Annotated in this window: 55 protein-coding genes, 2 tRNA genes and 1 pseudogene (1 of these 58 cut by a window edge); 30 read left to right on the plus strand and 28 right to left on the minus strand. The window is 58.9% G+C overall.

Translation table 11 applies throughout. The features are described 5' to 3' along the window. Positions 1–254: pseudogene (locus B3R00_RS02195) on the plus strand (hypothetical protein); the annotation flags it as partial. A gap of 79 nt (positions 255–333) precedes the next feature. Then, positions 334–837, plus strand: coding sequence for a hypothetical protein (locus B3R00_RS02200; protein WP_286997180.1), 504 nt, complete (start codon positions 334–336; stop codon positions 835–837). Between the two features lie 113 nt (positions 838–950). On the opposite strand, the gene B3R00_RS02205 is transcribed toward B3R00_RS02200, so the two are convergent. Then, positions 951–1,027 (minus strand) — tRNA-Ile (locus B3R00_RS02205). Positions 1,028–1,079: 52 nt separating this feature from the next. Continuing rightward, positions 1,080–2,087, minus strand: coding sequence for a heat-inducible transcriptional repressor HrcA (hrcA, locus tag B3R00_RS02210; protein ID WP_219163791.1), 1,008 nt, complete (start codon positions 2,085–2,087; stop codon positions 1,080–1,082). Positions 2,088–2,116: 29 nt separating this feature from the next. Between hrcA and B3R00_RS02215 the strand changes: the two genes are divergently transcribed. From B3R00_RS02215 to B3R00_RS16335, 5 genes are all read left to right on the plus strand, one after another. Further along, a complete protein-coding gene (locus B3R00_RS02215) occupies positions 2,117–3,019 on the plus strand; it encodes an NAD kinase (protein ID WP_286997181.1) in 903 nt (300 codons plus the stop codon). 2 nt (positions 3,020–3,021) lie between these two features. Further along, complete coding sequence (gene recN, locus B3R00_RS02220) at positions 3,022–4,677, plus strand: DNA repair protein RecN (protein ID WP_286997182.1); 1,656 nt, start codon at positions 3,022–3,024, stop codon at positions 4,675–4,677. 17 nt (positions 4,678–4,694) lie between these two features. Further along, positions 4,695–5,594, plus strand: a complete 900-nt coding sequence (gene rapZ / locus B3R00_RS02225; RefSeq protein ID WP_286997183.1) for an RNase adapter RapZ — start codon at positions 4,695–4,697, stop codon at positions 5,592–5,594. A 123-nt stretch (positions 5,595–5,717) separates the two neighbouring features. Beyond that, positions 5,718–6,074, plus strand: coding sequence for a transposase-like zinc-binding domain-containing protein (locus B3R00_RS02230; protein WP_286997184.1), 357 nt, complete (start codon positions 5,718–5,720; stop codon positions 6,072–6,074). Continuing rightward, on the plus strand, positions 6,023–6,457 hold the full coding sequence (locus B3R00_RS16335) for an IS1 family transposase (protein WP_376747639.1): 435 nt from the start codon (positions 6,023–6,025) through the stop codon (positions 6,455–6,457). Before B3R00_RS02230 ends, B3R00_RS16335 begins: the two co-directional genes overlap by 52 nt. 55 nt (positions 6,458–6,512) lie before the next feature. Here B3R00_RS16335 and mutY read toward each other — a convergent pair whose 3' ends face one another. The 3 genes from mutY to mutM all read right to left on the minus strand — a co-directional run bounded on the left by mutY (position 6,513) and on the right by mutM (position 10,497). Next, complete coding sequence (gene mutY, locus B3R00_RS02235) at positions 6,513–7,586, minus strand: A/G-specific adenine glycosylase (RefSeq protein ID WP_286997185.1); 1,074 nt, start codon at positions 7,584–7,586, stop codon at positions 6,513–6,515. A gap of 41 nt (positions 7,587–7,627) precedes the next feature. Beyond that, the gene (locus tag B3R00_RS02240) at positions 7,628–9,589 is read right to left on the minus strand and encodes a dynamin family protein (protein WP_286997186.1); all 1,962 of its coding nucleotides are present in this window, start codon (positions 9,587–9,589) and stop codon (positions 7,628–7,630) included. A gap of 89 nt (positions 9,590–9,678) precedes the next feature. Then, entirely contained in the window at positions 9,679–10,497 is an 819-nt protein-coding gene (gene mutM, locus B3R00_RS02245; protein ID WP_286997187.1) for a bifunctional DNA-formamidopyrimidine glycosylase/DNA-(apurinic or apyrimidinic site) lyase, read from the minus strand. 141 nt (positions 10,498–10,638) lie between these two features. On the opposite strand from mutM, the gene B3R00_RS02250 reads away from it, so the two are divergent. The 7 genes from B3R00_RS02250 to pth all read left to right on the plus strand — a co-directional run bounded on the left by B3R00_RS02250 (position 10,639) and on the right by pth (position 16,370). Continuing rightward, entirely contained in the window at positions 10,639–12,315 is a 1,677-nt protein-coding gene (locus B3R00_RS02250) for a tetratricopeptide repeat protein (protein ID WP_286997189.1), read from the plus strand. Positions 12,316–12,318: 3 nt separating this feature from the next. Next, positions 12,319–12,846, plus strand: coding sequence for a lipoprotein insertase outer membrane protein LolB (locus tag B3R00_RS02255; protein WP_286997191.1), 528 nt, complete (start codon positions 12,319–12,321; stop codon positions 12,844–12,846). 37 nt (positions 12,847–12,883) lie between these two features. Beyond that, the gene (gene ispE, locus B3R00_RS02260; protein ID WP_286997378.1) at positions 12,884–13,741 is read left to right on the plus strand and encodes a 4-(cytidine 5'-diphospho)-2-C-methyl-D-erythritol kinase; all 858 of its coding nucleotides are present in this window, start codon (positions 12,884–12,886) and stop codon (positions 13,739–13,741) included. A gap of 42 nt (positions 13,742–13,783) precedes the next feature. Then, positions 13,784–13,860, plus strand: a tRNA-Gln gene (locus B3R00_RS02265). A 42-nt stretch (positions 13,861–13,902) separates the two neighbouring features. Beyond that, the gene (locus tag B3R00_RS02270; RefSeq protein WP_286997192.1) at positions 13,903–14,862 is read left to right on the plus strand and encodes a ribose-phosphate pyrophosphokinase; all 960 of its coding nucleotides are present in this window, start codon (positions 13,903–13,905) and stop codon (positions 14,860–14,862) included. A 128-nt stretch (positions 14,863–14,990) separates the two neighbouring features. Further along, entirely contained in the window at positions 14,991–15,608 is a 618-nt protein-coding gene (locus B3R00_RS02275; protein WP_286997194.1) for a 50S ribosomal protein L25/general stress protein Ctc, read from the plus strand. A gap of 120 nt (positions 15,609–15,728) precedes the next feature. Continuing rightward, the gene (gene pth / locus B3R00_RS02280) at positions 15,729–16,370 is read left to right on the plus strand and encodes an aminoacyl-tRNA hydrolase (protein WP_286997195.1); all 642 of its coding nucleotides are present in this window, start codon (positions 15,729–15,731) and stop codon (positions 16,368–16,370) included. A gap of 65 nt (positions 16,371–16,435) precedes the next feature. Here pth and B3R00_RS02285 read toward each other — a convergent pair whose 3' ends face one another. After that, positions 16,436–16,696 carry a YfhL family 4Fe-4S dicluster ferredoxin gene (locus B3R00_RS02285; protein WP_286997197.1) on the minus strand — a complete coding sequence of 87 codons (261 nt, stop codon included), beginning with the start codon at positions 16,694–16,696 and terminating at the stop codon, positions 16,436–16,438. Positions 16,697–16,885: 189 nt separating this feature from the next. Between B3R00_RS02285 and B3R00_RS02290 the strand changes: the two genes are divergently transcribed. The 5 genes from B3R00_RS02290 to B3R00_RS02310 all read left to right on the plus strand — a co-directional run bounded on the left by B3R00_RS02290 (position 16,886) and on the right by B3R00_RS02310 (position 22,204). Next, the gene (locus B3R00_RS02290; RefSeq protein ID WP_286997198.1) at positions 16,886–17,848 is read left to right on the plus strand and encodes an ABC transporter permease; all 963 of its coding nucleotides are present in this window, start codon (positions 16,886–16,888) and stop codon (positions 17,846–17,848) included. Continuing rightward, positions 17,845–18,690: an ABC transporter permease gene (locus tag B3R00_RS02295; RefSeq protein ID WP_286997199.1), complete on the plus strand. Its 846-nt coding sequence runs from the start codon at positions 17,845–17,847 to the stop codon at positions 18,688–18,690. Before B3R00_RS02290 ends, B3R00_RS02295 begins: the two co-directional genes overlap by 4 nt. Positions 18,691–18,706: 16 nt before the next feature. After that, on the plus strand, positions 18,707–19,750 hold the full coding sequence (locus B3R00_RS02300; RefSeq protein WP_286997201.1) for an ABC transporter ATP-binding protein: 1,044 nt from the start codon (positions 18,707–18,709) through the stop codon (positions 19,748–19,750). Beyond that, the gene (locus B3R00_RS02305) at positions 19,747–20,610 is read left to right on the plus strand and encodes an ATP-binding cassette domain-containing protein (RefSeq protein WP_286997202.1); all 864 of its coding nucleotides are present in this window, start codon (positions 19,747–19,749) and stop codon (positions 20,608–20,610) included. Before B3R00_RS02300 ends, B3R00_RS02305 begins: the two co-directional genes overlap by 4 nt. A 91-nt stretch (positions 20,611–20,701) precedes the next feature. Next, positions 20,702–22,204, plus strand: a complete 1,503-nt coding sequence (locus tag B3R00_RS02310) for an ABC transporter substrate-binding protein (protein ID WP_286997203.1) — start codon at positions 20,702–20,704, stop codon at positions 22,202–22,204. A 110-nt stretch (positions 22,205–22,314) separates the two neighbouring features. Here B3R00_RS02310 and B3R00_RS02315 read toward each other — a convergent pair whose 3' ends face one another. The 17 genes from B3R00_RS02315 to B3R00_RS02395 form a co-directional block, all read right to left on the minus strand. Further along, entirely contained in the window at positions 22,315–22,962 is a 648-nt protein-coding gene (locus B3R00_RS02315) for a LysE family translocator (protein ID WP_286997204.1), read from the minus strand. Between the two features lie 166 nt (positions 22,963–23,128). Then, positions 23,129–23,350, minus strand: coding sequence for a hypothetical protein (locus B3R00_RS02320; protein WP_174862466.1), 222 nt, complete (start codon positions 23,348–23,350; stop codon positions 23,129–23,131). 10 nt (positions 23,351–23,360) lie between these two features. Beyond that, a complete protein-coding gene (locus tag B3R00_RS02325; RefSeq protein ID WP_286997205.1) occupies positions 23,361–24,242 on the minus strand; it encodes an EamA family transporter in 882 nt (293 codons plus the stop codon). 65 nt (positions 24,243–24,307) lie between these two features. Next, positions 24,308–25,048, minus strand: coding sequence for a GTP cyclohydrolase I (gene folE / locus B3R00_RS02330; protein WP_246253977.1), 741 nt, complete (start codon positions 25,046–25,048; stop codon positions 24,308–24,310). Positions 25,049–25,107: 59 nt separating this feature from the next. Further along, positions 25,108–25,911, minus strand: coding sequence for an endonuclease/exonuclease/phosphatase family protein (locus tag B3R00_RS02335; RefSeq protein ID WP_286997210.1), 804 nt, complete (start codon positions 25,909–25,911; stop codon positions 25,108–25,110). Next, positions 25,908–26,393, minus strand: coding sequence for a dihydroneopterin triphosphate diphosphatase (gene nudB, locus B3R00_RS02340; protein WP_286997212.1), 486 nt, complete (start codon positions 26,391–26,393; stop codon positions 25,908–25,910). The genes B3R00_RS02335 and nudB overlap by 4 nt, the downstream gene beginning before the upstream one ends. Positions 26,394–26,527: 134 nt before the next feature. After that, positions 26,528–28,330 (minus strand): aspartate--tRNA ligase, encoded by a 1,803-nt coding sequence (gene aspS / locus B3R00_RS02345; RefSeq protein ID WP_286997213.1) that lies wholly within the window; start codon positions 28,328–28,330, stop codon positions 26,528–26,530. 44 nt (positions 28,331–28,374) lie between these two features. Beyond that, positions 28,375–28,998, minus strand: a complete 624-nt coding sequence (locus tag B3R00_RS02350) for a DUF502 domain-containing protein (protein ID WP_174862462.1) — start codon at positions 28,996–28,998, stop codon at positions 28,375–28,377. 8 nt (positions 28,999–29,006) lie between these two features. Further along, positions 29,007–29,285: an FmdB family zinc ribbon protein gene (locus B3R00_RS02355; RefSeq protein WP_286997214.1), complete on the minus strand. Its 279-nt coding sequence runs from the start codon at positions 29,283–29,285 to the stop codon at positions 29,007–29,009. A 181-nt stretch (positions 29,286–29,466) separates the two neighbouring features. Next, positions 29,467–30,924 carry a sodium:solute symporter family protein gene (locus tag B3R00_RS02360; protein WP_219163769.1) on the minus strand — a complete coding sequence of 486 codons (1,458 nt, stop codon included), beginning with the start codon at positions 30,922–30,924 and terminating at the stop codon, positions 29,467–29,469. Positions 30,925–31,181: 257 nt separating this feature from the next. Further along, positions 31,182–32,747 carry a ubiquinone biosynthesis regulatory protein kinase UbiB gene (gene ubiB / locus B3R00_RS02365; RefSeq protein WP_286997215.1) on the minus strand — a complete coding sequence of 522 codons (1,566 nt, stop codon included), beginning with the start codon at positions 32,745–32,747 and terminating at the stop codon, positions 31,182–31,184. After that, positions 32,744–33,286 carry an SCP2 sterol-binding domain-containing protein gene (locus B3R00_RS02370; RefSeq protein WP_174863000.1) on the minus strand — a complete coding sequence of 181 codons (543 nt, stop codon included), beginning with the start codon at positions 33,284–33,286 and terminating at the stop codon, positions 32,744–32,746. The genes ubiB and B3R00_RS02370 overlap by 4 nt, the downstream gene beginning before the upstream one ends. Positions 33,287–33,319: 33 nt before the next feature. Then, the gene (locus B3R00_RS02375) at positions 33,320–34,315 is read right to left on the minus strand and encodes a Tim44 domain-containing protein (RefSeq protein WP_286997217.1); all 996 of its coding nucleotides are present in this window, start codon (positions 34,313–34,315) and stop codon (positions 33,320–33,322) included. Positions 34,316–34,396: 81 nt separating this feature from the next. After that, entirely contained in the window at positions 34,397–35,128 is a 732-nt protein-coding gene (ubiE, locus tag B3R00_RS02380) for a bifunctional demethylmenaquinone methyltransferase/2-methoxy-6-polyprenyl-1,4-benzoquinol methylase UbiE (protein WP_286997219.1), read from the minus strand. A gap of 278 nt (positions 35,129–35,406) precedes the next feature. Further along, positions 35,407–35,886 (minus strand): DUF971 domain-containing protein, encoded by a 480-nt coding sequence (locus tag B3R00_RS02385; RefSeq protein WP_286997220.1) that lies wholly within the window; start codon positions 35,884–35,886, stop codon positions 35,407–35,409. A gap of 105 nt (positions 35,887–35,991) precedes the next feature. Continuing rightward, a complete protein-coding gene (locus B3R00_RS02390; RefSeq protein WP_174862996.1) occupies positions 35,992–36,438 on the minus strand; it encodes an HIT family protein in 447 nt (148 codons plus the stop codon). Next, positions 36,438–40,349 carry an FAD/FMN-binding oxidoreductase gene (locus B3R00_RS02395; protein ID WP_286997222.1) on the minus strand — a complete coding sequence of 1,304 codons (3,912 nt, stop codon included), beginning with the start codon at positions 40,347–40,349 and terminating at the stop codon, positions 36,438–36,440. The genes B3R00_RS02390 and B3R00_RS02395 overlap by 1 nt, the downstream gene beginning before the upstream one ends. Positions 40,350–40,755: 406 nt before the next feature. Here B3R00_RS02395 and ugpB point away from each other — a divergent pair, with 406 nt between their 5' ends. The 5 genes from ugpB (at position 40,756) to ugpQ (ending at position 46,055) form a co-directional block, all read left to right on the plus strand. Continuing rightward, complete coding sequence (gene ugpB / locus B3R00_RS02400; protein WP_284214085.1) at positions 40,756–42,072, plus strand: sn-glycerol-3-phosphate ABC transporter substrate-binding protein UgpB; 1,317 nt, start codon at positions 40,756–40,758, stop codon at positions 42,070–42,072. 219 nt (positions 42,073–42,291) lie between these two features. After that, positions 42,292–43,173, plus strand: a complete 882-nt coding sequence (gene ugpA, locus B3R00_RS02405) for a sn-glycerol-3-phosphate ABC transporter permease UgpA (RefSeq protein WP_219163763.1) — start codon at positions 42,292–42,294, stop codon at positions 43,171–43,173. A 2-nt stretch (positions 43,174–43,175) separates the two neighbouring features. Further along, positions 43,176–44,024, plus strand: a complete 849-nt coding sequence (gene ugpE / locus B3R00_RS02410; RefSeq protein WP_284214086.1) for a sn-glycerol-3-phosphate ABC transporter permease UgpE — start codon at positions 43,176–43,178, stop codon at positions 44,022–44,024. A gap of 65 nt (positions 44,025–44,089) precedes the next feature. Further along, positions 44,090–45,097, plus strand: a complete 1,008-nt coding sequence (locus B3R00_RS02415; RefSeq protein WP_286997223.1) for a sn-glycerol-3-phosphate import ATP-binding protein UgpC — start codon at positions 44,090–44,092, stop codon at positions 45,095–45,097. Between the two features lie 181 nt (positions 45,098–45,278). Next, positions 45,279–46,055 (plus strand): glycerophosphodiester phosphodiesterase, encoded by a 777-nt coding sequence (gene ugpQ, locus B3R00_RS02420; protein WP_286997225.1) that lies wholly within the window; start codon positions 45,279–45,281, stop codon positions 46,053–46,055. A gap of 176 nt (positions 46,056–46,231) precedes the next feature. On the opposite strand, the gene B3R00_RS02425 is transcribed toward ugpQ, so the two are convergent. The 3 genes from B3R00_RS02425 to B3R00_RS02435 all read right to left on the minus strand — a co-directional run bounded on the left by B3R00_RS02425 (position 46,232) and on the right by B3R00_RS02435 (position 49,322). Beyond that, on the minus strand, positions 46,232–47,203 hold the full coding sequence (locus B3R00_RS02425) for a Bug family tripartite tricarboxylate transporter substrate binding protein (RefSeq protein WP_286997226.1): 972 nt from the start codon (positions 47,201–47,203) through the stop codon (positions 46,232–46,234). A 233-nt stretch (positions 47,204–47,436) separates the two neighbouring features. Beyond that, positions 47,437–48,339: an N-formylglutamate amidohydrolase gene (locus B3R00_RS02430; RefSeq protein WP_286997227.1), complete on the minus strand. Its 903-nt coding sequence runs from the start codon at positions 48,337–48,339 to the stop codon at positions 47,437–47,439. Then, the gene (locus B3R00_RS02435) at positions 48,339–49,322 is read right to left on the minus strand and encodes a tripartite tricarboxylate transporter substrate binding protein BugE (protein WP_284214089.1); all 984 of its coding nucleotides are present in this window, start codon (positions 49,320–49,322) and stop codon (positions 48,339–48,341) included. The genes B3R00_RS02430 and B3R00_RS02435 overlap by 1 nt, the downstream gene beginning before the upstream one ends. A gap of 119 nt (positions 49,323–49,441) precedes the next feature. Between B3R00_RS02435 and B3R00_RS02440 the strand changes: the two genes are divergently transcribed. Next, the gene (locus B3R00_RS02440) at positions 49,442–50,368 is read left to right on the plus strand and encodes a LysR substrate-binding domain-containing protein (protein WP_286997228.1); all 927 of its coding nucleotides are present in this window, start codon (positions 49,442–49,444) and stop codon (positions 50,366–50,368) included. On the opposite strand, the gene B3R00_RS02445 is transcribed toward B3R00_RS02440, so the two are convergent. Beyond that, positions 50,348–50,626 carry a hypothetical protein gene (locus B3R00_RS02445; RefSeq protein ID WP_286997229.1) on the minus strand — a complete coding sequence of 93 codons (279 nt, stop codon included), beginning with the start codon at positions 50,624–50,626 and terminating at the stop codon, positions 50,348–50,350. The two genes, B3R00_RS02440 and B3R00_RS02445, sit on opposite strands and share 21 nt — an antisense overlap. Positions 50,627–50,697: 71 nt before the next feature. Here B3R00_RS02445 and hemA point away from each other — a divergent pair, with 71 nt between their 5' ends. From hemA to B3R00_RS02470, 5 genes are all read left to right on the plus strand, one after another. Then, on the plus strand, positions 50,698–51,984 hold the full coding sequence (gene hemA / locus B3R00_RS02450; RefSeq protein WP_174862987.1) for a glutamyl-tRNA reductase: 1,287 nt from the start codon (positions 50,698–50,700) through the stop codon (positions 51,982–51,984). A 111-nt stretch (positions 51,985–52,095) separates the two neighbouring features. After that, positions 52,096–53,178, plus strand: coding sequence for a peptide chain release factor 1 (gene prfA, locus B3R00_RS02455; RefSeq protein WP_219163754.1), 1,083 nt, complete (start codon positions 52,096–52,098; stop codon positions 53,176–53,178). A gap of 83 nt (positions 53,179–53,261) precedes the next feature. Next, a complete protein-coding gene (gene prmC / locus B3R00_RS02460; protein WP_286997231.1) occupies positions 53,262–54,122 on the plus strand; it encodes a peptide chain release factor N(5)-glutamine methyltransferase in 861 nt (286 codons plus the stop codon). 53 nt (positions 54,123–54,175) lie between these two features. Beyond that, positions 54,176–54,499 carry a Grx4 family monothiol glutaredoxin gene (gene grxD, locus B3R00_RS02465; RefSeq protein WP_174862984.1) on the plus strand — a complete coding sequence of 108 codons (324 nt, stop codon included), beginning with the start codon at positions 54,176–54,178 and terminating at the stop codon, positions 54,497–54,499. 207 nt (positions 54,500–54,706) lie between these two features. Next, positions 54,707–56,203, plus strand: a complete 1,497-nt coding sequence (locus tag B3R00_RS02470) for a hemolysin family protein (protein WP_286997233.1) — start codon at positions 54,707–54,709, stop codon at positions 56,201–56,203. Positions 56,204–56,349: 146 nt separating this feature from the next. Here the strand turns inward: B3R00_RS02470 and B3R00_RS02475 are convergent, their stop codons facing one another. After that, on the minus strand, positions 56,350–56,857 hold the 3' portion of the coding sequence (locus B3R00_RS02475; RefSeq protein ID WP_286997234.1) for a lytic transglycosylase domain-containing protein. The gene runs 143 nt beyond the window's last position; 508 of the gene's 651 nt are visible here — the last part of the coding sequence; the start codon falls outside the window, past its right edge — the gene reads right to left on this strand; its stop codon occupies positions 56,350–56,352.

Below are 56,857 nucleotides of genomic sequence, written 5' to 3' on the forward strand. Positions count from 1 at the left end.
TTCTGCGTGGAAATCAACAGCTAGAAGAGATGACAGGGGTTCCTGCGGCTAGTTGGAAAAATTTTTGGAGCAGAAAACAACGCCCCACTGTTCAGATGATTGAGACGGCTGCAAAACAATGGCCGCAATTCGCTTTGTGGTTAGCAACAGGCTGCACCGACGAAGCAAACGGACACAGCGCGCCGGACACCGCTTGGGGGCTAAATCCTGGCACTCGGGCTGACCCTATCCTTGAGAAAGAAACGGAGACTTAGCCGAAGTAGCAGGCTGTCCAAGTGGAGTGGTGAGCTGTCCAGATGAAATCAGAACACTGTCCACCAAACATTGAAACCAGTGACCATCAAGGCTGGAATCTGCAAAAGACCTATAGCTGCTGAAATTACCCTGCATAGAATCCCCAAAGAGGAGATATCTATGGAAATATTAATGGTCGTTGTCGGTGCTATCAGCGCAATTGCACCGCTTGTATTTGCTTTCCTGACCTGGAAAAGCTCTCAACGTCGTAAGGCAAAAATAATTTTGCAGGGCTGGTTTGACTCACTAAAACGATGGTGTGAGTACGGCATCTATTTAATCAGTGGGCTATTTGCGACAACTTATCTGTACGTCTATGTTCAATCAGAAGAGCCTCCCACCAGAATTCAGAACGTCTTGATGGTTGAGTGCATATTCTTGCTATTTGAGTTTGGAATCATTGCCGCATATGTGTACTGCACAAAAAAGTACGGCAACAAGCGAGAACAACAAGACGCGCGGATCGAAAAATTAGAAAAACAAATTCAATTGCTTAGCGAAAGCTCAAACAGAAGCAAAAAACTAGAGCTGGAGCCAGCTTGAAGGCAACAAGACACCCTGCAAAGAGCAGATGCACCTGAGTCAATGCGTGGACACTCCGTTGACAGTACAAATGAAAAAACGGGTTACAATTTCTCGTAACCCGTTGAATTCATTGGTAGGGCGTGACAGACTTGAACTGTCGACCAAAGGATTATGAGTCCTCTGCTCTAACCAACTGAGCTAACGCCCCAACCGGGTTTTGCTCATTCGTTGGAACGCACAAAACTCTCGCATTGTAACGGCTAGCGTTGGTGGCTCAGCGCATTACTGACTAACTTGGAGGTAATGTCCACAATCTGAATCATCTTGTCGTAATGCATGCGCGTAGGGCCGATCACCCCCAAAGTCCCCACCACCTGCCCATCCACCTCATAAGGCGCGCTGACCACTGACAGCTCCTCAAACGGCACCACTTGGCTCTCCCCGCCGATATAGATGCGCACCCCTTCGGCTTTGCTGGAGAAATCGAGCAAGCGCAAAATTTGGGTCTTTTGCTCAAACAGATCAAAAGCGCGGCGCAGATTGCTCATATCACTGGAAAAATCACTCACCGCCAGCAAATTACGCTCACCAGAAATGATGACCTGCTCTTGCGGCGCTGGTGTCATGACTTCTGCACTGACGTTCACAGCGGCTTGCATCAGGCTGGCGACTTCGCCGCGCAATTGCTCCACCTCTTGCTGCATACGCTCGCGCACCTGCTCCATATCAAGCCCTGCATAATGCGCATTGATGAAGTTCGACGCTTCCAGCAACTGCGTCGACGAGAACTCCACATCGGTAAATATCACGCGATTTTGTACATCGCCTTGCGGGGAGACGATGATGACCAGCACCCGCCGCTCTGACAGCTTGACGAATTCCAGGTGCTTAAACACCGAGCTGCGTCGAGGCGCCATCACCACGCCAACAAACTGCGACATGTTCGAGAGCAGTTGCGCGGCATTCGCGATGACTTTTTGCGGCTGCTCAGCCGGCAGTTCTGGAGCAATCAAGCCACTGTTTTGTACAGTGAGCATGGTGTCGACAAACAAGCGGTAGCCACGCGCTGTGGGAATGCGGCCTGCCGAGGTGTGGGGACTGACGATCAGCCCCATCTCCTCCAAGTCAGACATAACATTGCGAATGGTTGCAGGCGACAATTCCAAGCCAGAAGCGCGCGATAACGTGCGCGACCCTACGGGTTGGCCGTCCGAGATATAGCGCTCGACCAGCGCTTTCAACAACAACTTGGCACGTTCATCGAGCATGTTTTGATTTTAATGATGTAATTTCCGATATGACGTCCAAGTTTCGCCATGTCGCACTGGTGGGTAAATACCAGTCCGCCACCACTTCCGGCACTGCTACAGAGCAGTCTCGCCACATTCTCCAAGGTATTGCAGATTTTCTGCGCGAGCAAGGCTGTGAAGTCGTGCTGGACGCTGAAACAGCACTCCACACCGGGCTACACAGCAGTTTTGCCTCACTGGATGTCGACGACCTGGGTCAGCATTGTGACCTGGGTATTGTGGTGGGCGGCGATGGCACCATGCTGGGGATTGCGCGCCAACTGGCCAAGCACAACACGCCGCTGATTGGGATCAACCAAGGCCGTCTCGGCTTTGTGACCGATATTCCCCTGAAAGATTACCCGCAAGCCCTGCTGCCCATGCTGCACGGCGAGTACGAACAAGAGTCTCGCCCTTTAATGCATGCCCGTGTGGTGCGCAACGAAGAAACCGTGTTTGAAGCGCTGGCAATGAACGATGTTGTGGTCAACCGCGGCGGCACCTCGGGCATGGTGGAGTTGCGTGTCGAGGTAGATGGTCGTTTTCTGTCAAACCAGCGGGCCGACGGTTTGATCGTGGCCACGCCGACAGGCTCTACCGCCTACACCTTGTCGGTGGGCGGCCCCTTGATGCACCCCTCCATTCCAGCGTGGCTGATGGCGCCGATTGCCCCGCACACGCTGTCTAACCGCCCTATCGTGCTGTCTGACCAGACCGAAGTGATGATGGAAGTGGTGAGTGGGCGCGACATCAGTGCCAACTTCGACATGCAATCGCTCGCCTCGCTGCTGCACGGCGATCGCATCTACGTGCGCCGCTCCGAACACAGCGTGCGCTTTTTGCATCCTGTCGGCTGGAACTACTTCGCGACGCTGCGCAAAAAGCTGGGCTGGAACGAGGGAGGCTACTGAGCATGGCCCTCAAACGCATTGCCCTGCGCGACTTTGTCATCGTGCAGCAGCTGGAGCTGGATTTGCACACCGGTTTTACCGTGCTGACCGGGGAGACCGGCGCGGGCAAATCCATCTTGATTGATGCGCTGCAACTGGTGCTGGGCAGCCGTGCTGACTCTGGCGTGGTACGTGAAGGCGCAACGCAAGCCGACATCAGTGCCGAGTTTGACTGCCCCGACCACCTGCAGCACTGGCTGCAAGAAGGCGGCTTTGCGCTGGAAGAAAGCCTGCTGCTGCGCCGCGTGATTGACAGCCAAGGGCGCAGCCGTGCTTGGATCAATGGTGCCCCCGCCACCGCCACGCAGCTGCGCGGCTTGGGCGAAGAGTTGCTGGACATCCACGGCCAGCACGCCTGGCAAAGCCTGACACGCGCCGATGCCGTGCGCGAACTGCTGGACGCGTATGCCAACGTCAGCACGCAAGCATTGCGCCAGCACTGGATGGTCTGGCGCGCTGCAGCCAAGGATTTGGAACACGCCATCGCGGCGCAAGACACGCTGCAGCGCGAACGCGAGCGTCTGCAGTGGCAGATTGGGGAACTGGACAAACTCAGCCCTGGCATGGAGGAGTGGGACGAACTCAACACCCAGCACACCCGCCTGTCACACGCGCAAGCGCTGCTGGAAGCGGCGCAGGGTGCGCTACACCTGCTGGAAGATGATGAAGCTGGCGCCAGCACGCCGCTGAGCCGCGCCCAAGACATGCTTCAAGATCAAGAGCACCTAGAGCCCGAATTTCAAGCGATTGCAGACGTTTTGGCCTCCAGTCTTGCGCAGATCAACGACGCCCAACATTCGCTGCAAATCTATTTGCGCCGCACCGAGTTAGACCCGGACAAACTCGCCGAGCTGGACGAGCGCCTATCGCTGTGGATGCAACTGGCGCGCCGCTACAAGCGCACGCCGCAAGAGCTGCCCAGCCTGCTGCAATCGTGGCGTGAAGAGTTGCGCCAGTTAGACGCCGTGGTAGACATTGGCCGCCTGCGCAAAGCCGAGCAACAAGCCAGCGACGCCTACCACGCCGCTGCGCGAGAGCTGTCACTGGAACGTGCCAAGGCTGCCCCCAAACTCTCGCGGGCCATCACGCAGGCCATGCAAGGCCTGGGCATGCAAGGTGGCCGCTTTGAAGTGCAGCTGGACAAGCTGGCAGAACCCAGCCCCCACGGTATGGACAGCGTGCAGTTCCTGGTGGCGGGCCACCCGGGCGCCACGCCCAAGCCAATTGGCAAAGTAGCCTCTGGCGGTGAACTCTCGCGCCTGTCGCTGGCAATTGCCGTGACCACGAGTGAACTGGGCCATGCAGGCACTTTGATTTTTGATGAGGTAGATTCAGGCGTGGGGGGCGCTGTGGCCGAAACCGTGGGCAAGCTCATGCGCGCCTTGGGCAAAGACCGCCAGGTACTGGCGGTCACCCACTTGCCGCAGGTGGCCGCCTGTGCCGACCACCATTACGTGGTCGCCAAAAAACGGGACAAAGCGGGCACCAGCAGCACCGTCACCCCCACCGACACCGCCCAGCGCGAGCGAGAAATTGCCCGCATGCTGGGGGGCGAAAAAATCTCTGACACCACCATGGCGCATGCACGCGAGATGCTGCACGCCGCCAACACGCCTTGATGGAGCCACGCCAAGCCATGACAGATTTAGAAATTGTGCTGATTACGGGAATGTCAGGCTCGGGCAAATCCGTGGCTTTGCACGCCCTGGAAGACGCCGGTTACTACTGCGTGGACAACCTGCCGCCCGAGCTGCTGGAAGACTTTGTGCGCCTGCAGCACGCCCACCACGGCAAGCGCGTGGCGATTGCGATTGACGCGCGCAGCGCCACCAGCTTGCCCAATTTGCCGCGCGAGCTGGAGAAGCTGCAGCGCCTCAAAGCCTCGGGGCTGCACCTGCATGTGGTGTTTCTGGATGCTTCCACCGCTACCTTGGTGCGCCGCTTTTCCGAAACGCGCCGCCGTCACCCCTTGTCGCAGTCCGAAGGCCCGGACGGGCGCCAAGACCTGGTGCAAATCATCGAGCGCGAGCGCGAGTTGCTGGGCGACATTCGTGAGTACGCCCATGTCATCGACACCAGCAACATCCGCGGTGCACAGTTGCAAAGCTATATCAAAGCCCTGCTCAAAGCGCCCACCAACCAGATGACGCTGGTGTTCCAGTCCTTTGGTTTCAAACACGGCATTCCTGTCGATGCGGACTATGTGTTTGATGTGCGCATGCTGCCCAACCCGTATTACGACGCCGAACTGCGCCCCCTGAGCGGCAAAGACGAGCCCGTACAGCACTTTTTGCGCCAGCAACCTGATGTGGGTGCCATGCAAACGCATATTGCGCAGTTTCTCGACCACTGGCTGCCCGTGCTCAATGCCAACCACCGCAGCTATGTCACTGTCGCCGTGGGCTGCACGGGTGGGCAGCACCGCTCGGTGTATCTGGTGGAGCAACTGGCGCTGCGCTACCAGGCCCAGTGGTCCACGTTGCGCCGCCACCGCGAGATGGACAGCCGCGCACTGGCACAGACACCATCCCACTAAAAATTTTAAAAAAGAGAGCTTATAGCGCTTGATTTCTATAGGTTTCAGATATTTTTACGGGATTGCGCATGAGGTATGGAGATGGTGCGAAGCGCTATATTCCATGCCTTTTCCCGTTCCGCCATGCAATGCCCTCGCTGCAATCACCATCACACACAAAAGATTGGCCTGAGCCGCCACAAACGACAAAGATGGATGTGCATGGGATGTCGCCGAACCTTTGGTGACAAGGACTTGCGCCTCATCGATCCAAAGATCAAAGCACTGGCCTTGGCGATGTATGCCGAAGGTATTGCCGCAAGAAAAATCGAACGTCTATTGCACGTGAGCCACAACGCAGTGTTAGGTTGGGTGCGCAAAGAAGTTGCTGGCAAAGCACTTCAAGCGCCAACAGCCAAAGATCTATCGGTCATTGAGGCCGATGAGATGTGGAGTTATGTGGGCTCAAAAAACAGCCCATCTGGCTGTGGTGGGCAATAGACAGGACAAGTCACCAGATCGTCGGTTTCGCACTTGGGGAGCGAGGAACGAAAACAGCCAAAGTGCTTCAGCCTCAACTACCTATGGATGCGCATATTCATTACTGCACGGATGCACATCGGCCTTATAAGGCCATCATCAAGGCTGAGCAGCACACGGTAGGCAAGGCTCATACCCATCACATTGAGAGTTTGAACAATAAGTTGCGTTGGTACTTGGCTCGGCTTGGGAGAAAGACGCATGCATATAGCAAGAGCGCTACCGCGCTCTTGCATTCGCTGCTATTTGTCTGGCAGCGCAAGTTTGGGGCATCGTTGAAGCCCCAAACCGGGTACTTGCTGAGCAAACGATTGTGGGATCAAGATATTCAAATACCTATTTAGCAATCCCATTTTTACACCTGAAACCCAATATATATAAGCGCCGCCAGCTCTCTTTTTATAGCGCCTCCAGCAATTTACGCACCGGGGCAGGCAACCCCAGCTGCGGCCAGTCTGCGCCAGACTGCCAGCTCCAGCCCTGCACAGCTTGGCCCAGCGCAGGCTGCGCCCCTGCCACATCCACCACCACCGGGTGTAAAAACAAGTCGCGGTGCGTCAGCACATGCAGCTGTGCGGGCCAATCCTGGCGCGCCGTGGCAGCCAGGCCCAGCGCAGCCCAGCCTTCCTCCAGCGCCTGTGCACTGGCATATACCGGTGGGCTAAAAAGCCCGGCCCAAATACCGGTGTCTCCCCCAGTGGATGGGCGCCGCTGCAAGCACACATGGCCTGCTGCGTCGCGCAGCACAAGCAGCCACCACGCTTGTGTGCTGCGTTTGGTTTTGCGCGTTTTTACCGGATAGCTGGCTGCATTCCCTTGCTGCGCCGCTTGGCATTTGGGCTGCAAAGGGCACACCAAGCACGAAGGGTTGCGCGGCAAGCACACCGTGGCACCCAAGTCCATCAGACCCTGGGTGTAGCGCGGCATGGTGTTGTGCAGATCCTGTGCGGGCAGCAAATCCTCTGCCAGCGCCCACAAGGCTTTTTCATGGCGGCTGCTGGAGAGGTCTTCGCCATACGCCAGCACCCGTGTGAGCACACGTTTGACGTTGGCATCCAAAATGGCTGCGCGCTCCCCAAAGCAAAACGATGCAATCGCTGCAGCCGTAGAGCGGCCAATGCCCGGCAACGTAGCCAGCACTGCAGCCGTGCGCGGAAAAGCGCCCCCATGCTCGGCCACCACCGCCTTGGCACATCGGTGCAGATTGCGCGCGCGGCTGTAATAACCCAGTCCGCTCCACAGCGCCATCACATCATCTTCAGGCGCGGCAGCCAAACTGGCCACATCCGGGAACTGCTGCAAAAACCGCTCGTAATAACCCAAGACGGTAGTGACCTGGGTTTGCTGCAGCATGATTTCAGACAGCCATACGCGGTAGGGATCACGGGTTTGCTGCCAAGGCAGATGGTTACGGCCATGGCTGGCCTGCCACTGCACCACATCCGCAGCGATCAAAGGGTTGGAATGACTCAAAGGAGAAAGAGAAGGCTAAAGCAAAAAAATCAACGCAGCTTTCACGCGGTCTGCTCCGTCGCACCGAGCTCCTGCGCTGCAGGCTCAGCGGGTTGCAGCAGTTGCTGCATCCATTGCCCCAGGCGCTGTTCCAGCAAATGGAGCTGCTGATCGGACGACTCAATTTCAGCAATGCGCTCCATCAGCCCACTGGCCGCTTCGTTGATGCGGTCTACCGCTTCAATACGCCGTGCAAAGCTGCGTTTGCGTTCTTTCAATTGTGCGTCAAGCTGTGAGGTCGCGCTTTTGCTCCATAAATCCAGGTCATTGGCTGCGGATTCAAACACCGCACGCAGCCGCATGCCCAAAGCCTTGACCATGCGTTGCCCAAACAACGGATTGGCAAGTTTGAGCGCATGGCCAAAGCCCAGGTACTGCAAATAGCTTTCTTCAATGTTGGCCAGTTCACGGTCAAAGTCATGCAGTTGCAAGTCCGCCGGTAGCTGCAGCGAAAACCCAAACTCCGCATTCAGGTCTTTGAACGTAGCGCCAAGCATGGCCTGAATTTCCGCCGCAGCCACTTTGGCTTGCTCGCCCAGGCCACGCAAACGCTCAAAGGTGGAGGCATAAACTTTGCGCACGCCCATTTTCAAGCCCGAATGCTCCAGTGCACTGCTGAGCTGCTCCAGCTCTTTGCGCAGCGATGTCGCACCCAAAAGCTGAAACGCTTGGTTCATCAGCTTTAAATGCACCGAGCGTACCGCCAAAATTTTTGCCGTGCTGGCCTCAAACGTGCGCTGCTCTTGCTGAATACGTTGGCGCATGTTCTCAATCACCGTGGCGTTCTTACCCCGCAGGCTGCGCAGCTCCAGCATTTGCTCATCCAAATCGCGCTGGCGGATGTGGATCGAACGCAGCACCTGCGCTTGTAACTGCGCCACACCCTCAACTACCACATTGCGCAAAATAGTTTGGCGATGCGCCAAAATGCCTTGCGCCAGCAGATCCTCAAACAGCGGCAGGCCACTGCTTTTAAGGAGCGCAGCATTGCTTTCTATCTTTGCCATCAGCCCCTTTTGGGCAGACAAAGGCACGATCCGGGCAGGATCAATCTCCAGGATCTGTGCGCTTTGCGCACGCTGGCGATTGAGCTGCACTTGCACCTCGGTGCCTGAATCCAGACTGCTCCACAAGGTGTCGATTTTGTTGAGCACCACCAGATGCGCATCACCTTCACGATGACAAGGCAGCAAATGCTCTTTCCAGATCGATAAATCTGACTTCGTCACGCCGGCATCGGCTGCCAGCAAGAACACCACGGCATGGGCTTGCGCAATCAGGTTGACGGTCAGTTCTGGCTCCGTGCCCACCGCATTCAACCCCGGGGTATCCACAATCACAAGCCCTTGCTTGAGCAAGGGGTGCGCCATATTGATCAGCGCATGGCGCCATTTGGGAATTTCCACCATTCCCTGCGCATCGCACACCGGGTTTTCCGCCCCGGGCGCATCGCTCCAAAAGCCCAAAGTTTGCGCCTCTTGCACTGACACCTTGCGCACCTGTGCCACATGTGCCATGGCATAGGCCAGTTGATCGGCATCATGCACATCCAAGGGCAGTTGCACCCACGTGGAAGGGCGGCTGCGCCACTCTGCCAAGCTGTAAGGCTGCGCACGCGTTTCTACCGGCAACAAACGCAAACATGCAGGCAACGCAGCGTCGTAACCCAGTTCGGTCGGACACATGGTGGTGCGCCCAGGCGATGCCGGCATGATGCGCCGCCCATAGTGCGCAAAAAACACCGCGTTAATAAGTTCTGATTTGCCCCGCGAGAACTCCGCCACAAAGGCAACGCACACCTTATCGCCGCGCAGCAGGGCCTCTAGCCGCTGCAAATGATCTTGCACTGCCGCGTCCAGCAAATCTTGTGCAGCCAGCCAGTCACTAAAAGCCGCCATCTGGCCCGCAAAACCTTTGCGCCAATGGCCAAACCGGTCAAATTGCTCGCTAAATGAAGGGCCCACAATCTCTCCCTCGTTGCAGTGTTATGGCAGTAAGCCCTCCAATATAGCGCCAGCGTTTTGTAGGGGTCATGGCGCCATTGCCGATTTCCTCAAGCTTTTTGACAATACGCACAGTAGTACGTGCTGCGCTGCCCTTGCCGCAACAGCCTGATGGGCTTGCCACAATGGGTACAAGGCAACCCCGCACGGTCATATACCTGGGTTTGTGTCTGGAAGTGCCCCGGCATGCCGTCGGCACTGGAAAAGTCGCGCAACGTGGTTCCACCCCGCTCCACGGCAATCGCCAAAATCTCACGAATGGCTTGGAACAAGCGCTTGGCTTTTTGCACACTGATAGTGTTGGCAGCAACCGTGGGCGCAATGCGGCTGGCAAACAAGACTTCGGAAGCATAAATATTGCCCACCCCTACAACCAACTTGCCTCCCAACAGCAATGGCTTGATGGGTGATCGGCTGGACTGCAGCCCCGCGTAGAAACGCTGCCAGATGAAATGTGCCTCGTCCAGAGGCTCCATCCCCAAACCATCCAGCAATTTGCGCGCAACAGGATCACTCTCGCCTTGTGTCGCAATCACAGCGCCAAAGCGCCGAGGATCATGCAAGCGCAAGCTACCTTGGCTCGTATGCATGTCAAAGTGGTCATGCTTTCCCAGCGCAGGCAAATCACTTGCAAAGCGCAGGCTGCCGGACATTCCAAGGTGAATCATCAACATGCCGCGATCAAGATCCAGCAGCAAATATTTACCCCTGCGGCGCACTTGCTGCACCGTCGCACCCACCAAATGGGCAGGCTCACAACCCAGCGCCCAGCGCAAAGGCTTGCCTAAAGTGACAGAGACAACTTGCGCCCCCTGAATTTGCTGGGCAAAGCTTCGGCGGGTAACTTCAACCTCTGGAAGTTCTGGCATCTGATCATTTCGCTCACAACAATGAAATGCTTGGATTATTATGAGCCGATGGTCTCCACACTCCGCAATTGGCGCTTGGCCCTTATTTCCGTACTTGTTTTCGGAACATTGCCCGCATGGTCGCAAGAAGCGCCCCCATCCTTGGATCCAAACGCCGAGGCTTTGCAACCTTCGCCTGCCGATGAGGCCGCTGCACTGGATGCGGAGTTGTTTTACGACCTCTTGGTGGGAGAGATGGCCGCCTCCCAAGGCGATGCTACCAATGCCATCGCTTTGCTTATGGATGCTGCGCGCCAAAGTCAGTCCCAGCAGCTCTACCAACGCGCTGCCGAAATTGCCTTGCAATCGCGCTCCGGCCAACAAGCCTTCATTGTGGCCAACGAGTGGCAAACCAATTTCCCGCAATCGAGAGATGCCAATCGCTATTTGCTGCAAATTTTGTTGCGACTCAATCGCATTTCTGAATCGCAAGAGCCTTTATCGCGCGAAGTGGCATGGACGAACAACGCAGCCAAGCCTGCAACTTATCTCGCGGTTGCGCAGCTTTATAGCCGTGCAACGGACAAAGCCTTGGCGGCAGCCGTCGTAGAGCAAGCCCTTCAACCGGACCTGCAAAACCCAGACCTTGCGCCTGCGGCATGGGCCACGATCGGTCACATGCGCATCAATGCCAACCAAAAAGACTTTGCGCTGCAGGCGCTGGTACATGCCTACGCACAAGGCCCACGCAACGGTGCAACGGCTTTGTTGGCTTTAGAGCTGATGGAAACGGGCATGCCTTCAGCAGAGGCCATGGCGCAAGACTACATGCGCGACAAGCCTGCTCCTACCATTCAAATGGCGTATACGCGGGTATTGATGGGCCAAAACCGCTGGGACGATGCCCAAAATCAACTCACCCCCTTGCTCAAAGCCAACCCAGACATGGTGGATGCCTGGATGGCACAAGCGAACATTTATGCCCAAAACGGCAAATGGCGCAAAGCACAGCAAGCCATGCAGCGGGTAGAAAACATTGCCCAAGACATTTCCAACGAAGCACAGCGCAGCTATGTCTTGTCCCAAGCGTATTTACTGGGCGGGCGCATTGCGCTTCAAGCCAAAGACTATGCGCTGGCACTTCAGTGGCTAGAGAAAATCCCTGACAACGAAGCCTTGCTGAACGTCCAAAGCCTCAAAGCACAATCGCTGGCCAAACAAGGCAAGCTGGCACAAGGACGCGCGCTGATCCGTGCGACACCTGCAAGAAACGACGCAGAAGCGATGCAAAAGCGCCAAGCAGAAGTCGCCTTGCTGCGCGAGAACAATGCTCCTCAAGAGGCCTATTTACTGCAACTCACACTGCACGAGCAGTTGCCCAACGACCCCGATATTGCGTATGAAACGGCTATCTTGGCCGAGCGTGCAGGCAAAGTCGATGCGATGGAAAACATCCTGCGTGACCTGATTGCCAAACACCCCACGCACCACCATGGACTGAATGCTCTGGGCTATTCATATGCCGATCGTGGCATCCGTTTACCCGAAGCCAAATCATTGATCGAATCCGCACTGCAACTGGCGCCCGATGACCCATTCATCACCGACAGCCTCGCCTGGGTCGAATTTCGCATGGGCAACAACAGCAAGGCTTTGGAACTGCTGGAAAAAGCCTACGCCCAGCGCGAAGATGTAGAAATTGCTGCGCATTTGGGCGAAGTGCTGTGGAGCATAGGCAACAAAGAACGCGCTCGCGCCGTATGGCGCCAAGCGCTGGAGCGCGATGCAGACAATGAAACGCTGCGCGCCACGTTGAACCGTTTGCAAGTCAGGCCTTAAGCCATGGTGAAAGCCCGCAAGCATTTCCCTGTACAAGGGCTGATGGTTTTGGCACTGGCAAGTGCTGCGGCTCTTTCGGGCTGCAGCGCCTCCCCTGCCCTGAAGACCTCACAGGCACAAATTGCCCACAGCTGGAGTGGCCGCCTGGGTTTGCAAGTCCTTGATCCTTTGGCACAAGAGCAGTCATTCAGCGCCTCTTTCCACCTGCAAGGCACGCCGGTGCAAGGTCGCCTGGACATTTTCAACCCACTGGGATCTCAAATTGCCCAGCTACAGTGGCAGCCTGGACTGGCAACACTGCAGCAAGGTGATCGCATCACCCCTTCCGACTCGCTGCACGCACTCTTGCGACAAAGTCTGGGGACGGCATTGCCACTAGAGGCACTATTTGGCTGGCTGCAGGGCCTGGCAGTGACAGCCGATGGCTGGCAGGTTGACCTCAGTCGCCATGCCGAAGGGCGAATTACTGCGCAGCGCATCACCCCGCTTCCCCAAGCCACTTTGCGTGTGGTTTTACAGCGCCCCGAATAACTCACAGCACCTCCGTGCATACGCTTTAGCTTTCTCCATGCGCAGTCTTTACGACGTCCCGGCTCCCGCCAAACTCAACCTGTTTTTACACATCACCGGCCAACGTGCAGATGGTTACCATCTGCTGCAGTCTGTTTTCATGCTGATCGACTGGCAAGACCTGCTGCACTTCGAACACCTTCAAAGCACTGAAATCTCTCGCTTAGACCTCAACCCTCAGGCCCAACTTCCTGCAGATGATTTGTGTACGCGCGCAGCCAAAGCGCTGCAAACCGCAACGGGTTGCACACAAGGTGTGCGCATTTCCATCGAAAAAAGCATTCCGTCCCAAGCAGGCATGGGCGGTGGCTCATCCGATGCGGCATCTACACTGATGGCACTGAACCGCATGTGGAATCTCAACCTCAGCCGTGCTGATCTGGAACATATAGGTGTGCAACTCGGCGCAGATATCCCTTTTTTCATCCGTGGCCGCAATGCATGGGTAGAAGGCATCGGCGAACAAATTACGCCTTTATCTGGCACAGCCACCCTGCCACCAAGCAGCTTCTGGGTCATCAAGCCCGAAGCCGGTCTCACCACCCAGAGCATCTTTGGCTCGCCCAGCCTGCAACGCAATACAAAGCCTGCTATAATCGAAGACTTTGCTGCAGATCACTATGGCTTTGGCCACAACGACTTGCAGCCAGTTGCTGAAGCACTTTGCCCCGATGTAATGGAAGCCAAACGTTGGCTTAACTCACAAGGGATGCGTGCTATAATGACAGGCTCAGGAAGTGCAGTGTTTGCACAAAAATGCAAAGATTTTGATTTACAAGCTGCATCCAGCAACTGGCAAATCAAGCTTTGCAACAATCTGGAAAAACATCCTTTGCTGCATTGGGTGCCAGAATAAAAAGCTACCGGTTCATTGTTATCGATGACAATTGACCAGTGTAGGGGAGTCGCCAAGTTGGTTAAGGCACCGGATTTTGATTCCGGCATGCGAGGGTTCGAGTCCTTCCTCCCCTGCCAAATATCTTCATGCGTTCAAGCAAACCCAATACTGGGAAGCTCATGCAATCCAACAATTCTGAATTCGTGGTTTTTACGGGCAATGCCAATCGCAGCATGGCCGAAGAAATCGCCAAACATCTTGGCGCGTCTTTGGGCGCTGCAGATGTTGGCCGTTTCTCTGACGGTGAAGTGACCGTAGAAATCAAGCAAAACGTTCGCACCCGCGATGTGTTTGTGGTGCAGCCTACTTGCGCCCCGACCAATGACAACCTGATGGAGTTGTTGGTGATGGTGGATGCTTTGAAGCGCGCGTCCGCCCAAAGCATCTGCGCAGTGATCCCCTACTTTGGTTATGCCCGTCAAGACCGACGTGTGCGCTCTACCCGCGTTGCAATTACTGCCAAGCTGGTAGCCAACATGCTGCAAGCCGCTGGCGTGAATCGCGTGCTGACCATGGATTTGCACGCCGACCAAATTCAGGGGTTCTTTGACATTCCCGTGGACAACATCTACGCATCCCCCGTGTTGCTGGGTGACCTGAACCAGAAGAAGTACGAAGACCTGATCGTCGTTTCTCCTGACGTGGGTGGTGTGGTGCGTGCTCGTGCACTGGCCAAGCAACTGGGTTGTGATCTGGCCATCATCGACAAGCGCCGCCCCAAGGCCAACGTCTCCGAAGTGATGCACGTGATTGGTGACATCGATGGTCGCAACTGCGTGATCATGGATGACATGATCGACACTGCCGGTACACTGGTGAAAGCCGCTGAAGTGCTCAAGCAGCGCGGTGCGAAGAATGTGTATGCCTACTGCACACACCCCATCTTCTCGGGTCCAGCCATCCAGCGTATTTCTGAAGGCAGCGCTTTGGACGAAGTTGTGGTGACCAATACCATTCCTCTGAGTCCTGCTGCCCAAGCTTGCAGCAAGATTCGCCAACTGTCTGTGGCACCTTTGTTTGCTGAAACCATGAACCGTATTCAAAACGGTGACTCGGTCAGCAGCCTGTTCCAAGACTAAATTTTCCTTCGGGAATCTGCATCAGCCTCCTTCGGGAGGCTTGCGTTTTCCGGAGTTTCATCCAAGGCTTGTGCCTTGGTTATCAACCGAGTGGGACTGGTCGCGGTCCACTCATATTGGAGTTAGTTATGCAAATCGTCGCAACATCGCGCAATCTGCAAGGTACGGGTGCGAGCCGCCGCCTGCGTATTTCCGGCAACACACCTGGTATCGTTTTCGGTGCTGGCCAAGAAGCCCAGAAAATTGAAATCAACCACAACAACCTGTTCCACGCGCTGAAGAAGGAAGAATTCCACACTTCGATCCTGGACCTGGAAGTTGACGGCAAGTCCACCAAGGTTGTTCTGCGCGATGTGCAGTTCCACCCTTTCCGTCCTCTGGTTCTGCACGTTGACTTCCAACGCGTGGACGAGAACACCAAGGTGGAATCCAAGGTTGCTCTGCGCTACGAAAACATCGAGCAGTCTCCTGCCGTTGCTTCCGAAAACGGCACTGTGACACCTCTGATCACAGAAGTTTCCGTGCTGGCAACTCCTGCGAAGACTCCTGAGTTCATCGCTGTGGACCTGTCCAAGCTGACTTCCAAGATCATCCCCGGTCTGCAAACTGTGAAGGCTCCTGCTGGCGTGAAGATCATCGCTCGCGGCGCTAACAAGAACCCTGCTCTGGTGGCTGTGAAGTTGCCCGAAGCTGCGGTTGCTGCACCTGTGGCTGCTGCGCCTACAGACAAGAAGAAGAAGAAGTAATTTTCTCTTTCTGTCACTCACAGCTTGTAAAGGCTGTGAGCAAAACAAATGGCCCACTCTGTGGGCCATTTGTTTTGCTGGGTGATACGACGTCTCTAGTCCTGATTGGATAATCCTCACATGATCAAACTGTTTGTGGGCTTGGGCAATCCCGGCCCGGAATACGAAGACACACGCCACAACGCCGGCTTTTGGTGGATTGATGGCTTGGCCCGTGAGCTCAAAGTACAGTTGCAGCCCGAGCGCAGCTACTGGGGTTTGGTCGCACGCGCCAATGTGCAAGGCAATACGGTGTGGTTGCTGCAACCCCAAACATTCATGAACCTGTCGGGCAAATCCGTCGGTGCCTTGGCACGTTTTTTCAAGATCAAGCCCGAAGAAGTGCTGGTGGTTCATGATGAGCTGGATTTTGAACCCGGCCAAATCAAGCTCAAAAAGGGCGGCAGCCATGGCGGCCACAACGGCTTGCGTGATATTCACGCCCAGTTGGGCAGCCCAGAGTACTGGCGTTTGCGCGTCGGTATTGGCCACCCCGGGCAAAAAGGAGAGGTCTCGGGCTGGGTACTCAAAAAACCGCCCCAAGATCAGTGGAACGCCATCCAAGAGCAGATTGATCGCAGCCTGAAGGCATGGCCATTGCTGGTGGCGGGCGACATGGACAAGGCAACGGTACAAATCAATACCAACAAGCCACCTCGCCCCAAACCAGCGCGCAAGCCAGCGCCACCGACAGAAGCCTCCGGCCCTGCAACCGAAGAATAAAAAAATAGCTGCTAGCGCTTACTGCATAAGCGCTAGCAGCCAATTTCATTGATATTTGAAAAGTTTTAGCTTTGGGCAGCTTGCGCCTGCAAGCGCTCAAACTTTTGCAGCAAAGTCTCTCGGCTTTCCACAAACTCGGGGTTTACAGGAATGCATGAGACCGGGCACACCTGCATGCACTGAGGCTCCTCAAAATGACCGATGCATTCGGTACACTTGCGGGGGTCGATCTCATAGATCAGCTCCCCCATGTAAATGGCATCATTGGGGCACTCTGGCTCGCATACATCACAATTGATGCATTCATCCGTGATCATTAGCGCCATTACACGCCTCCTTGGCACAAGGCCGCGCCAACGGTGGCCGCACGGTCATAGGTGTTCAACACAGGGGACATAGGCGCAATTATCGTGCCCCGCATCGTCTACTGGATATCTGGCGCACACTTCCATGCTTTGCACTGTGGGATTTGCCGCTATGCTCTGTGCCCGCTTCCCCTTGACCGCTTTGTTTCCATGAGTGTTTTTCTCCTCCAACGACTGCTGACGCTGATTGCCACCCTGCTGGGAGCATCTGCCGTAGTGTTCGCGGTGCTGGAAATTTTGCCGGGCAATGCCGCGCAGGTGCTGATGGGGCCAGATGCCGACCCCGAGGCCGTGGCTGCCATGGCCGAGCAACTGGGGCTAAACCAGCCTGCGCTGCAGCGCTACATGGAATGGATGGCCGGGTTTTTCACGGGTCATCTCGGCAACAGCTATGCCTACGGCTCACCCGTGTGGGAATTGGTGCAAGAGCGCTTGGCACTGACACTGCCGCTGGCAGTGCTGGCCATGGTCATCACCACGGTGCTGGCCTTGCTGGCTGGGGTGTACGCCGCGTCACGACACAACAAGCTGGGCGACATCGGCATCATGGGCCTGGCCCAGCTGGGCATTGCCATCCCCAACTTCTGGTTTGCCATCCTGCTGATCCTGCTGTTTTCGGTGAAGCTGCAATGGTTTTCGGCTGGCGGCTTCCCCGGCTGGAGCGCTGAGATGGGCGGCGGTTTCTGGCCCGCGCTCCAAGCCCTGCTGCTGCCAGCCATTGCTTTGGCGGTGGTGCAGGCTGCCATTTTGGCGCGCATCACCCGCTCTGCCGTGCTGGAGGTGCTGCGCGAAGACTTTGTGCGCACTGCCCGTGCCAAGGGTTTGAGCCAGCGCGCGGTGCTGTGGGGCCATGTGCTGCGCAATGCCTTGATTCCCGTTATCACCGTCATGGGCCTGCAGTTTGCCAATTTGCTGGCGGGCACCATCGTGGTGGAAAACGTGTTTTACCTGCCCGGCTTAGGCCGTTTGATTTTTCAGTCGATTGCCAACCGCGACCTGATTGTGGTGCGCAATTGCGTGATGCTGCTGGCTGCCATGGTGATCTTTGTGAACTTTGTGGTGGATGTGCTGTATGCCGCCATTGACCCCCGCGTGAAAGCCAGCGATCTATGAACCAGCCCCGCACCATATTGCAGCGCGGGCTGCACCACCCCAGTTTTGTGATTGGCGGCATCCTCACCCTGGCCTTGCTAGTGGGTGCGCTGCTGTCTTTTATCTGGACGCCCTGGAGCCCATATGCCATGAATATGGAGGCCAAGCTGCTGCCACCCAGCCCCCAGTTCTGGATGGGCACCGATGCTTTTGGCCGCGATGTGCTCTCACAAATCATGGTGGGGGCACGCAGCTCGATTGCCGTGGGCGTGATTGCTGTGGGTATCGGGGTGGTGTTTGGCGTTAGCTTGGGCTTGTTGGCCTCTGCCCTGCGCGGCTGGGTGGAGGAAGTCATCATGCGCATGTCTGACTTCACCTTAGCCTTTCCGGCCATTTTGTCAGCCATCATGATGACCGCCGTGTTTGGCCCCAGCATGGTCAACGCCATCATCGCAATTGGCATCTTCAACATTCCTACCTTTGCACGCATTACCCGTGCCTCGGCCAATGCCGTGTGGGCGCGCGAGTACATCATGGCTGCACGCGCTTGCGGCAAAAACCGCTTCAGCATCACGCTGCAGCACGTGCTGCCGAATATTTTGGGCGTACTCACCGTACAAGCCACCATCCAGTTTGCACTGGCCATTCTGGCGGAAGCTGCCCTCTCTTATCTGGGACTGGGCACCCAGCCGCCGCAACCATCGTGGGGACGCATGCTCAGCGATGCCCAGACCCTGATGTTCCAAGCACCGCTGCTGGCCGTGTTTCCCGGCGTAGCCATTGCGTTGTCTGTGTTGGGGCTGAATCTGCTAGGCGACGGCCTGCGCGATGTGATGGACCCGCGCCTGTCGCGCCAACGCTAAATGCCGTAAGACCGCCATGCCACTGCTTGAAGTCACCGGACTGAACCTTTTTCTGCGCAGCAGCCAAGGCGCTGTGCAAGCGCTGCGCCACCTGTCGTTCAAGCTGGAGCGTGGACACGCGCTGGGCATTATTGGCGAGTCCGGCAGTGGCAAATCGCTGACCGCGCAAACGCTGATGGGGCTGCAGCCCGACAACGCCAGTGTCACCGGCAGCATACGCTGGGAGGGACGTGAGCTGCTCGGACAAACCGAGCGCGACTGGCAAGCCATGCGTGGTAACCGTATCGCCATGGTGTTCCAAGAGCCGATGACCGCACTCAACCCAGTACACCCGATTGGGCGCCAGGTGGCAGAGCCGCTGCGACTGCACCAACGGCTGGGACACCAGCAGGCACTGCAGGCAGCCACTGCCTTGCTTGAGCGCGTAGGCATTCCTGACGCCCCACGCCGCATGCACGACTACCCGCACCAATTCTCGGGCGGGCAACGCCAGCGCATCACGATTGCGATGGCGCTAGCCTGTGAGCCTGACTTACTGATTGCGGACGAACCCACCACCGCACTGGACGTGACGGTGCAGCAGCAGATTCTGGATCTCATCAATGAAGTGGTGGCAGAGCGCAATATGGCGCTGATCCTCATCTCTCATGACCTGGGCGTGATCTCCCAAAACGTGGACGACATGCTGGTCATGTATGGCGGCCAGATTGTAGAAAGCGGGCCCACCGGCGCCCTCTTTCGCCACATGGGCCACCCCTATACCCGAGGGTTGATGGCCGCACGCCCACGGCTGGATGCGCCCCGCCAGCCCAGTGGCAAGCCGCTGGACTTGTTCACCATTCCCGGTAGCGTCCCCAGCTTGCGCGATTTGCCGCATGGCTGCACCTTCGCCGGGCGCTGCGCGTTCACCCAAGCGCAGTGCAACGACAACAAGCCCCAGCGCGTAGGCATTCCCAGCTTTCAACCCCAAGAAGCTGAACACAGCAGCCTGGGCGTACACCAGGTGCGCTGCCTGCGCCCCGAGGCCATGCGCCCAGGCAATACAGAGGCCTGGAAATGACGCCTGACCACATTCGTGCACCGCTGCTGCAAACCCAGGCACTGGGCAAAACCTATCGCTTGCCCCGGCGCCAACTGTGGCAAGCAGCGCCGCAGGTACATGCCCTGCACAGCGTGGATCTCACCGTGTACAGCGGCCGCAACGTCGGCATTGTGGGCGAATCAGGCTCGGGCAAATCCACCCTGGCGCGTCTGGCCATGGGGCTGGACATCCCCAGCACCGGCCGTGTGCTGTGGGATGGGCAAGACATCCACACCCTCTCTGGCAAAGCCATGCGCACGGCGCGGCGCAACTACCAGATGGTGTTCCAAGACCCTTATGGCTCTTTGGATCCGCGCATGACCGTGGCACGCATCGTGGCAGAGCCCCTGGATGCGTTGAGCCGCTCCACGTGCGCCGAGCAACGCGAGCAAGCCGCCGAGGTGTTGCACCAAGTGGGCCTACAAACCAGTGATCTGGGCAAATATCCGCACGAGTTTTCGGGCGGCCAACGCCAGCGTATTGCGATTGCCCGTGCCTTGATCACCCACCCCCAGCTCATCGTGGCCGATGAACCGGTCAGTGCGCTGGACGTCTCGGTGCAAGCCCAGGTGCTCAACCTGCTGCTGGACTTGCAACAACGCTTTGGCATGACGTATTTGCTCATCAGCCACGACCTGGCCGTGGTCAATCATTTGTGTGAGGAAGTCATCGTCATGCAGCAGGGCAGTGTGGTGGAGCGTGGCAGCCCCAAACAGCTGTTTAACCATGCCCAGCACCCCTATACGCAAAAGCTGCTGAATGCCGTGCCCCAGATTGCCCCAGGCCGTGCGCGGGCACTGCGACAGCTGCGCGAGAAAGCCAGCTCTAACTTGGTGTAAAAAGCGGTCTGCGGCCTGACGGTGCGAGACAGCACTGCAGGCCTGTTTGCTATTTGACCGATTCATTGAGACATTCCGGAGATCGCCCATCATGATCCAACGCCGCAGCTTGCTGGCATCTGGCGCCTTTGCAGGCTTGACCACGCTGGTGCCCTTGCCAACGTTTGCGCAGCCAGCCAAAAAAGACACGGTGACACTGGCCTTGACGCTGGAGCCTCCGATGCTGGACCCCACCGCCAGCGCCGCTTCCTCGATTTCGGAGATCACGCAATACAACATCTTTGAGACGCTCACCAAGATCAACCCGGATGGCAGCGTCTCCCCCCTGCTGGCCGAGAGCTGGGAAGTCTCCAGCGACCTCAAAACCTACACCCTGCGCCTGCGCAAGGGCGTGCAATTCCAAAACGGTGAGCCCTTCAATGCGCACACCGTGAAGTTTTCGTTCGAGCGTGCGGGCGGTGACAAAAGCACCAACAAAGACAAGCGCACATTTGCCAATTTGTCGGTGCGGGTGATTGACGACTACACCGTCGAGCTGATCACCGAAGACATCGACCCGGACTTCTTGTTCGTGCTGGGCCAAGGCACCTCCATCATCGTCGAGCCCAAGAGCGCTGCCACCAACACCAGCAAACCGGTCGGCACCGGCCCGTACAAGCTGGCGCAATGGCAAAAAGGCGCGTCCGTCACCCTCGTGGCATGGCCGCAGTACCGCGATGCGGGCAAGATCCGCATCAAGCGCGCAACGTTCCGCTTCATTCCCGACGCGGCCGCCCAAGTGGCCGCCTTGCTGGCCGACGATGTGGATGCCTTCCCGCGCGCCACACCGCGCAGCGTGCCGCAGTTTGAGAAGAACCCGCGCTTTCAAGTCATCATCAGCGGCTCACGCGCCAAAACCATTTTGGCCATCAACAACGGCAAGAAACCGTTGAACGATGTGCGTGTGCGCAAGGCCATCGCGGCTGCCATTGACCGCAAGGCCATCATCGAAGGCGCTGCCGAGGGCTATGGCGTGCCCATTGGCAGCCACTATGTGCCCGGCGCGTTTGGCTATGTGGACACCACCGGCATCAACCCGCACAACATCGACAAAGCCAAGGCCTTGCTCAAAGAAGCGGGCGTGCCACTGCCGCTGAAGCTGACGATGACCCTGCCCCCGGCCCCGTATGCGCGCCAGGGCGGCGAAATCATTGCAGCCCAACTGGCCAAGGTGGGCATTGAAGTCAAGCTGCAGAACGTGGAATGGGCACAGTGGCTGTCGGGCACCTACGGCAACAAGCAGTACGACCTGACCATGATCAGCCACGTCGAGCCTTTTGATCTGGGCAACTTTGCCAAGCCCGATTACTACTGGGCTTATGACTCGCAAGAGTTCCGCGATCTGTTTGAGAAGATCAAGCACACGCCCAAACCCACCGACCGCGCACGCTTGCTGGGTGAGGCCCAGCGCCTGCTGGCCAATGACGCCGTGCACGGCTTTTTGTACCAGCCCCAGTGGGTGACGATTGCCAACAAAAACCTGCGCGGCCTGTGGAAAGACATGCCGATTTTTGTGAACGATTTGTCGGCCATGCACTGGTCAGACAAAAACTAGGCACCTCAAAGACCATAGCACCTTGCGCTTACCAAACAAGGATTTCAGATACTTAACTATCTGAAGTCCTTTATTTATGTGCACCAAAAGATATTCTTTTTTAAAAATCATCACTTCTGCACCGTAACCAGTCGCACGGCCAGCCCCAGAAACACCAGCCCCGCCAGCCGGTTCAGCCACCACTGCCCGCGTGCAGAGCGCAGCAGCAAGCCGCCAAAAGCCCCTGAAAAACAGGCAATCGCGCCAAACACCAAGAAGGTTGCCAGCACAAACACCCAACCAAAGCAGATGATTTGCAGCGCCACACTGCCGCGCGCCGGGTCGGCAAACTGCGGCAAAAAGGCCAGAAAGAAAATCAGCACCTTGGGGTTGGTCAAATTCATCACCACCCCGCGGCCCACCATGCGCAGCGCCTCGCGCCACGGCAGCGGTGGCAGCTGGCCTGCAACCTGCGGCGCCGCGCTGGTGCTCGCTGGCGCCCGCAATGCGCCCCACGCCAGCCATGCCAAATAGGCCGCGCCGCACCACTTCAGCACCGTGAACGCCGCACTGGAAGCCGCAAACACCGCCGCCAGCCCCAGCGCCACCGCGGTGGTGTGCACCACAATGCCCAGGCACAGCCCCAGCACCACGCACATACCCACACGCCAGCCTCGCTGTACGGCCTGCACCAGAACAAACAAGTTATCGGGCCCGGGGCTGAGTGCCAACAGCACCGCCACCCCAAAAAAAGCCAGCAAAGCATCTACAGCAGGCATCGGATCATCTCTTTGCAACACACAACAAGCTCCGATTGTGCGTGCACGCTCGCCGCATCACCAGTGCCTGCTGGCGACGCCACAGTGCGCCAAAAACAAAGCCCCGCATGCAGCATATGCAGCGGGGCTGGAGGAATGCCGCACGGCGACGGCGGCAGCCCGCTTTTCAGCGCGGCTGTAGCACCCCGCGCCCCGGCAGACACTGCGCATTGTGAAACGGCCCCTCGGCCTTGCGCCACCCTTGCGCAGGCATGAACTGTGCGCACACGCGCTGCCCATCGAGCTTGCTGGCCCACCAAAACCACGGCGCGGGCGCCGCGCCCGCCGACAAGGCACCCACAAGCAACGCAACGGCAAGGCCACCATTTCGCACATTCAAGCTTTGCATGGCGCCCACTTTAGCCGATGGCCAAGGCCGTCACGCCCAGCGCAATCAGGATGGCCCCGCCAATGCGCACCATGCGGTCACCCTCTTTGAGCAAATGCCCACCAATCAACGCCGCAAACAGCATGGACACCTCGCGTGCCGGCGCCACATGCGAAATCGGCGCGCTTTGCATGGCAAACAGCACCAGTACATAGGCAATCGGGCTGACCACGGCCACCAGCAGCGCCCAGCGCCACTGCACCGTCCACAGCGAACGGGCCTCTGGCAGATTGCGCAACACCACAGGCGCCAGCAGCACCACGCGCAAACAGCTGCCCAGGTAGTCGATCAGGATGGGCGACAGCAGCAGCACCTTCACGCCGTAGCCGTCCACCACGGTGTAGCCCGCAATAAAGATCCCCGTCACCACGCCATACAGCAGCCCGTGGTACAGGCGCTGCTGCGCAGCCGCGTCACGGCGCTGGAGAAACAGCCCGGGGCCGCCCGCAATCAAAAACACCCCCAGCACCACGCCCACAATCCCCAGCACACCCAGTTGGGAGATGGCTTCGCCCAGCACCACAATCGCAAACAAAGAGCTCATCAACGGGCCACTGCCACGCGCCAGCGGGTACACCACCGTCAGATCGGCATGGCGGTAGCCACGCAGCAAAATCACGTAATAAAACAGGTGCAACACCCCGCTGGCTGCCACCAAGGCCCACGGCTGCCAGCCCCAGTGCGGCACCACGTCATGACCCACCCACCACGCCAGCGGTGCCCACACGACGATGAGCAAGGCCGAGGAAAAGAAGGCAAAGCGCGCATCGCCCCCGGCTTTTTTGGCGGCAATGTTCCACCCGGCGTGGATCAGGCCTGCCAACACAATCAGTGCAAATGCTTGGAGCGACATGCCAGCAACTCAGCCACAAAAAAGGCTGCGCAACGCGCAGCCTGGGGATGCAAGGGAGGACAACTTCAATCGGCCTTGCGCCCGGGGATCAAGGCCAGGAACTCACGGCGCAGCGTGGGATCTTTGAGGAAGGCGCCCCGCATGACAGAGTTGAGCATCTTGCTATCTTTTTCACGAACGCCGCGCCAAGACATGCAAAAATGTGAGCACTCCATGACAACTGCAAGGCCATCAGGTCGGGTTTTTTCCATAATCAGGTCGGCCAACTGGATGATGGCCTCTTCCTGAATCTGGGGGCGCCCCAACACCCAATCGACCAAGCGCGCGTATTTAGACAGGCCGATCACATTGGTGTTTTTGTTGGGCATCACCCCAATCCACACCTTGCCCATGACCGGGCACAGGTGGTGGCTGCAGGCTGAACGCACCGTGATGGGGCCCACAATCATCAGCTCATTGAGGTTCTTGCCGTTGGGGAACTCGGTGATGGCAGGCTGCTTGTGGTAGCGCCCCGCAAACACTTCCTTCAGGTACATCTTGGCAACGCGGCGTGCAGTGGCCTGGCTGTTGTGGTCGTTCACGGTGTCAATCACCATGCTGTCGAGCACGCCCTGCATCTTGCTTTCCACCTCGTCGAGCAAGAGCTCTAGCTCACCGGGCTCGATGAATTCCGCAATATTGTCATTCGCGTGAAAACTGCGCCCAGCCGCCTGCACCCGCTCGCGGATTTTGACGGAGACGGGGGTGCCTTGCGGGTCTTGCACCGCAGGCTGTTGGGCAGAAGCTGCAACCAAATCTTGAAACATGGGCGGCATGGTAACAGTGAATCAGCGGGCCGACAGACGCTATGGGATTGTGCTGCCGCTCAGAGTTTGAACTCTGCAATCAACGGCAGGTGGTCCGACATGCGCCACCAAATACGGCCTTGCGGCACCTGCAAGCTCATCGGCTCCAGGCCACGCACGTACACATGGTCCAGCTGCGCCAACGGCAGGCGTGAGGGGTAGGTGAAGGTGCTGCTGTCGCCATCGTATTCATACATGCCAAAACCCGCCAGCATGCGTTTGATGTGATTGCCCCAATCGTTAAAGTCGCCCGCCACCACCACCGGTGCACCGGGCGGCACTTCGCGCTCAATGAACTGGTGCAACTGTTGAATTTGGCGCACCCGGCTGCCCGCAATCAGCCCCAAATGCACGACCACGGTATGCACCGAACGGCCTTGAAACATCACCTCCGCATGCAGCAAACCGCGCTGCTCAAAGCGGTGATCCGACACATCCAGGTGATTCACATCGCGCACCGGCCAGCGCGACAGCAGGGCGTTGCCATGCTCGCCATCTTTGGTGAAGGCGTTGGTGCGGTAAATGGCTTCGTAGCCCTCCGGGGCCAGGTACTCGGCCTGCCCCACCTGGGGCCAGTTCTCGAAATAGTTGGCCTCGCGGCGGTTCATCTTGCGCACTTCTTGCAGACACACAATGTCTGCATCCAGTTGCTCTACCGCCAGCCCCAGGTTGTGAATCTCTAGCCGCCGCGTTGGCCCCAGGCCCTGTACCCCCTTGTGGATGTTGTAGGTGGCGACGCGCAAAATCCCCGTATCCGCAGGCACGATCAGCCCGGACTCGGTGGTTGCTGTGGCAGCAAGTGGAAACAGTGGCTCAGACGTCATGCTGAAAGAAAAGCAGGCAAGTGAAGAATGGCTTCGGCATTCGAAGGCGCATAACAGCGATCTGCTGCTTCGCGCCAAGCATGCCAAGCAAATGCGGTGTGCTCTTGCGGATTCAAGGTGACTTCAACGTAGGACGGCACCCGAAGCCCAAACACCCGCTCGGTGTTCATGCACACCCCTGGTGCGTAGCGGTGCAGCCATTGGGGATAGATCGGGTAGCGGTTCTCCAGTTCCCAATCCTGCAGCTGGCAGCCCGGTGCCTGCACATCAATACCCGTCTCCTCCCACACCTCGCGGGCAGCCGCTTGGTGCCACGCTTCGTCCTGCACCTCCTTGCTGCCCGTCACCGACTGCCAAAACATGCCACCCAGTCCGTCACCCTGGGTGCGTTGCAGCAACAACACCTGCCACGTGGCGGTGTAAATCACGACCAGCACCGACTGGGGGATTTTGTAAGGCAGGCCGTGGCACGGAGCATTCATACCGTTCATCTTCACACCAAAGCATGACGGCAACACGAAAAAAGCCTTTGCGTTGCCGCAAAGGCTTTTGGTCTTTTTAGCTTCTAACGCTTATCTATCAAACGTTAGAAGCTATGAATGCAAGAGCAATCGATTTACGATGCCTTGACCGCATCGGGGTTGCGCAGGCGGATGTGCAACTCGCGCAACTGCTTCTCGTCGACCGGCGAAGGCGCCTGGGTCAGCAGGTCTTGCGCACGCTGGGTCTTGGGGAAGGCGATCACGTCGCGGATCGACTCGGAGCCTGTCATCAGCGTGATCAGACGGTCCAGACCGAAGGCCAGACCACCGTGGGGAGGCGCGCCGTACTGCAGCGCGTCCAGCAGGTAGCCAAACTTGGCGCGCTGCTGCTCGGGGGTGATATTCAGCGCTTCGAATACCTTGGCCTGCACGTCAGCACGGTGGATACGCACCGAGCCGCCGCCCAGTTCCCAGCCGTTCAAGACCATGTCGTAGGCCTTGGCAATGCACTTGCCGGGGTCGGTCGCCATGAGTTCTTCGTGGCCATCCTTGGGCGAGGTGAAGGGGTGGTGCACGGCCACCCAGCGGTCTTCTTCTTCGTCGTGTTCGAACATCGGGAAGTCCACCACCCAGAGTGGCGCCCACTTGTCTTCGAACAGGCCGCTCTTCTTGCCGAATTCGCTGTGGCCGATCTTCAGGCGCAGCGCGCCGATGGCGTCGTTGACGATCTTGCCCTTGTCGGCACCAAAGAAAATCAGGTCACCATCTTGCGCGCCGGTGCGCTTCAAGATTTCTGCAATCGCGGCATCGTGCAGGTTCTTCACGATGGGCGACTGCAGACCGTCACGGCCCTTGGCCACTTCGTTGACCTTGATCCACGCCAGGCCCTTGGCACCGTAGATCTTCACGAACTCGGTGTAACCATCGATTTCGCCACGCGAAATCTGGGCACCACCGGGCACGCGCAGGGCCACCACGCGGCCACCCTTGGTGGTGGCGGGGGTAGAGAACACCTTGAAGTCCACGTCAGCCATCACGTCGGTCAGCTCGGTGAACTCCAGCTTGACGCGCAGGTCGGGCTTGTCCGAACCAAAGCGGAAGGCCGCATCCTGGTACGTCATGATGGGGAACTCGCCCAGGTCCACGCCCAACTGCTGCTTGAACACCTCGGTGATCATCTGCTGGAAGATGGCGCGGATTTCTTCTTCGTTCAGGAACGAAGTTTCGCAGTCGATCTGCGTGAATTCAGGCTGACGGTCAGCGCGCAGGTCTTCGTCGCGGAAGCACTTGGTGATCTGGTAGTAGCGGTCAAAGCCCGAGACCATCAGCATCTGCTTGTACAACTGGGGCGACTGGGGCAGCGCGAAGAACTGACCATCGTGCACGCGCGAGGGCACCAGGTAGTCCCGGGCGCCTTCGGGCGTGGACTTGCCCAGCATGGGGGTTTCGATGTCGATGAAGCCCAGCTTGTCCAGGAAGTTACGCACCTGGATGGAGGTCTTGTAGCGCAGCATCAGGTTGCGCTGCATCACGGGGCGGCGCAGGTCCATCACGCGGTTGGTCAGGCGCACATTTTCGGACAGGTTCTCGTCGTCCACCTGGAAGGGAGGCGTCACCGCGGCGTTCAGCACGTTCAACTCGTGGCACAGCACTTCAATTTGGCCGCTCTTGAGCTTGTCGTTGGTGGTGCCGGCGGGGCGTGCACGCACGATGCCCTTGACCTGCACACAGAACTCGTTGCGAATGTCCTCGGCCACCTTGAACATCTCGGGGCGGTCCGGGTCGCACACCACCTGCACATAGCCTTCGCGGTCGCGCAGGTCAATAAAGATCACGCCACCGTGGTCACGGCGACGATTCACCCAACCGCACAGGGTAACGGTTTCGCCCATCAGGGCTTCGGTCACAAGACCGCAATATTCAGAGCGCATGGCCATGGTCTATCTTCCTGCGCCTCAGGGGACGCGCTTGTTTGGGTTGTTTATCGTTCTTCGTCCGGCAGGGGCAATGGCGGCGGCACCACCACACCCATCGAGACGATGTACTTGAGCGCAGCGTCCACGCTCATTTCAAGTTCCACACAGTCACTCTTGCGCATCAGCACAAAGTAACCGCCTGTCGGATTGGGCGTAGTGGGCACAAACACGCTCACAAACTCGTCACGCAGGTAGCTGGCCACCTCGCCCGCAGGGTTGCCGGTGATGAAGGCCACCGTCCACACGCCTTCACGCGGCCACTGCACCAACACGGCAGTGCGAAACGCATTGCCGTTGTCGGAAAACACGGTGTCCGACACCTGCTTCACGCTGGAATAAATCGAGCGTACCACCGGTATGCGGGTGATGACGGCATCGCCCCAAGACACCAACTTGCGGCCTACAAAATTGCTGGCAATGGCACCAATGGACAGCAGCACCACCAAGGTCAGGATGACGCCGAACCCCGGAATGTGCATGCCCAGCAAGTGATCGGGCTGCCAATCTGCGGGCAACAGATACAGGGTTTGATCCAGTGTGCTGATGATCCAGTGCAGCACCCAGACCGTAATCACGCCCGGGACGATAACCAGCAAGCCGGTGAACAGCCATTTACGCAGAGCAGACATGGGGTGCTTCAAGCCTCCGCCGCTGCGGGGCAGCCTGCCGCGGCGCAGGCGCTGCCGCCCGCATCACACGCGGGCGCCGCCGCAGTTGCTGGGGTGCCGCTGGAGCCCCCCTTGAAGTCTGTGGCATACCAGCCCGTGCCCTTGAGTTGAAAGCCCGGTGCGGTCAATTGCTTGGCAAACGCAGCGGCGCCGCAGGCTGGGCAGTCGGTCAACGCTGCATCAGACATCTTTTGCAGCACATCTTTGGCGTGGCCACAGGCGGCACACTTGTACGCATAAATCGGCATAGCTTCAGGTCATCAGGCCAAAGGCCAAAAACAGAGAATTCGCAAAAACCCTCAATTATAGGCGGCCGTGCTTTGTGTCGCCCAAAGTGGGATTGGGCAATGCCCTGCCGCCAACAATGCATGCCCCACAGCGCACCAAGGGCGCCTGAGCGCCCTTGGATCCGCTTGCAACCAGCGGTTTTTATTCCGTCTTGCTGCCTTGGTAATGCACCACCTCGTCTTGCTGGTTGGCGATGTACTGCGGGGCCAGTGAGCCAAACACCATACCGGTGAATGCGCCAATCAAACCGGCCAATTGTTGCGGAAAGAGCTCGGCCCAGCCGGGCATGAAGATAAAGGTCAGCCACACGCCCAAGCCCAGCGCCACGGCCAGCAAAGCACCTTGTGTGGTGGCACGCTTCCAGTACAAACCGCACACCAGCGGCACAAAGGCCCCCACCAGCGGCACCTGGTAGGCACCCGCGACCATTTCATAGATGGAGCTGTCTTGCATGCTGATGGCATACACCAGCACGCAGACGGTGAACACCACCACGGTCACACGCATGGCCTTGAGGGTTTGCGCATCGCTCATGCCGGGCTTGAGGTTGCGCAGCACGTTCTCCACAAACGAGGTCGAGGGCGCCAGCATGGTGGCCGATGCGGTCGACATGATGGCCGAGAGCAACGCGCCAAAGAAGGCAATTTGCAGCGCCACGGGCATGTGCTGCATCACCAGCGTAGGCAAAATCTTCTGGGGGTCTTCCTCCATCAGTGCTGCGGTCGCCTCGGGCATGACCAGCACCGCCGCCGTCACCACAAACATGGGGATGAAGGCGAACACGATGTACAAGCTGCCGCCAATGATGGGCCCCAAACGCGCGACGCTTTCGTTTTTGGACGACATGACGCGCTGAAACACGTCTTGCTGCGGGATGGAGCCCAGCATCATGGTGATGGCTGCCGCAAAGAAAAACAGCCATGTTTTGGCGTCGGCTTCCACGGGCAAAAATTGCATCTTGCCTTCAGCCACCGCGTAGTCGATCACTTTGTCGGCACCGCCAGCCAGATCGCCGGCAAAGATGGCAATCGCCACCAAGCCTGCGCAAATCACAATCATCTGCACCAAATCGGTCACCGCCACCGACCACATGCCGCCAAACAAGGTGTACACCAGCACAATCAGCGTGCCCAGCACCATGCCCTGCACCATGCTCAGTGCGCCGTCTGTCAGCAGGTTGAACACCAGCCCCAGCGCCGTAACCTGTGCCGCCACCCAGCCCAGATAGCTGAAGATGATGATGACCGAGCACAACAACTCAACGCTCTCGCCGTAACGCAGGCGGTAGTAGTCACCAATGGTGATGAGGTTCTTTTTGTAGAGCTTGTAGGCAAAAAACAGGCCCACCAAGATCAGGCACATGCCCGCGCCAAACGGGTCTTCCACCACCCCGCCAAGGCCGTCTTGCACGAACACGGCCGACACCCCCAGCACCAACTCCGAACCAAACCAGGTCGCGAACGTGGTAGCCACCACGATGTACAACGGCAAATTGCGCCCTGCCACCGCATAGTCCGCCGTGTTGCTCACACGGCGCGCTGCATAAAGGCCAATGCCAATCGACACCAACAGGTACGCGGCGATAAAGGTAATCAGCATGGTGGCTGTTCCCCCGGAAAAGGTAAGAGGTTGTAGAAAATTTTTGAGGCGCGATTATGGGCATGTCTCGCGACCCTTTCGAGAAAAAAACGCAGCTTGTCTGCTTGCGGCCACAAATAAAAAAGAGCGCCTTGCGCTTGAGTCATAAAGCTTTGAGATAGATATCACCCTCAAAGCCTTTAAACACAAGCGCTAGGCGCTCTCTTTATTTGCAGATAAGCACTTGCTTACGCAGCAAGCACCATGCAGAGCCAGCGTTAAAAAACCCGAACTCTCGTAAGGACTTGCATGGACAGCATGCCCAGTACAAACCCCAGGCCTCCGTAAACCAAGCCCTGCAGCAGACGGTTGGTGCGCCGCTGCTCTTTCAGCAATTCCTGTACCAATTGCTGGTCAGGGCCATTTTTTTGCTGCAAATAGCCGTAGACCAGGCGCGGCAGCTCGGGGATGAGCTTGGCGTAGCGGGGCGCCTCGGCCTGCAACTCGCGCCAAAAGCGCTGCGGCCCCATTTGTTCCAGCATCCACTTTTCCAGGAATGGCTTGGCCGTGCTCCACAAATCCAGGTTAGGGTCGAGTTGGCGACCCAGCCCTTCAATGTTCAGCAGTGTTTTTTGCAGCAGCACCAGTTGCGGCTGAATCTCAACCTGGAAACGGCGCGAGGTCTGGAACAGGCGCATCAGCACCATGCCCAGCGAAATCTCGGCCAGCGGACGGTCAAAGTACGGCTCGCACACGGCACGGATGGCCGCCTCCAGCTCTTCCACACGCGTGGTCGCAGGCACCCAGCCACTTTCGATGTGCAAGGCGGCTACGCGCTTGTAGTCGCGGCGAAAGAACGCCAGGAAGTTCTGCGCCAGGTACTCTTTGTCAAACTCCGTGAGCGTACCCACAATGCCAAAGTCCAGCGAGATGTAGCGCCCGAAAGTCTTTGGCTCCAGGCTCACCATGATGTTGCCCGGGTGCATGTCGGCGTGGAAAAAGCCATCGCGGAACACCTGGGTGAAAAACAGCGTCACGCCGTCACGCGCCAGCTGCGGGATATCTACCCCCGCCTCACGCAACTGCTCCACCTGGCTGATGGGCACGCCTTGCATGCGCTCCATCACCATCACCTCGGTGTGGCAGTAATCCCAGAAGATTTCTGGAATCAGCACCAAATCCAGCCCTTCCATGTTGCGGCGCAACTGCGCCGCGTTGGAGGCTTCGCGGATCAGATCCAGCTCATCGTGCAGGTAGTTGTCAAACTCCGCGACCACCTCCAATGGCTTCAAGCGCTTGGCTTCGTGCGAGAGCTTTTCGACCCAGCCAGCCATCATGTACATGAGGGCCACATCCTTGTCGATCACCGTCTTCATGCCCGGGCGCAGCACCTTGACGGCCACTTCCCGCTCCGAGCCATCGCGATCACGCACCGTGGCAAAGTGCACCTGGGCAATCGACGCACTGGCCACCGGCGTGCGCTCAAACTGCACAAAGATCTGGTCAATCGGCTTGCGGAAGCTGCGCTCAATCGTGGCAACAGCGATGTGCGAATCAAACGGCGGCACACGGTCTTGCAGCTTGGCCAGCTCTTGCGCCACATCGGGGGGCATCAAGTCGCTGCGCGTAGACAGCACCTGGCCAAACTTCACAAAGATGGGGCCCAACTGCTCCAGCGCCTCACGCAGGCGAACGCCGCGCGGCGCCTCCAGCTTGCGGCCAATTGTCAGCACCCGGCGCAAACGGTTCAGCCACGGGTGTTGAAAGCTGGAAAGCACCAACTCATCAAGCCCGTAGCGCAGCACCACCCAGATGATGGTGAAGCCTCGAAAAAAGCGACTCATTGCTGCGCGCTGCCCGCTGGCATGCGGCCACCCACAAACTGGCGGATCGCGCCCGCCACAGTACGTCCCAGCGTGGCCAGCGTGTGGGCTGGCACATCCCCCATGATGCGGGCCATGTCTTCTTCGACATCCCACTCCACGTTGTCCACCAGCCAGTTGATCTCCGCCGCCAGTTGCACATCACCTTCAATGCGCAAATTGGGCTTGCCGCCGGTCAAGGCGGCTTGCGCCAAAGCCAAAGGATTGGTGTCGGTGATTTCCAGCTGCAGGTCGGGGGTCGCACCCTCCGGCGCCAGATTCAGCAGGCCTGCAGGCGTTACCACCAAGGCCATGTTGAAATTGCGCCATTGGACGCGGGCCACGCGCCCCTTTTGGCGCACCAGGCGCTCCATGGCTTCGCGCTCCTGCATCAACACATGGTTGAGAAACAGTACCGCGCGCTGCTGGGTTTCGTGGACGAGCCAGCTTGGTGGTTGCACGACTTCGACCGCGCGCTCCACTAAACCGTTCAGGAATGAAAAAGGGGACTGTGTTGCCATAGTCCCCTGATTATTCCTGAAGTGGAAAGTTTTTTAACCTAAGGCTTGTAAACCCGCAACCAACCAGCCGCTGGAGTTGTCTTTGGGCTTGGCCATATTCCACACTTCACGGAAGGGGCTGGGGCCCGCCGAGGGTTCTTCGCGGATCAGGCCCGAGAATTCCACACTGGCCATGTAGGAATCTCCCAAATCCTCAATACCCAGCAAATGGCCGTCAATCATGACCACATCGGTCTGGTTGGGTGCGCCAGCGCTTTGGGCTTCACGCTCTTCGAGTTGCTGCTTGATTTCAGCCAGCATGTCGTCGGTCATCATCGCGCGCAAGGTGGCGATATCGCCCTTGTCCCAGGCTGCTTGCAGCGTCACAAAGTTGCGCTTGGCGGCATCCAGAAAACCCTGGGCATCAAAGTCTGCAGGCACCTCCCACTGGGCTGCCGTAGCACCGATGCCCGAGCCGATCATGGAGCCGGTACCGCCGGGGATTTGCTCCCAAGGGCGGGCCGAGGCGTCATTGCCCACGTTGTGCGACTTGTACTGCGGAGGGGTGGCGACTTCCGCAGGGGGCACAGCCGCGCCTGCACCCTGGAAAGCGAAAGGCGAAGCGGCAGGACGTGCAGCTGCTGACTTTTTGTTCGCACGGGCGCGCATGATGGCACCGATCACCACCATCACTACCAGCGCCAGCAGACCAAACAGCAGCATGTTGGCAAAGGCTTCACCCAAACCCAGCGAATTGGCCAGCCAAGCCAAGCCCAAACCCGCCGCCAGACCGCCGAGCATCGCACCCCAAGGCTTCTTGGCCGGGGCTGCCGCAGCAGGCGTAGCAGGCTTGGCCGCAGCGTTGCTCTGCTGCGCATTTTGCTGCTGCGCAGGGCGTGCAGGCGGAGCAGCGGGTGGTGTGGCTTGGCGCTGTGTCACATTGCTGGACTGCTTGCCAAACGAGCCGCCTCCACCCATGCGTTTGGCTTCTGCCAAGGGATGCATGACGACCAATGCTGCCGCCAAAGTCACTGCCCACACCTTTTTCATCGCTGTATCTCCGTTGAATTTCAAAAACTGTTACTTAACCAAACCCGGCAAAAAAGCTATGCATGGGGGTCTCCTCCCTGTTTAGCACTTGATACCTACATGCAGCGCGACGATGCCGGCTGACATGTTGTGATAGTCCACGTGGCCAAAGCCCGCCTGCTGCATCAGGGCCTTGAGTTCCTCCTGGCCCGGGTGCATGCGGATGGATTCCGCCAGATAGCGGTAGCTGTCGGGGTCGCCCGCCACCATCGAACCCATCTTGGGCAGGATGTTGAAGGAATACCAGTCGTAAGCTTTTTCCAGCGGCTTGGCCACCTTGGAGAACTCCAGCACCAGCAGCTTGCCGCCGGGCTTGAGCACGCGGTTCATTTCTTTGAGCGCCACTTCCTTGTGCGTCATGTTGCGCAAACCAAACGCCACGCTGACCAGATTGAAGTGGTTGTCGGGGAAAGGCAGCTTCTCCGCGTCGCACACCAAGGTGGGCAGCAAGATGCCCTTGTCGGTCAGACGATCACGGCCCACGCGCAGCATGGCCTCGTTGATATCGGTGTGCACCACGGTGCCCGTGGCGCCCACTTTTTTGGAAAACGCCATGGACAAATCGCCCGTACCCCCGGCAATATCCAGCACCTTGTCGCCTTCTTTGAGGTTGGCCACCATGACGGTGTAGGCCTTCCAGGCGCGGTGCAGGCCGCCGGACATCAGGTCGTTCATGACGTCGTACTTGGACGCCACCGAGTCAAACACGCCCCGCACGCGGCTGGCTTTGTCTTTTTCGTCGACCGTCTGGAATCCAAAGTGTGTGCTGCTCATAAGCTTTAAATGTAAGCAGGACACTGCGCTGAGACCAGCGACAACCCCGTATCACCACGGGGCATACAGTGCCTGAATCAAAATTCTGTACCGGGTAAACCGCTTTGAAAGCCTGCCTATCCAGCTACGGTAAATATAGCATCGCAGCCTGCCAAGGTTGAAAACCCGAGGATTTCACCTGTGACTGTGGTGCATCAAACCATCCGCACAAGCTGAGAAAAAACACCCAACCTGCGCAGGAGATTGGTGCGCGCCTGCGCCACACAGAATGGTTGGCGTTAGCTGCTGCAACCACAAGAGCCGCTGCCGCAACCACCACCGCTGGCAGGCGCTGCCGCGCTGCCCGAGCCACAACCGCCGCCAGTGCCGCAGCTGTCACCTGCTTTTTCGGGCATGGGCGTGTCGCGGTCGACGCCTGCAGCTTCCAGGCGCGCCAAATAGGCGGCCCACAGCTGGTCTTGCTGCTCGCCCAGTTCGTACAGGTAGTTCCAGGTAAACAGGCCGCTTTCATGGCCATCGCTGAAAAACGGCTTGATGGCGTAGTTGCCCACTTGCTCGATGTTGGCGATGGTCACGTCGCGCTTGCCGGTTTGCAGCACTTCCTGCCCGGGGCCGTGGCCTTGTACTTCTGCCGAAGGCGAGTACACGCGCATCAGCTCAAAAGGCAGGCGAAAGTTTTTGCCATCGGAATAGCCAACCTCCAGCACCCGCGAAGCGGCATGCACAGTCAGCGATTGGGGAAGAGGCATATCTGCCATGGTGCTACCTATATAAACCATAGCTGCCAGCGCTTGTAAATAGCCAACTTCAGCATCAAAACTATCTGAAACGCTTATTTAGTCAGCGCAAGCCGCTCATATTTGTTAAGCCCAGCCTGCCAATGCCTGCGCAATGGCTGCATCACAGGCCGCGAGTTCGTGCTGCAATTGTGCTTCGCGCGCTAAATCACGCGCACGCAAGGGGCTTGCCCAGACCGATGCGGGAAAGTGGCTGTCCCAGTCATAGCGCGCAATCACGTGCCAGTGCAGGTGCGCCACCATATTGCCCAGCGCCGCCAGATTGATCTTGGTGGGTGCCAAACGCTCGCGCAGCACGCGCTCCACCGCAGCCACCACGGCCATGCAGGTGTTGCGATCGGCCTCAGACAGGTCCGACAGCTCTGCCACATGCGCCGTCCAGATGACGCGGTAGAAGGCGGGAAATCCTTCTTCCTGCGCACGAATGACGCGCAACTGCGCGCCCTGCCAGACGGGCAGGCCGCCCGCCTCGCGGCACAGCACGCAACCTGCTGCAGCGTTATCGGCGGCCATTACAGCAGCACCCGCTCAATGCCACCGGCGTTGGCGCGCTGCACGTACTCGGGCATCCAGTTGTCGCCCAAGATTTGCTTGGCCATTTCCACCACGATGTAGTCCGCTTCCAGCAGGCCATTTTGCAGGTCGTTGCCGTAACGGCTCAGGCCTTGCAGGCAGCTGGGGCAGCTGGTCAGGATCTTGACGTTGCCCTTGGCAGGGACCGAGCCATTGGCGCGCAATTCAGCCTCGCCCTGGCGCAGCTCGTCTTCCTTGCGGAAGCGGATTTGCGTCGAAATGTCGGGGCGTGTGACGCCCAGCGTGCCGGATTCACCGCAGCAGCGGTCGCTCTTGATCGTGGCATCGCCCACCAAGGCCTTCACGGTCTTCATGGGGTCTTGCAGCTTCATGGGGCTATGGCAGGGGTCGTGGTAGAGGTAACCGCCTTGCGCGCCATCGGCAGCGCCGGGCAAGGTAATGCCCTTTTCCAGCAGGTACTCATGGATGTCGATGATGCGGCAGCCGGGGAAGATCTTGTCGAACTGGTAGCCCTGCAGCTGGTCGTAGCAGGTACCGCAGCTCACCACCACGGTCTTGATGTCCAGGTAGTTCAACGTGGTCGCCACGCGGTGGAACAGCACGCGGTTGTCCGTGATCATCTTGTCGGCCACGTCGTACTGGCCCGAGCCACGCTGGGGGTAGCCGCAGCACAGATAGCCGGGCGGCAGCACGGTTTGCACACCGGCGTGCCACAGCATGGCCTGCGTGGCCAAGCCTACCTGGCTGTACAGACGCTCCGAGCCACAGCCGGGGAAATAGAACACTGCCTCAGTATCCGCCGTGGTGGCTTGCGGGTTGCGAATGATGGGAACGTAGTCCTTGTTCTCAATATCCAGCAGCGCGCGCGCAGTCTTGGTTGGCAGGCCGCCGGGCAGCTTTTTGTTCACGAAGTGAATCACCTGCTCCTTGATGGGCGGCTTGCCCACGGTGGCGGGCGGGCGCTTCATCTGGGGCTTGGCCACGGCGTGCAGCAAATCCGACGCCAGACGCTGCGCCTTGAAGCCCACACCTACCATGCCTTTGCGCAGCACGTTGATGGTGTCCGGGTTGGTGGCATTGAGCATCGCCATCGCCATTTTGTTGCCGATGTTGAAGCTCTTTTTGTCCATCTTGCGCAGCAGATTGCGCATGTTCATGGTCACATCGCCAAAGTCGATCTTGACCGGGCAAGGTGTGAAGCACTTGTGGCACACCGTGCAGTGGTCGGCCACATCTTCAAACTCTTGCCAGTGCTTGATCGACACGCCACGGCGGGTTTGCTCTTCGTACAAGAAGGCTTCCACCAGCAGCGAGGTTGCCAAAATCTTGTTGCGCGGGCTGTACAGCATGTTCGCGCCGGGAATGTGCGTGTTGCACACGGGCTTGCACTTGCCACAGCGCAGGCAGTCCTTGACCGAATCAGCAATGGCGCCGATATCGGACTGCTGCATGATCAGCGACTCATGCCCCATCAGGCCAAAGGAGGGCGTATAGGCATTGGTCAAGTCGGCGTACATCAGCGCGTCGCGGGGCGACTCGGCAGGCACCAGCCCGTTCTTTTCGCGGATCAGCTTGCCGCGGTTAAAGCGGCCTTGCGGGTCCACGCGCTGCTTGTAATCGGCAAAGGGCTGCAGCTCTTCATCGGTCAAGAACTCCAGCTTGGTGATACCAATGCCGTGCTCGCCCGAGATCACGCCGTCCAGGCTGCGCGCCAGCACCATGATGCGCGCCACGGCTTCGTGCGCGGTCTGCAGCATGTCATAGTCGTCGGAGTTGACGGGGATGTTGGTGTGCACATTCCCGTCACCGGCGTGCATGTGCAGCGCCACCCACACGCGGCCCTTGAGCACGCGCTGGTGAATTTGCACCACTTCCGCCAAGATGGCATCAAACGCCTCACCACTGAAAATTTGCTCCAGCGGCTTGCGGATCTGTGTCTTCCAGCTGGCACGCAGGCTGTGGTCTTGCAACTGAGGGAACAAGACATCCACATCGGCCAGCCATGCTGCCCACTGGTCACGCACTTCTTGCACCAGCGCCACGGCATGGTGCACACGGTCTTCCAGCAACTCGGCCGAAGGAATGTCCTTGGCGTAGTCTTGCTTGCCCAATGGCAGGTTGCTGTTTTCAAAGAAATTCAGCAGCGCATCACACAGCTTGAGCTTGTTGCGCAGGCTCAGCTCAATGTTGATGCGCTCAATGCCATCGGTGTACTCCGCCATGCGGGGCAGCGGAATCACCACGTCTTCATTGATCTTGAAAGCGTTGGTGTGGCGCGAAATCGCTGCCGTGCGCTTGCGATCCAGCCAGAACTTTTTACGGGCTTCGGCGCTGATGGCCACAAAGCCTTCACCGCTGCGCGAGTTGGCAATGCGCACCACTTCACTGGTCACGCGCGCCACTTCGTCGGCGTCATCTCCCACGATGTCACCGACCAGCACCATTTTGGGCAGGCCACCATTGCCTTTTTTGGATTTGGTGGCGTAGCCCACGGCCTTCAAATAGCGGTCATCCAGATGCTCCAGACCGGCCAGCAACACGCCCGAGCGCTTTTGCTCCTCGAACATGTAGTCCTTGATTTCCACGATCGAAGGCACCGCATCCTTGGCGTGGCCAAAGAACTCCAGACACACTGTGCGGGTGTGCTCGGGCATGCGGTGCACAATCCAGCGCGCGCTGGTGATCAGGCCGTCCGTACCTTCTTTTTGCACACCGGGCAGGCCCGACAGGAATTTGTCGGTCACGTCCTTGCCCAAGCCTTCCTTGCGGAATTTTTGGCCTGGAATATCCAGCCGCTCCGTGCGCAACGGCGTTTTGCCGTCGGCTGCGAAATAACGCAGCTCAAAGCTGGCCATTTCCGCGTCATGGATCTTGCCGAGGTTGTGGCCAATGCGCACCACCTCCAGCCACTCCGCATCGGGGGTCACCATGCGCCAGCTGGCCAGGTTATCCAAGGCGGTGCCCCAGAGCACGGCTTTTTTGCCACCCGCATTCATGGCGATATTGCCACCAATGCAGGACGCCTCGATCGAGGTGGGGTCCACCGCGAACACAAAGCCCGCGCGCTCGGCCGCATCGGCCACGCGCTGGGTAACCACACCGGCTTCGGTCCACACCGTAGGCACGGGGTGGTTCACACCGGGCAGCGTGACTTGTTCCACTTCGGTAATGGCTTGCAGTTTTTCGGTGTTGATGACCACCGAGCGCCATGTCAGCGGAATGGCGCCGCCGGTATAGCCCGTGCCGCCTCCACGAGGAATGATGGTCAACTCCAACTCAATACAACCCTTGACCAGCCGCGCCATCTCGGCTTCGGTGTCGGGCGTCAGCACCACAAAGGGGTATTCCACGCGCCAGTCCGTGGCGTCGGTCACGTGGCTGACACGCGAGAGGCCATCAAACTTGATGTTGTCTTTGTGGGTGAGTTTGCCCAGCGTCTTGCGCACACGCTGGCGCAAATCTGCTGCTTCCACAAACATGCGGTCGAACTCGCGCACCGCGCGGTTGGCGGCCTCAATCAGCTCGCCCACCAGGGCGTCGCGGTGTGCATCGTCCTGGGGCAGGCGGCGCTTTTGCACTTCCGCCATGCGGTGCTGCAAGGCCTCCACCAGCAGCTTGCGGCGATCCGGGTTGTGCAGGAGGTCGTCTTGCAGGTAGGGGTTGCGCTGCACCACCCACATATCGCCCAACACTTCGTAGAGCATGCGGGCAGATCGCCCGGTCTGACGCTCTTGTCGCAATTGGTTGAGCACACTCCATGCAGAGGTGCCCAGTAAACGGATCACGATTTCCTTGTCGGAAAACGAGGTGTAGTTATAGGGGATCTCACGGAGACGGGCGGGTTCGGCAGCGCGGTTCACCAGCGCTGCCTGCGCAATCGGTGCATTCATGGATTTAGACCGGGTTGGGCGCTGTGGGCGCACCTTAAGTCATGGGGAGGTCAATTTTATGCCAGCCCCCAAACTCTGCTGACACACCCCCAAGAGACCTGACGCCAGCATTGCCAAAAACTTCTCGCTATGGTTTTGTTCTCTTTTCGCCACTACGCAAAAACCACAATTGCGCGCAAAAAGCATCAAAAAAGAAAAAAATTCGCGTCAATCCTAAGCTTCAAATTTTTCTTGGCTTCTAGAATGGCGCCACTGTTGCTATGGGCCTGCCAGTGTGCTTTGGCATGCACGGACATATCGCAGTGCGCCGGTCATAACCCTCCACACAGGGAAATGACTGTCATAAAAGTGTCGCATTTGTTCATACGATGAAGGCACTAGTTTTCTACACGTAGAGGAGTTTTCCATGCAATACAAGCAAATCGCCCTGTCTGCGGTGATCGCCGCAACCACGATGGGTGCGGCCAACGCAGCCACTGAGATCCAGTGGTGGCACTCGATGACCGCCGTGAACAACGAGTGGGTCAACGATCTGGCCAAGCAATTCAACGAAAGCCAAAGCGAATACAAAGTCGTACCCACCTTCAAGGGCGTGTATGACGAGTCCATGACTGCTGCGATTGCTGCGTTCCGCTCGGGCAATGCTCCTCACATCCTGCAAGTGTTTGAAGTGGGCACTGCCACGATGATGGCTTCCAAGGGCGCCACCGTGCCCGTGGGCAAGATCATGGCCGATGCGGGCGCCAAGTTCGATCCCGCGGCCTACATCCCCGCTGTGGCTGGCTACTACACCGCCCCCAACGGCCAGATGCTGAGCTTCCCCTTCAACAGCTCCACGACCATCTTCTATTACAACAAGGACGCATTCAAGAAGGCTGGCTTGCCAGACACCGCGCCCAAGACCTGGCCTGAAGTGTTCGCTGCTGCCAAGAAGCTCAAGGAATCGGGCCACAGCTGCCCCATGACCCTGGCCTGGCAAGGCTGGACCCAGCTGGAGTCCTTCTCCACCTGGCACAACGTGGAGTTTGCAACCCACCAAAACGGTCTGGGCAAGGATGGCTACAAGGCCCGCCTGAAGATCAACTCGCCTTTGCACGTCAAGCACATCGACAACCTGTCTGCCGCAGCCAAGGCTGGTGAGTTTGTCTACAAGGGCCGTGCCTCGACAGCCCAGGCCTCGTTCACTGCGGGTGAGTGCGCCATGATCCAGACCTCGTCCGGCTTCTACGGCGATGTCTCCAAGAACGCCAAGTTCGCCTATGGTCTGGCCCCTCTGCCTTACTACGACGACGTCAAGGGTGCTCCTCAGAACACCGTGATCGGCGGCGCTTCGCTGTGGGTGATGGCTGGCAAGAAGGCCCCTGAGTACAAGGGCGTGGCCAAGTTCTTCGAATTCCTGTCGCAGCCTGAAATCCAAGCCGCTTCGCACCAGCGCACCGGCTACCTGCCTGTGACCATGGAAGCATTCAAGCTGACCGAAAAGTCGGGCTTCTATGCCAAGAACCCTGGCACTGACGTGGCAGTGAACCAGATGATCCGCAAGGTGACTGACAACTCGCGCGGTATCCGTCTGGGCAACTACGTGCAGATTCGCACCATCGAGGACGAAGAACTCGAACAAGTGTGGTCGGGCAAGCAGTCCGGCAAGCAAGCACTGGACAACATCGTCAAGCGTGGCGATGAACTGCTGGCACGCTTTGAGCGCGCTAACGGCGGCAAGTAAGCCGCGAGATCAGAAGGGCTAATACCCTTCTGAGTTACACGGTAGCCGCTGCAAATTTGCCGCAGCGGCTGCCAGCTAGGCACAATACGCGCATATTCGATTACACCTAGTGTTTCGCCTTGATTCGTTTTGACGCGAATTAAGCAAACACCACTCGATGCATCTCACTTTCCTCCGCAGCCTTTAGCGCTCCGGCGGTTTTTTATTTTGTGACCCATCATGGAAAAACGCGTACTTTTCCGATCGCAATGGCTGCCCTGGGCGCTCATCATGCCCCAGCTGCTGATCATTGCTGTTTTCTTCTTCTGGCCTGCCGGCCAAGCCGTCTTGCAGTCCTTCCAGATGGAAGATGCCTTCGGTCTTTCTACCGAATGGGTCGGGCTCGATAATTTCCGCAACCTGCTCCAAGATGGGACGTACCTAGAGTCCTTCAAGCGCACCGCCCTGTTCTCGGTTCTGGTGGCGGGCATTGGTATTGCGGTTTCCTTGGTGCTGGCGATTTTTGCGGATCGCATCATCCGCTTCGCCATGGTCTACAAGACCTTGCTGATCGTGCCCTACGCCGTAGCGCCCGTGATTGCAGGCGTGCTGTGGGTCTTCATGTTTTCGCCCTCCATCGGTGTGGTGACTTATTACATGGGCAAGCTGGGCTACGAATGGAACCACTTGATGAATGACAACCAGGCCATGGCGCTGGTGGTGATTGCGTCGGTGTGGAAGCAAATTTCCTATAACTTCCTGTTTTTCCTGGCGGGTCTGCAGTCCATCCCCAAGGCGCTGATTGAAGCCGCCTCCATCGACGGTGCAGGCCCCTGGCGCCGTTTCTGGAACATCCAGTTGCCCCTGCTGTCGCCCACCACCTTCTTCTTGCTGGTGATCAACATCGTCTACGCGTTCTTTGACACCTTCGGCATCATTGACGCAGCCACTCAGGGCGGCCCTGGTCAGTCGACCTCGATCCTGGTGTACAAGGTCTACCAAGACGGCTTCAAGGCGCTGGACCTCGGCGGCTCTGCAGCCCAGTCCGTGATCCTGATGTGTATCGTGGTTGTACTGACCGTGATCCAGTTCCGCTATGTTGAAAAGAAAGTGCAGTACTGATCATGGTTGACCGCAACCCCTGGCTGAACATCCTGTCGCACGCCGTGCTGATTCTCGGCGTAGCGATTGTTGCCTTCCCGCTGTATCTGGCGCTGGTCGCTTCGACCCACACCGCGTCTGACATTGTGCAATCCCCCATGCCGCTGCTGCCTGGCGTGCATATGTGGGAAAACTACAAAGAAGCACTGCTGGGCTCCGGCAAGCTGGGCTCCAACACCAACGTCGTGCACATGATGTGGGTGAGCTTTGTGGTGGCCATGATCATCACCGTCGGCAAAATCGCCATTTCTTTGCTGTCGGCGTTTGCCATCGTGTACTTCCGCTTCCCCTTCAAGATGCTGTGCTTCTGGGCCATCTTCTTGACGTTGATGCTGCCCGTGGAAGTGCGTATCTTGCCCACTTACAAAGTGGTGGCTGATCTGGGCCTGCTCAACAGCTATGCCGGTTTGTCGCTGCCGCTGATTGCTTCGGCCACGGCCACTTTCTTGTTCCGTCAGTTCTTCTTGACTGTCCCTGATGAGCTGGTGGAAGCCGCCCGCATTGACGGCGCAGGCGCCATGCGCTTTTTCAAGGACATCTTGGTGCCCCTGTCCAAGACCTCGATTGCTGCGCTGTTTGTGATCCAGTTCATCTATGGCTGGAACCAGTACCTGTGGCCGCTCTTGATGACCACCTCGGAAGACATGTACCCCGTGGTGATCGGTATCAAGCGCATGCTGGCCGGTGGTGAAGCTGCTGTGGACTGGAACATTGTGATGGCCACCGCCATCTTGGCGATGCTGCCCCCCACCTTGGTGGTGATCCTGATGCAAAAGTGGTTTGTCAAAGGCTTGGTGGATACCGAGAAGTAAATCTCGCCCCATTGCCCCCATCCACCTTCTTTTGACCCATTGAACGAATACTTGGAAGACCTGTCATGGCATCCATCTCTTTAAAGAACATCATCAAGCGTTACGGCACCGGCAAGACGGCTGTCCCCGTGATTCACGGCATCAACGTCGAAATCAAGGACGGCGAATTCGTCGTGCTGGTAGGCCCCTCGGGCTGCGGCAAGTCCACCTTGCTGCGCATGATTGCAGGCCTGGAAGAAATCACCGATGGTGACCTGATCATTGCCGACAAAAAGGTCAATGACTTGGAGCCCGCCAAGCGCAACATTGCCATGGTGTTCCAGAACTACGCGCTGTACCCGCACATGACCAACTACGAGAACATGGCCTATGGCCTGAAGCTCGCCAAGGTGCCCGAAGCGGAAATCAAGCAGCGCGTAGACAAGGCCGCCAAGATTTTGGAGCTGAGCCACCTGCTCGACCGCAAGCCCCGCCAACTGTCGGGCGGCCAGCGCCAGCGCGTGGCCATGGGCCGTGCCATCGTGCGCCAGCCCCAGGTGTTTTTGTTTGACGAACCGCTGTCGAACCTGGATGCCAAGCTGCGCGGCCAAACCCGTCTGGAGATCCAGAAGCTGCACGCCGAGCTGGGTATCACCTCGCTGTTCGTGACCCACGACCAGATCGAAGCCATGACGCTGGCCCAGCGCATGGTCGTGATGAACGGCGGCAACGTGGAGCAATTTGGCACCCCCGAAGAGGTCTACCACACCCCTGCGTCGACCTTTGTGGCCAGCTTCATCGGCTCGCCCCCCATGAACCTGCTGAAAAACGCGCCCAACGGCAAGCCCGGTTTGATTTTGGGTATCCGCCCTGAGCACATCGATCTGGTGGAAGCAGGTGGCGTGGAGTTCAAGGTGGAAACCGTGGAACTGCTGGGTGCAGAGCGCCTGCTGTACGGCAAGGTGGGCGGTGAGAGCGTGACCGTGCGCGTGGAAGAAGGCAAGCCCTATCCCAAGCCTGGCGAGACGGCCTACATCAGCGCACGCGAAGATCGTTTGCACTGGTTCAACGCTGAAACTGGCAAGCGCGTATAAATCTCAAACACCCCCTGAGCGGCTTTGCCGCTTCCCCCTCTCTGGCTACGCGGGAGGGGGACGACACCCTCGGTGCGGGGCGGCCCTTCCTCGGTGTCTCCTGCTTGGATCGTGGTGACTTGCGTGCCCACTTCCAAACTCGCAGCAATGTGTGAAGCCGCAAAATTTTGTTGGATTAACCATGACGACTGCTTTAAAACCTTGGCCTTACCCCCGCTGGGTAGCCCACCGCGGCGCGGGCAAGCTGGCACCTGAAAACACCCTCAGCGCCTTCCGTCTGGGTGCGCTGCATGGCTACCGCTTTTTTGAATGCGATGCCAAGCTCAGCAAAGACGGCGTGCTGTTTTTGATGCACGACGCCACGCTGGATCGCACCACCAACGCCAGCGGCGTGGGCGGCGCATTGACCATGGGCGAAATCGCCCAGCTCGATGCCGGCAGCTGGCACTCGCGCGCGTATGCAGGCGAAGCACTGCCCACGCTGGAAGCGCTGGCACGCTGGTGCTTGGCCAACCATCTGGATTTGAATGTAGAGATCAAGCCCACGCCCGGCCAAGAACTGGAGACTGGCCGCGCCTGTGGTGCGCTGATGAACCGCATCTGGCCCCAGGACATCACCCAGCCACTGTTCACCTCGTTCAAGCCCGAAGCCCTGCAAGGCGCACGCGAAGTGGCACCGCACATTCCACGCGGCCTGTTGGTGGACAAGTTCGCCGATGGCACGGGCGATGCGGACCTGAAGATTGCCACCGACTTGGACTGCCACGCCATGGTGCTCAACCATGCGCTGTGGGACGAAGCACTGGTGGCCAAGGTGCACGGCGCGGGCCTGCGCTGCAGCAGCTACACCGTCAACGATGCATGGGCCGCGCAACGCCTGATTGACCTGGGAACCGATGGCATCATCACCGACCGTGTGGACCTGTTCAGCCCTGCACAAACGGGCCAGCACATCTAAAAAAGTAGCTGCTAGCGCTTATCAATAAATACTCTCAGATATAAAAGCATCGGAAACCATTGTTAAACGAGCGCTATCAGCTATCAAAAAAAAGGCCTTCCTGCGCAGGAAGGCCTTTTTTGATGGGACTGCAATGGTAATGGTACTAAACCAGCGCTGAACCAGCGCTACGTTGCTCAGTCCATCTTGGTGCCAGAACGCTTGACCGCATCGGCCCAGCGCGGCATTTCGCCTTCCAGGAAAGTCTTGAACTGGGCGGCGCCCATGAAGTCAGGATTGGCGCCTTGGCTGACCATGCGCTCGCGCAGCTCGGGGTTTTCCATCACCTTCTGGAAGGCCTGGCTGAGGCGATCGACCACCGGCTGGGGAGTGCCCGCCGGGGCCAGAAAGCCGTAAAAGCCTACCACTTCAAACCCCTTCAGACCGGCTTCAATGGCCGTCGGAATTTCAGGCAACGCAGGGTTGCGCTCCTTGCTGGTCACCGCCAGCGCACGCACCTTGCCCTGCTTGTGATAAGCAGCGGCCTGCGGAATGCTCTCCGCCATGAACTGCACCTGGCCGCCCATCAAATCGGTGAAGGCGGGCGCGCTGCCCTTGTAGGGGATGTGCACCATCTCAATGCCCGCCGCAGTCTTCAGCATCTCAGGCACCAAATGGCTGATGCCGCCGTTGCCCGCCGAGCCAAAGTTCACCTTGCCAGGGTTGGCCTTGGCGTAGCTGATGAGCTCTGGCAGGGTCTTGGTGGGCATGCTGTTGCTCACCAGCAGCGCCAGCGGCTGCATGGCTGTGCGCGCAATCGGCGTGAAGTCGCGCAGGGTCTGGTAGGGCAACTTGGGGTAGAGCGCGGGGTTGATCACCATCACCCCGGTGTTGGCAATCATCAGCGTGTGCCCATCTGCGGGCGCATTTTTGACATCTTGCGCCCCCAGCGTGCCGCCGGCACCGGGTTTGTAGTCCATCACGATGGTCTGGCCCAGCTCTGTTTGCAGCTTGTCTGCCAGCAAACGCGCATGCTGGTCCAGCGGGCCACCGGCAGGAAAGCCCATCACGATGCGAATGGGTTTGGAGGGAAAGCTCTGGGCCTGTGCCCCCAAGGCCAACAGCAGCCCTGCAGCCAGTGCCACGCCTGCGCGCGCGATGTGTTTCATGGTGTCTCTCTCGTTATGCTGAGCCAGGAAAAGCACGCTGGTCACTTCCCAGAATGCTGCACGGCAGCTGCCGTGTCGGCGGATTCTAGGAAAGGCACCGTTGCACCGCGCTGGGGCTTGCCCGCTTTCATGACACTTTTGTGACAAATTGATGACAAGCGCGCCACGCACCCATAAAAAAAACCGCAACCACCAATGCAGCGGTTGCGGTGTGGGTGTAGAGGTGCAGCAACTCAGCCCATGCGCTCCAAGCCACTGGCTGTGCGCACAAACTCTGCCACTTCGGCCATCACGCCTTGCAAGTCTTGCTGCAGCGGCGCAAAACCTGCGCTGGGCAAGCGTGTGGCTTCGTCCAGATAGATGCGACGGTTGATTTCAATTTGCAGGCTGTGGCGGCCATATGCGGGCTGGCCAATGCGGCCAATCAGCGCCACACCTTTGTAAGGCTCGTTATAGGCCACGCTATAGCCCCGGGCCTGCAAGGCATCACCAATGAGATGGATGAACGCAGGGTCGCAGGTGCTGCCATCCCGATCCCCCAGCACAAAGTCGGCCAGGTGTTTTTCGGGCGACCCCAGGCGCTGGTACACATCACTGGGCATGGAGTGCAGGTTGAGGTGCCACACGCAGCCAAAGCGGTCCACGCTCCAGCGAATGGCTTGCGCCAGCGCCGCGTGGTAGGGCTTCCAGTAGTGCGCAATGCGCTGCTGGACCTCAGCCACGCTGAGTTTGCGGTCATACACCGGCGTGGCTTGCCCCGCTTGGTTGACTTGCTCCCACACCAGCCCCAGACCTTGCAGCGTCTTGGGCCCGGGGTGCAAAGGCACGGGCCATGCACCGTCCAGCATGGCGGGGTTGATGTCATCTTCCTCGCGGTTGGGGTCAATGTAGGTGCGCGGAAAGGTGGCCTCAATCAGCGTTGCGCCGTGCTCGGGCCAGGCCTGCCACAGCTGCTCGACCAAGCTGTCTTCCCCCCGGCGCAGCAGCGCCAGGGGCAAGGCATAGCCAAAGTCTGCAGGGTACGCGGTGCCGCTGTGCGGCGAGTCGCACACCAGCGGCAGCACCGCGCCCTGCGGCGGATGCACCAGTACGGGGGCATCCGGGCGGGGCTTCAGAAAATCAAGCGTGTCTTGCATCAATCAATTTTGATGTTGGCGCGCTTGGCCACTGCGGTGTAGCGGGCAATCGCAGCGTCGATTTGCTTGGAGAACTCTTCAGGCGTGTTGGCCATACCTTCGCCAGCAATGTCTTTTTGCTTTTGCTGGTAGCCGGGGTCTTGCATGGCCTTGTGTGCGGCCGCATTCAGCTTGTCGATGATGGCCTTGGGCGTGCCAGCAGGCGCAACCAGCCCGAACCAGCCGCCATCACCCATCTGGGGGTAGCCCAGCTCGGTGTAGGTGGGCACATCGGGCAGCAGCTCGGTGCGCTTGAGCGCCAGCACCGCCAGCGGACGCAGCTTGCCCGCCTTGATGTTGGTCAGCGACGAGGACAGGTTGTCCGTCATGGCATTGACCTGGCCGCCCAAGGCATCGTTCAACGCCTGGCCAGCGCCCTTGTAGGGAATGTGCAGCAGATCAATGCCCGCCAAGTTCATGAAATTTTCGATATTGGCGTGGCCCAGCGAGCCTGTGCCGGGCGAGGCAAAGCTGTACTTGCCGGGTTCCTTCTTGGCCAATGCAATGAACTCTTGCATGGTCTTGGCTGGCACGCTGGGGTGCACCACAAACACGCTGGGCACCGCCATCACATTGGTGATGGGGGCGAAGTCTTTTTTCGCGTCGTAAGGCAGCTTGCTCACAATGGCTGGATTGGCTCCGTGGGTGGACACCGTCGCCATGCCGATGGTGTAGCCGTCAGGGGCCGACTTGGCAATTTCTGCCGCACCAATAGCGCCACCCGCGCCGCCCTTGTTCTCGATCACCACCGCCTGCCCCAAGATCGGCCCCATCTTGTCGGCCAGCAGGCGCGCCACGATATCGGTCGAGCCACCTGCACCAAACGGCACGATCAACTTGATGGGACGGCTGGGGTAGTTGTCAGCAGCCCAGGCAGCAGGCGCCACGGCAGCCAATGCCGCAGCAGCGGCCACGGTCGAGAGCAGGGTACGACGCAGATTCATAGGGTTTCTCCTCGGTGGGTGCGATGGTATGAGTAATGAGCACACATTCTTGGCCACAAGACAGCCAGTGAAAAGGGACAAAAAAACAAGCACCCATTACCAAAAGTCATAATTCAGGCATGCGCATGCAATCCCCTTCTCTGTCGGAACTCCACGCCTTTGCCGAGGCGGCGCGGCTGGGCAGTTACACCCAGGCCGCTGAATCGCTGCACGTCACCCAAGGTGCCATCAGTCGCGCGATTGCGCGCCTGGAAACCCATCTGGGCTTTGCCGTGTTTGAGCGCCAAGGCCGCCGCAGCGTACTCACCACGGCCGGACGCCAGTACCTGGATGCAATTGGCCCGGCCATTTTCACGATTGAATCGGCCACGCAGGCCATGCGCCGCAAGCGCGATGGGCGGCACGTGCGCCTGTCCATGCCCCCCACACTGTTCAGCCACTGGCTGATTCCGCGCCTGCCTGACTTCAACGCCCAGCACCCGGGTACGGTGCTGTCGTTTGCCCCGTACCGGCGCGACGACCCGCTGACTTCGCCCGATATTGATGCCTGGATCCGCATCGGCAGTCAGCCCTTCCCCGAAACCTTGCAGGCCGACTATCTGGTGGGGCGCGACCTGGTGCCCATTTGCCTGCCGCAAGACGCTTTGGTACTGCATCGCCCGCAAGACCTGCTGCGCCGCCCGCTGCTGGCCCACACCAACTACCCCGACAACTGGGCGCGCTGGTTTGAAAAAATGGGCTGCGATGGTCCCTACCCTGCACCGGCGGCCGACTTTGAGCTGGTTGGCATGCTGGTGCAAGCCGTCATTGCCGGCATGGGCATTGCCGTGGTGCAACGCTGCTTGATTGAAGATGATTTGGCCGCCGGGCGTATTGCCATTCCCGTGCACCGGCCGTTCCAGATTGAGCGCGGCTACTTTCTGTGCCAGCCGGCCTCTCGCCCGGCGTCGCATGCCTTGCAAGATTTCAAGGCGTGGTTGCTGGCGCAGGCATTGGCAGACCAGCAACGCACAGCACTTGGCCTGTCAGCTGCGCCAGCCGCCTGACATCAGCCACTGGCATGTGCCCATCGCCAGCACCAACACGCCATACGTGCCCATGCGCCCGTCTTGCCCCAGCAGCACCACACCCAATGCCAGCACCAAAATGCCCAGCAGCGCATTCACACTGGCCATGTGATACCAGGGCAGCACATGCGCACGCTGACGTCCCACCAAGCGCGCGCCTGCAGCCAGCACCAGTGCGAGGAAAACCGCCGGCGCCACAAAGCTGGTGAGGTGAATCAGGAAGTCAAGTGCAGACATAGAAATGACACAGATCAAGTCTTTGATCGGTAGGACAGCGCAAATGCTGCACAAATTTTATAATCCAAGGCATGGCAGTCTGGGCACTCGGCATCAATCACAACACGGCACCGTTAGATTTACGGGGCCGTTTTGCGTTTGCGATTGACCAAATCGCACCCACGCTGCATGGACTGCGCGAAGCACTTTCCAGTGCCACGCGCCACCCTGAGGTGGAAACCGCCATTCTCTCCACCTGCAACCGCACCGAAATTTACTGCGCTGCAGGTGCGCCCGCATTGGAGCACACCCTGGGCTGGCTGGCCCATTCCGGTGGCGTCAGCACCGATGTGCTGCGCTCGCACTCTTACTTGCTGGAAGAAGGCTCCGTCGCACGCCACGCCTTCCGCGTGGCCTCGGGCCTGGACTCCATGGTGCTCGGTGAAACCCAGATTCTGGGCCAGATGAAAAACGCCGTGCGCGCGGCCGAAGAAGCAGGCGCCCTGGGCTCGACGCTCAACCAGCTCTTTCAGCGCAGCTTTGCGGTGGCCAAAGAAGTGCGCAGCTCCACCGAGATTGGCGAGCACAGCATCAGCATGGCCGCCGCTGCCGTGCGCCTGGCGGGCCAGCTGTTTGAAGACCTGAGCCAAATTCGCATTCTGTTTGTGGGCGCTGGCGAGATGATTGAACTCGCCACCGCGCACTTTGCGGCCAAAAACCCCGCCCACATCACCATTGCCAACCGCACCATGGAGCGCGGTGAAAAGCTGGCGGCGCGCATCGGCGCCAGCGTGATGCCGCTGGCCGAGATTCCCGAGCACCTGCACGAGTACGACGCCATCATCAGCTGCACGGCCTCCACCTTGCCCATCATTGGCCTGGGGGCGATTGAGCGGGCGCTGAAGAAGCGCAAGCACCGCCCCATGTTCATGGTCGACCTGGCTGTGCCGCGCGACATTGAACCCGAGGTCAAAGACCTGCGCGACGTGTACCTGTACACCGTGGACGATCTGGCCAGCGTGGTGCGCACCGCCCAGGCCCAGCGCCAGGCCACCGTGGCCGAGGCCGAAGTCATCATCGACGCCGGGGTGAGCAACTTCATGCAGTGGATGCACCAGCGAGCCCAGGGTGGCGTGGTGCCCTTCATCCAGCAGCTCAATGCCCAGACCGATGCTTGGCGTGAAGCCGAAATTGCCCGCGCCAAGAAACTGTTGGCCAAGGGCGAAGATGTGGATGCCGTGCTCGACGCCCTGTCGCGCGGCCTGACGCAAAAAATGATGCACGGCACCTTGGCGGCCCTGCACAAGGGCAGCGAGCAAGAACGCGCCCAGACCCTGGACACCGTCTCCAAACTGTTTCTGCGCCCCGGCAAACGTTAGCTACGTTCTCTGCGCGGCTTTGCATTCAAAGCAAAAAATGCCTCTAGCGCTTATCTAGCAAGCGCTTACAGCTATACTTTACGTAGCGCATTCTTTTTTCTGACCACCACCATGAAACCATTTCTGCGCACCCAGCTGGAGCGCTACGCCCAGCGCCTTGAAGAACTGGACTTTTTGCTCTCGCGCGAAGACATCATGGGCGACATGCAAAAGTACCGCACCATCTCGCGCGAACACGCGGATGTGACCGCCGTGGCGGGCCGCTACCAGCGCTACCTGCAAACCGAGGCCGACATGGCCACCGCCCGGGAGATGCTGGACGACCCCGACATGGCCGAGATGGCGCAAGAAGAAATTGCCCAGGGCGAGGCCGCGCTGCTGCAGTTGGAAGACGAGCTGCAGCGCCTGCTGCTGCCCAAAGACCCGGACGACGCACGCCCCGCCTATGTCGAAATCCGCGCCGGCACGGGCGGTGACGAATCCGCCCTGTTTGCGGGGGATGTGGCCCGCATGTACACCCGCTACGCGGCCAATGTGGGCTGGAAGGTGGAGATCATGAGCGCCAACGAAAACGAAATTGGCGGCTACAAGGAAATCGTGCTGCGCATTGAGGGTGACAACGTCTATGGCGCACTCAAGTTTGAGTCGGGCGGCCACCGCGTGCAGCGCGTGCCTGCCACCGAAACCCAGGGCCGCATCCACACCAGCGCCTGTACTGTAGCCGTGATGCCCGAGCCCGATGAAACCGCCGCCATCACGCTCAACCCCGCAGACCTGCGCATTGACACCTTCCGCGCCAGCGGTGCGGGTGGCCAGCACATCAACAAGACCGACTCGGCCGTGCGCGTGGTGCACATTCCCACGGGCATCGTCGCCGAATGCCAGGACGGCCGCAGCCAGCACAGCAACAAGGCCAAGGCCCTGCAGGTGCTGCAAGCGCGCATCCAGGAAAAAGAACGCAAAGAGCGCGAAGCCAAGGAAGCCGCACTGCGCAAGGGCCTGATTGGCTCAGGCGACCGCAGCGACCGCATTCGCACTTACAACTTCCCGCAAGGGCGCCTGACCGACCACCGCATCAACCTGACGCTGTACAAGCTGCTCAACATCATGGAAGGTGATTTGGGCGATGTGATTGAAGCGCTCAAGCAAGCGCGCGAGGCCGAACTGCTGGCCGAGCTGGAAGTGAATACCTAAGAACCGCCCAGTCAACGCCCGATAGCTTTACCAGCAAAATCACCCTCTAACGCTTATTCCACCTGCGCCAGCAGCTATACAAAGTGAATACCTCTTTGACTTTGCAGCAAGCCCTGCTCCAAGCCCACCACCAGGGGATGGAGCGCATTGATGCGCAAATGCTGCTGCTGCATGTGCTGGGCCAAGCGAATGCGGGCCGCGCCTGGCTGCTCACCCACGACAGCGATGTGCTGACGCCCGAGCAACAGTCGCGTTTTGCAGCGCTGTGTGCGCAGCGCTTGGACGGCGTGCCGGTGGCCTACCTGACAGGCTGCAAAGAATTTTTCGGTTTGCCGCTGCACGTGGATGCCCGCGTGCTGGATCCACGCCCCGACACAGAGACACTGGTGGAGTGGGCGCTGGATGTGCTTGAAAAAACCGTTTCACCCCGCATTCTGGATTTAGGCACGGGCAGCGGCGCGATTGCCCTGGCCCTGCAAAGCCAGCGCCCCGACGCCAGCGTGACTGCGGTGGACTTCAGCCAGGATGCACTCGATGTGGCCGCCGCCAATGCCCGGCGCCTGCAGTTGCCGGTGCACTTGGTGCAGTCTTCCTGGCTGGAGCAGGTGGGCGGCGTGTTTGATGCCATCGTCAGCAACCCGCCCTACATTCGCGAAGCGGACGAACACATGCCTGCGCTGCGCCATGAGCCGCGCCATGCGCTGACCAGTGGCGAGGATGGGCTGCAAGATATCCGCACCATCATTGCCCAGGCGCCTGCGCACCTGAAAGCAGGTGGCTGGTTGCTGCTGGAGCATGGCTGGGATCAGGCCGCCGATGTGCAGTCCCTGCTGCGCACGGCAGGTTTTACGCAGGTGCACAGCCGCCAGGATCTGGCAGTTATGGACCGCTGCACGGGCGGTCAAATCCCGGAATCTGCCGCGGCAGCCAATACAGTGAAATAATCGACAGGATTGCCGGGTTGCGCAAACCCTGGCTCCCCTGCAAGGAGATCTCCATGAGCGACGTACAACAACGCATTGACCAACTGGTCAAAAACAACGACATCCTGCTGTTCATGAAGGGCAGCGCCAGCTTCCCCATGTGCGGCTTCTCGGGCCGTGCCATTCAAATTTTGAAGGCTTGCGGCGTCGAGCCCAAGGCTATTGCCACCGTGAACGTACTGGAAGACCAGGAAATTCGCCAAGGCATCAAGGACTACAGCAACTGGCCCACCATTCCCCAGCTGTACATCAAGGGCGAATTCATCGGCGGCTCGGACATCATGATGGAGATGTACGAATCGGGCGAGTTGCAACAAGTGATCAACGGCCAGGCCTGATCCGCGCCAGATGCACACTTTGGGACCACTGCCAACCCCAATGACCAGTTCGGCTGGCATGGCCCCTGCTTTATCCAAAACCGCCCACAGGGGCGGTTTTTTCGTTCTCGGCCGCAGGGCAGCGGTACGAGGCAATCCTGATGCCTGCATGCGAAGGAGGCATGCACAATGGTGACATTCGGCCGTCACCTGCCATCCCACTGACTTATGACGCTCACCCAAAGCCTGCTCATCATTGCGCTGCTGATTGCTGCCAGCGCCTTCGTAGCCGTGGCCGAGATTTCCTTGGCCGCTTCCCGCCGTCTGCGTCTGCGACAGATGGCCGACGAAGGCGACCCCCGTGCAGAAAAAGCCATCCAGCTGCAAGAGCAACCCGGCGACTACTTCACCGTGGTACAAGTGGGCCAAAACGCCATCGCCATTTTGGGCGGTATCGTGGGTGAAAGCGCTTTAAGTACCACGCTGGCAGGTATCTTGACCTGGTGGATGCCAGAGAGCTCGGCACAGCACCTGGGCTCGGTACTGTCCTTCTTTGTCATCACCTCACTGTTCATCTTGTTTGCGGACTTGCTGCCGCGCCGCCTGAGCATGATCGAGCCCGAGGCGCTGCTGCTGCGCGTGCTGGGCCCGATGCAGCTGTGCATCACCTTCTTCAAGCCGGTGGTGTGGTTCTACGGCCGCCTGACCGACGCCCTCATCCGCTTGCTGGGCCTGCCCGACAAGCGCGATGAGCAAATCACCTCGGACGATATCTTGGCCATGACCGAGGCCGGTGCCCGTGCGGGTGTGCTGGCCGAGCGCGAGCAACAGGCGATTGCCAACATCTTCGAGCTGGACACGCGCACGGTGGCATCGGCCATGACGCAGCGCGACAGCGTTGCCTACTTTCTGCGTGACGACCCGGACCAGGTGATCCGGGCGCGCATTGCCGAGGAGCCGTTCTCCACCTACCCAGTGTGCGATGGCGACATCGACCACATCGTGGGCTATGTGGACGCCAAAGACCTGTTCCAGCGTGTGCTCAACAACCAGCCCATTTCGTTGCAAGACGACAGCCTGATCCGCAAAATCTTGATGGTGCCGGACAAGCTGACGCTGGCCGAGGTGCTCGACCAGTTCCAGCAAGCCCACGAAGACTTTGCCGCCATCTTGAACGAATACAGCCTGGTGGTCGGCGTGGTGACGCTGAACGACGTGATGAGTACGGTGATGGGCGATCTGGTATCGCCCGACGATGAGGAGCAAATCATTCAGCGCGATGAAAACTCGTGGCTGATCGACGGCATCACCCCCATCGACGACGTGATGCGCTCTCTGGACTTGGCCGCCCTGCCCAACGAAGAGGAATACGAGACGCTGGCGGGCTTTTTGATGGTAATGCTGCGCCGCGTGCCACGGCGCACCGACCGCGTGGATTGGGGCGGCTATCGCTTTGAAGTGATGGACGTGGACAGCTACCGCATCGATCAGGTGCTGGTCACGCGCATGCAAGAAGGGGAGGCGGTGGTGTCGCACCAGCAGCCCCACCCAGCTTCCACCTTGTCGGCAGTGGCCGCCGTTGTGGCCACCGGGCCTGCGGCCCATCCGGCATCCGCGCCTGCCCCAGAGGCACAGGTAACGGCGGCATCGGCAGAGCCAGCGGCGCAGCCCAACCCAGCGGTCACAGCCACTACGCCCTCTGCCGAGACCCCCAGCGTGCCTTGAGGCGCTGTTAAAAACAGAGCTGCTTGCGCAGATAAACAAAGGGATTCAGAGCATAAAAGCTCTGAATCCCTTTGTTTTTAAGCGCCAACCGCTCACATTATGAATAGCGCTGCCCGCCCAGCCCGGCAGCGCGATCGGCTGGCACCTCAGACTGGGCGCGGTGCATTCGCATCAAACATCCACTGCTTTTGCGCACCCAGCACCAGGCTAGGGTATTTGTCTTTGCCGCGGCTGCCGTTGTAGCGCCCCAGCGCCATGAACAGATCCCCCCGCTCACGCTCCAGATAGTGGCGCAAGATCACGCAGCCAAAGCGCAGATTGGTCTGCATGTGAAACAGCTTGCCCGCATCACCATCGCCAATCACGCGCGTCCAAAACGGCATGATTTGCATATAGCCACGCGCCCCCGCCACTGACACCGCAAACTTGCGAAAACCGCTTTCCACCTGAATCAGCCCCAGCACCAGCGATACCTCCAGCCCCGCACGCTTGGCCTCGTACCACACGGTCTGCAGAAAATCACGGCGCACCTCCCAATCGGGAATGCGGCGATGCAGCCTGTCGCTCATGGTGGTGAGCCAGCGCAGATACGCGATGCGTGCGTCCGTAGAGACGAACACCGGCTCAGGCGGCGCCAAATCCCCCACGGCCGCA

It is taken from the genome of Comamonas sp. UBA7840 (genome assembly GCF_002501455.1).
GTDB lineage: Bacteria > Pseudomonadota > Gammaproteobacteria > Burkholderiales > Burkholderiaceae_C > Comamonas > Comamonas jiangduensis.

Bases quoted from the DNA above. Each gene is read 5' to 3' on its own strand.
- recN (WP_286997182.1), top strand. From the start codon at position 3,022: ATGGCCCTCAAACGCATTGCCCTGCGCGACTTTGTCATCGTGCAGCAG.
- B3R00_RS02215 (WP_286997181.1), top strand. From the start codon at position 2,117: ATGACGTCCAAGTTTCGCCATGTCGCACTGGTGGGTAAATACCAGTCC.
- hrcA (WP_219163791.1), bottom strand. From the start codon at position 2,087: ATGCTCGATGAACGTGCCAAGTTGTTGTTGAAAGCGCTGGTCGAGCGC.
- B3R00_RS02255 (WP_286997191.1), top strand. From the start codon at position 12,319: ATGGTGAAAGCCCGCAAGCATTTCCCTGTACAAGGGCTGATGGTTTTG.
- B3R00_RS02320 (WP_174862466.1), bottom strand. From the start codon at position 23,350: ATGCAAAGCTTGAATGTGCGAAATGGTGGCCTTGCCGTTGCGTTGCTT.
- pth (WP_286997195.1), top strand. From the start codon at position 15,729: ATGATCAAACTGTTTGTGGGCTTGGGCAATCCCGGCCCGGAATACGAA.
- B3R00_RS02430 (WP_286997227.1), bottom strand. From the start codon at position 48,339: ATGCAAGACACGCTTGATTTTCTGAAGCCCCGCCCGGATGCCCCCGTA.
- B3R00_RS02370 (WP_174863000.1), bottom strand. From the start codon at position 33,286: ATGGCAACACAGTCCCCTTTTTCATTCCTGAACGGTTTAGTGGAGCGC.
- B3R00_RS02270 (WP_286997192.1), top strand. From the start codon at position 13,903: ATGCAATCCAACAATTCTGAATTCGTGGTTTTTACGGGCAATGCCAAT.
- grxD (WP_174862984.1), top strand. From the start codon at position 54,176: ATGAGCGACGTACAACAACGCATTGACCAACTGGTCAAAAACAACGAC.
- B3R00_RS02325 (WP_286997205.1), bottom strand. From the start codon at position 24,242: ATGTCGCTCCAAGCATTTGCACTGATTGTGTTGGCAGGCCTGATCCAC.
- B3R00_RS02445 (WP_286997229.1), bottom strand. From the start codon at position 50,626: ATGTCTGCACTTGACTTCCTGATTCACCTCACCAGCTTTGTGGCGCCG.
- B3R00_RS02315 (WP_286997204.1), bottom strand. From the start codon at position 22,962: ATGCCTGCTGTAGATGCTTTGCTGGCTTTTTTTGGGGTGGCGGTGCTG.
- B3R00_RS02375 (WP_286997217.1), bottom strand. From the start codon at position 34,315: ATGAAAAAGGTGTGGGCAGTGACTTTGGCGGCAGCATTGGTCGTCATG.
- prfA (WP_219163754.1), top strand. From the start codon at position 52,096: ATGAAACCATTTCTGCGCACCCAGCTGGAGCGCTACGCCCAGCGCCTT.
- B3R00_RS02425 (WP_286997226.1), bottom strand. From the start codon at position 47,203: ATGAAACACATCGCGCGCGCAGGCGTGGCACTGGCTGCAGGGCTGCTG.
- hemA (WP_174862987.1), top strand. From the start codon at position 50,698: ATGGCAGTCTGGGCACTCGGCATCAATCACAACACGGCACCGTTAGAT.
- nudB (WP_286997212.1), bottom strand. From the start codon at position 26,393: ATGAATGCTCCGTGCCACGGCCTGCCTTACAAAATCCCCCAGTCGGTG.
- ugpE (WP_284214086.1), top strand. From the start codon at position 43,176: ATGGTTGACCGCAACCCCTGGCTGAACATCCTGTCGCACGCCGTGCTG.
- B3R00_RS02395 (WP_286997222.1), bottom strand. From the start codon at position 40,349: ATGAATGCACCGATTGCGCAGGCAGCGCTGGTGAACCGCGCTGCCGAA.
- B3R00_RS02295 (WP_286997199.1), top strand. From the start codon at position 17,845: ATGAACCAGCCCCGCACCATATTGCAGCGCGGGCTGCACCACCCCAGT.
- B3R00_RS02385 (WP_286997220.1), bottom strand. From the start codon at position 35,886: ATGGCAGATATGCCTCTTCCCCAATCGCTGACTGTGCATGCCGCTTCG.
- ugpB (WP_284214085.1), top strand. From the start codon at position 40,756: ATGCAATACAAGCAAATCGCCCTGTCTGCGGTGATCGCCGCAACCACG.
- B3R00_RS02230 (WP_286997184.1), top strand. From the start codon at position 5,718: ATGCAATGCCCTCGCTGCAATCACCATCACACACAAAAGATTGGCCTG.
- B3R00_RS02335 (WP_286997210.1), bottom strand. From the start codon at position 25,911: ATGACGTCTGAGCCACTGTTTCCACTTGCTGCCACAGCAACCACCGAG.
- B3R00_RS02305 (WP_286997202.1), top strand. From the start codon at position 19,747: ATGACGCCTGACCACATTCGTGCACCGCTGCTGCAAACCCAGGCACTG.
- ubiE (WP_286997219.1), bottom strand. From the start codon at position 35,128: ATGAGCAGCACACACTTTGGATTCCAGACGGTCGACGAAAAAGACAAA.
- B3R00_RS02275 (WP_286997194.1), top strand. From the start codon at position 14,991: ATGCAAATCGTCGCAACATCGCGCAATCTGCAAGGTACGGGTGCGAGC.
- B3R00_RS02355 (WP_286997214.1), bottom strand. From the start codon at position 29,285: ATGCCGATTTATGCGTACAAGTGTGCCGCCTGTGGCCACGCCAAAGAT.
- B3R00_RS02350 (WP_174862462.1), bottom strand. From the start codon at position 28,998: ATGTCTGCTCTGCGTAAATGGCTGTTCACCGGCTTGCTGGTTATCGTC.
- mutM (WP_286997187.1), bottom strand. From the start codon at position 10,497: ATGCCAGAACTTCCAGAGGTTGAAGTTACCCGCCGAAGCTTTGCCCAG.
- B3R00_RS02415 (WP_286997223.1), top strand. From the start codon at position 44,090: ATGGCATCCATCTCTTTAAAGAACATCATCAAGCGTTACGGCACCGGC.
- B3R00_RS02310 (WP_286997203.1), top strand. From the start codon at position 20,702: ATGATCCAACGCCGCAGCTTGCTGGCATCTGGCGCCTTTGCAGGCTTG.
- B3R00_RS02470 (WP_286997233.1), top strand. From the start codon at position 54,707: ATGACGCTCACCCAAAGCCTGCTCATCATTGCGCTGCTGATTGCTGCC.
- ugpA (WP_219163763.1), top strand. From the start codon at position 42,292: ATGGAAAAACGCGTACTTTTCCGATCGCAATGGCTGCCCTGGGCGCTC.
- ispE (WP_286997378.1), top strand. From the start codon at position 12,884: ATGCGCAGTCTTTACGACGTCCCGGCTCCCGCCAAACTCAACCTGTTT.
- aspS (WP_286997213.1), bottom strand. From the start codon at position 28,330: ATGGCCATGCGCTCTGAATATTGCGGTCTTGTGACCGAAGCCCTGATG.
- B3R00_RS02435 (WP_284214089.1), bottom strand. From the start codon at position 49,322: ATGAATCTGCGTCGTACCCTGCTCTCGACCGTGGCCGCTGCTGCGGCA.
- rapZ (WP_286997183.1), top strand. From the start codon at position 4,695: ATGACAGATTTAGAAATTGTGCTGATTACGGGAATGTCAGGCTCGGGC.
- ugpQ (WP_286997225.1), top strand. From the start codon at position 45,279: ATGACGACTGCTTTAAAACCTTGGCCTTACCCCCGCTGGGTAGCCCAC.
- B3R00_RS02290 (WP_286997198.1), top strand. From the start codon at position 16,886: ATGAGTGTTTTTCTCCTCCAACGACTGCTGACGCTGATTGCCACCCTG.
- folE (WP_246253977.1), bottom strand. From the start codon at position 25,048: ATGTTTCAAGATTTGGTTGCAGCTTCTGCCCAACAGCCTGCGGTGCAA.
- ubiB (WP_286997215.1), bottom strand. From the start codon at position 32,747: ATGAGTCGCTTTTTTCGAGGCTTCACCATCATCTGGGTGGTGCTGCGC.
- B3R00_RS02390 (WP_174862996.1), bottom strand. From the start codon at position 36,438: ATGGCCGCCGATAACGCTGCAGCAGGTTGCGTGCTGTGCCGCGAGGCG.
- B3R00_RS02360 (WP_219163769.1), bottom strand. From the start codon at position 30,924: ATGCTGATTACCTTTATCGCCGCGTACCTGTTGGTGTCGATTGGCATT.
- B3R00_RS02440 (WP_286997228.1), top strand. From the start codon at position 49,442: ATGCGCATGCAATCCCCTTCTCTGTCGGAACTCCACGCCTTTGCCGAG.
- B3R00_RS02285 (WP_286997197.1), bottom strand. From the start codon at position 16,696: ATGGCGCTAATGATCACGGATGAATGCATCAATTGTGATGTATGCGAG.
- B3R00_RS02300 (WP_286997201.1), top strand. From the start codon at position 18,707: ATGCCACTGCTTGAAGTCACCGGACTGAACCTTTTTCTGCGCAGCAGC.